This window comes from Rhodoferax sp. GW822-FHT02D07 (assembly GCF_058802405.1).
The window spans coordinates 952811-995168 of sequence record NZ_JBXAOD010000001.1; the positions used below are offsets into that span (position 1 = coordinate 952811).

At 62.9% G+C, this 42358-nt stretch carries 45 protein-coding genes and 1 pseudogene (1 of these 46 only partly in view); 21 read left to right on the forward strand and 25 right to left on the reverse strand.

Annotated features, from left to right (window positions below; all coding sequences use genetic code 11):
* Positions 1-7: the end of an SDR family oxidoreductase gene (locus AC1RNN_RS04470; RefSeq protein ID WP_493085642.1), read on the forward strand. 743 nt of this gene lie to the left of the window's left edge; only the last 7 of its 750 coding nucleotides appear in the window; its start codon lies beyond the left edge, outside the window; it ends in the stop codon at positions 5-7.
* Here AC1RNN_RS04470 and AC1RNN_RS04475 read toward each other — a convergent pair.
* The 6 genes from AC1RNN_RS04475 to AC1RNN_RS04500 form a co-directional block, all read right to left on the reverse strand.
* The gene (locus AC1RNN_RS04475; RefSeq protein WP_493085640.1) at positions 4-597 is read right to left on the reverse strand and encodes a chromate transporter; all 594 of its coding nucleotides are present in this window, start codon (positions 595-597) and stop codon (positions 4-6) included. The two genes, AC1RNN_RS04470 and AC1RNN_RS04475, sit on opposite strands and share 4 nt — an antisense overlap.
* Complete coding sequence (locus tag AC1RNN_RS04480) at positions 594-1208, reverse strand: chromate transporter (protein ID WP_493085639.1); 615 nt, start codon at positions 1206-1208, stop codon at positions 594-596. Before AC1RNN_RS04480 ends, AC1RNN_RS04475 begins: the two co-directional genes overlap by 4 nt.
* A gap of 15 nt (positions 1209-1223) precedes the next feature.
* Complete coding sequence (locus AC1RNN_RS04485) at positions 1224-2048, reverse strand: metal-dependent hydrolase (RefSeq protein WP_493085638.1); 825 nt, start codon at positions 2046-2048, stop codon at positions 1224-1226.
* The gene (locus AC1RNN_RS04490) at positions 2045-2956 is read right to left on the reverse strand and encodes an esterase/lipase family protein (RefSeq protein ID WP_493085636.1); all 912 of its coding nucleotides are present in this window, start codon (positions 2954-2956) and stop codon (positions 2045-2047) included. Before AC1RNN_RS04490 ends, AC1RNN_RS04485 begins: the two co-directional genes overlap by 4 nt.
* Positions 2957-2975: 19 nt before the next feature.
* Positions 2976-5135 carry a 3-hydroxyacyl-CoA dehydrogenase NAD-binding domain-containing protein gene (locus AC1RNN_RS04495; RefSeq protein WP_493085634.1) on the reverse strand — a complete coding sequence of 720 codons (2160 nt, stop codon included), beginning with the start codon at positions 5133-5135 and terminating at the stop codon, positions 2976-2978.
* A 69-nt stretch (positions 5136-5204) separates the two neighbouring features.
* Entirely contained in the window at positions 5205-6410 is a 1206-nt protein-coding gene (locus AC1RNN_RS04500) for an acetyl-CoA C-acetyltransferase (RefSeq protein ID WP_493085632.1), read from the reverse strand.
* 123 nt (positions 6411-6533) lie between these two features.
* On the opposite strand from AC1RNN_RS04500, the gene AC1RNN_RS04505 reads away from it, so the two are divergent.
* Positions 6534-7697 (forward strand): acyl-CoA dehydrogenase family protein, encoded by a 1164-nt coding sequence (locus AC1RNN_RS04505; protein WP_493085630.1) that lies wholly within the window; start codon positions 6534-6536, stop codon positions 7695-7697.
* 24 nt (positions 7698-7721) lie between these two features.
* Here AC1RNN_RS04505 and AC1RNN_RS04510 read toward each other — a convergent pair whose 3' ends face one another.
* On the reverse strand, positions 7722-8270 hold the full coding sequence (locus AC1RNN_RS04510; RefSeq protein WP_493085628.1) for a hypothetical protein: 549 nt from the start codon (positions 8268-8270) through the stop codon (positions 7722-7724).
* A gap of 134 nt (positions 8271-8404) precedes the next feature.
* On the opposite strand from AC1RNN_RS04510, the gene AC1RNN_RS04515 reads away from it, so the two are divergent.
* The 9 genes from AC1RNN_RS04515 (at position 8405) to AC1RNN_RS04555 (ending at position 14926) form a co-directional block, all read left to right on the forward strand.
* Positions 8405-8869, forward strand: coding sequence for an SRPBCC family protein (locus AC1RNN_RS04515; RefSeq protein ID WP_493085627.1), 465 nt, complete (start codon positions 8405-8407; stop codon positions 8867-8869).
* 9 nt (positions 8870-8878) lie between these two features.
* Positions 8879-9484, forward strand: a complete 606-nt coding sequence (locus AC1RNN_RS04520) for a hypothetical protein (RefSeq protein WP_493085625.1) — start codon at positions 8879-8881, stop codon at positions 9482-9484.
* A 7-nt stretch (positions 9485-9491) separates the two neighbouring features.
* On the forward strand, positions 9492-9878 hold the full coding sequence (locus AC1RNN_RS04525; RefSeq protein WP_493085623.1) for a RidA family protein: 387 nt from the start codon (positions 9492-9494) through the stop codon (positions 9876-9878).
* The gene (gene ybgC / locus AC1RNN_RS04530; RefSeq protein ID WP_493085621.1) at positions 9875-10294 is read left to right on the forward strand and encodes a tol-pal system-associated acyl-CoA thioesterase; all 420 of its coding nucleotides are present in this window, start codon (positions 9875-9877) and stop codon (positions 10292-10294) included. Before AC1RNN_RS04525 ends, ybgC begins: the two co-directional genes overlap by 4 nt.
* 171 nt (positions 10295-10465) lie before the next feature.
* The gene (locus AC1RNN_RS04535; protein WP_493085619.1) at positions 10466-10921 is read left to right on the forward strand and encodes a fasciclin domain-containing protein; all 456 of its coding nucleotides are present in this window, start codon (positions 10466-10468) and stop codon (positions 10919-10921) included.
* Positions 10922-11024: 103 nt separating this feature from the next.
* Complete coding sequence (locus AC1RNN_RS04540) at positions 11025-11597, forward strand: chalcone isomerase family protein (RefSeq protein ID WP_493085617.1); 573 nt, start codon at positions 11025-11027, stop codon at positions 11595-11597.
* 25 nt (positions 11598-11622) lie between these two features.
* Entirely contained in the window at positions 11623-13182 is a 1560-nt protein-coding gene (locus AC1RNN_RS04545) for an FAD-binding domain-containing protein (RefSeq protein WP_493085615.1), read from the forward strand.
* Positions 13183-13196: 14 nt separating this feature from the next.
* Positions 13197-13352 carry a DUF2256 domain-containing protein gene (locus AC1RNN_RS04550; RefSeq protein ID WP_493085613.1) on the forward strand — a complete coding sequence of 52 codons (156 nt, stop codon included), beginning with the start codon at positions 13197-13199 and terminating at the stop codon, positions 13350-13352.
* Complete coding sequence (locus AC1RNN_RS04555; RefSeq protein ID WP_493085612.1) at positions 13349-14926, forward strand: cryptochrome/photolyase family protein; 1578 nt, start codon at positions 13349-13351, stop codon at positions 14924-14926. Before AC1RNN_RS04550 ends, AC1RNN_RS04555 begins: the two co-directional genes overlap by 4 nt.
* A 58-nt stretch (positions 14927-14984) precedes the next feature.
* Here AC1RNN_RS04555 and AC1RNN_RS04560 read toward each other — a convergent pair whose 3' ends face one another.
* From AC1RNN_RS04560 to AC1RNN_RS04570, 3 genes are read right to left on the reverse strand one after another with little or no spacing between them, the layout of a single operon-like run.
* Entirely contained in the window at positions 14985-15965 is a 981-nt protein-coding gene (locus AC1RNN_RS04560) for a tripartite tricarboxylate transporter substrate binding protein (protein ID WP_493085610.1), read from the reverse strand.
* Entirely contained in the window at positions 15962-17347 is a 1386-nt protein-coding gene (locus AC1RNN_RS04565; RefSeq protein WP_493085608.1) for a sensor histidine kinase, read from the reverse strand. Before AC1RNN_RS04565 ends, AC1RNN_RS04560 begins: the two co-directional genes overlap by 4 nt.
* The gene (locus tag AC1RNN_RS04570; protein WP_493085607.1) at positions 17313-17993 is read right to left on the reverse strand and encodes a response regulator; all 681 of its coding nucleotides are present in this window, start codon (positions 17991-17993) and stop codon (positions 17313-17315) included. Before AC1RNN_RS04570 ends, AC1RNN_RS04565 begins: the two co-directional genes overlap by 35 nt.
* Before the next feature lie 100 nt (positions 17994-18093).
* On the opposite strand from AC1RNN_RS04570, the gene AC1RNN_RS04575 reads away from it, so the two are divergent.
* Entirely contained in the window at positions 18094-19092 is a 999-nt protein-coding gene (locus AC1RNN_RS04575) for a Bug family tripartite tricarboxylate transporter substrate binding protein (RefSeq protein ID WP_493085606.1), read from the forward strand.
* Between the two features lie 12 nt (positions 19093-19104).
* Here the strand turns inward: AC1RNN_RS04575 and AC1RNN_RS04580 are convergent, their stop codons facing one another.
* Entirely contained in the window at positions 19105-19503 is a 399-nt protein-coding gene (locus AC1RNN_RS04580; RefSeq protein WP_493085605.1) for a rhodanese-like domain-containing protein, read from the reverse strand.
* 100 nt (positions 19504-19603) lie between these two features.
* Here AC1RNN_RS04580 and ftrA point away from each other — a divergent pair, with 100 nt between their 5' ends.
* Both ftrA and AC1RNN_RS04590 read left to right on the forward strand, forming a co-directional pair.
* Positions 19604-20587 (forward strand): transcriptional regulator FtrA, encoded by a 984-nt coding sequence (gene ftrA, locus AC1RNN_RS04585; protein WP_493085604.1) that lies wholly within the window; start codon positions 19604-19606, stop codon positions 20585-20587.
* Between the two features lie 117 nt (positions 20588-20704).
* Complete coding sequence (locus tag AC1RNN_RS04590; protein ID WP_493085603.1) at positions 20705-23542, forward strand: sensor domain-containing protein; 2838 nt, start codon at positions 20705-20707, stop codon at positions 23540-23542.
* A gap of 499 nt (positions 23543-24041) precedes the next feature.
* On the opposite strand, the gene AC1RNN_RS04595 is transcribed toward AC1RNN_RS04590, so the two are convergent.
* From AC1RNN_RS04595 to AC1RNN_RS04635, 9 genes are all read right to left on the reverse strand, one after another.
* A complete protein-coding gene (locus tag AC1RNN_RS04595; protein WP_493085602.1) occupies positions 24042-25331 on the reverse strand; it encodes an NADH:flavin oxidoreductase/NADH oxidase family protein in 1290 nt (429 codons plus the stop codon).
* A gap of 173 nt (positions 25332-25504) precedes the next feature.
* Positions 25505-26317: an oxidoreductase gene (locus AC1RNN_RS04600; protein ID WP_493085600.1), complete on the reverse strand. Its 813-nt coding sequence runs from the start codon at positions 26315-26317 to the stop codon at positions 25505-25507.
* An 81-nt stretch (positions 26318-26398) separates the two neighbouring features.
* Positions 26399-27472, reverse strand: coding sequence for an alkene reductase (locus tag AC1RNN_RS04605; RefSeq protein ID WP_493085599.1), 1074 nt, complete (start codon positions 27470-27472; stop codon positions 26399-26401).
* A gap of 59 nt (positions 27473-27531) precedes the next feature.
* Entirely contained in the window at positions 27532-28332 is an 801-nt protein-coding gene (locus tag AC1RNN_RS04610) for an SDR family NAD(P)-dependent oxidoreductase (protein WP_493085597.1), read from the reverse strand.
* Between the two features lie 49 nt (positions 28333-28381).
* Positions 28382-29365, reverse strand: coding sequence for an alpha/beta fold hydrolase (locus AC1RNN_RS04615; RefSeq protein ID WP_493085596.1), 984 nt, complete (start codon positions 29363-29365; stop codon positions 28382-28384).
* A gap of 20 nt (positions 29366-29385) precedes the next feature.
* Entirely contained in the window at positions 29386-30090 is a 705-nt protein-coding gene (locus AC1RNN_RS04620; RefSeq protein WP_493085594.1) for an SDR family oxidoreductase, read from the reverse strand.
* A gap of 107 nt (positions 30091-30197) precedes the next feature.
* Entirely contained in the window at positions 30198-31199 is a 1002-nt protein-coding gene (locus tag AC1RNN_RS04625; RefSeq protein WP_493085592.1) for an NADP-dependent oxidoreductase, read from the reverse strand.
* A 92-nt stretch (positions 31200-31291) separates the two neighbouring features.
* The gene (locus AC1RNN_RS04630; RefSeq protein WP_493085590.1) at positions 31292-31906 is read right to left on the reverse strand and encodes a TetR/AcrR family transcriptional regulator; all 615 of its coding nucleotides are present in this window, start codon (positions 31904-31906) and stop codon (positions 31292-31294) included.
* A gap of 27 nt (positions 31907-31933) precedes the next feature.
* Positions 31934-32686 (reverse strand): LysR substrate-binding domain-containing protein, encoded by a 753-nt coding sequence (locus AC1RNN_RS04635; protein ID WP_493085589.1) that lies wholly within the window; start codon positions 32684-32686, stop codon positions 31934-31936.
* Positions 32687-33095: 409 nt separating this feature from the next.
* Between AC1RNN_RS04635 and AC1RNN_RS04640 the strand changes: the two genes are divergently transcribed.
* From AC1RNN_RS04640 to AC1RNN_RS04655, 4 genes are all read left to right on the forward strand, one after another.
* The gene (locus tag AC1RNN_RS04640) at positions 33096-33254 is read left to right on the forward strand and encodes a DUF3309 family protein (protein WP_493085587.1); all 159 of its coding nucleotides are present in this window, start codon (positions 33096-33098) and stop codon (positions 33252-33254) included.
* Positions 33255-33264: 10 nt separating this feature from the next.
* Positions 33265-33963, forward strand: coding sequence for a Crp/Fnr family transcriptional regulator (locus AC1RNN_RS04645; protein WP_493085586.1), 699 nt, complete (start codon positions 33265-33267; stop codon positions 33961-33963).
* 157 nt (positions 33964-34120) lie between these two features.
* A complete protein-coding gene (locus AC1RNN_RS04650) occupies positions 34121-34819 on the forward strand; it encodes a Crp/Fnr family transcriptional regulator (protein WP_493085584.1) in 699 nt (232 codons plus the stop codon).
* Between the two features lie 126 nt (positions 34820-34945).
* A complete protein-coding gene (locus AC1RNN_RS04655; protein WP_493085583.1) occupies positions 34946-35722 on the forward strand; it encodes a Crp/Fnr family transcriptional regulator in 777 nt (258 codons plus the stop codon).
* 80 nt (positions 35723-35802) lie between these two features.
* Here AC1RNN_RS04655 and AC1RNN_RS04660 read toward each other — a convergent pair whose 3' ends face one another.
* Positions 35803-36249, reverse strand: coding sequence for an OsmC family peroxiredoxin (locus tag AC1RNN_RS04660; RefSeq protein ID WP_493085581.1), 447 nt, complete (start codon positions 36247-36249; stop codon positions 35803-35805).
* Between the two features lie 263 nt (positions 36250-36512).
* On the reverse strand, positions 36513-37478 hold the full coding sequence (locus AC1RNN_RS04665) for a hypothetical protein (protein WP_493085580.1): 966 nt from the start codon (positions 37476-37478) through the stop codon (positions 36513-36515).
* Between the two features lie 195 nt (positions 37479-37673).
* Here AC1RNN_RS04665 and AC1RNN_RS04670 point away from each other — a divergent pair, with 195 nt between their 5' ends.
* Together AC1RNN_RS04670 and AC1RNN_RS04675 are read left to right on the forward strand one after the other, a co-directional pair.
* Entirely contained in the window at positions 37674-38678 is a 1005-nt protein-coding gene (locus AC1RNN_RS04670) for an extracellular catalytic domain type 1 short-chain-length polyhydroxyalkanoate depolymerase (RefSeq protein WP_493085578.1), read from the forward strand.
* A gap of 215 nt (positions 38679-38893) precedes the next feature.
* Positions 38894-39100: a CsbD family protein gene (locus AC1RNN_RS04675; protein ID WP_493085576.1), complete on the forward strand. Its 207-nt coding sequence runs from the start codon at positions 38894-38896 to the stop codon at positions 39098-39100.
* A gap of 232 nt (positions 39101-39332) precedes the next feature.
* Here the strand turns inward: AC1RNN_RS04675 and AC1RNN_RS04680 are convergent, their stop codons facing one another.
* The 3 genes from AC1RNN_RS04680 to AC1RNN_RS04690 are packed head-to-tail and all read right to left on the reverse strand — an operon-like array spanning position 39333 to position 41786.
* Positions 39333-39890: a hypothetical protein gene (locus AC1RNN_RS04680; RefSeq protein ID WP_493085574.1), complete on the reverse strand. Its 558-nt coding sequence runs from the start codon at positions 39888-39890 to the stop codon at positions 39333-39335.
* Positions 39883-40428: a universal stress protein gene (locus AC1RNN_RS04685; protein WP_493085573.1), complete on the reverse strand. Its 546-nt coding sequence runs from the start codon at positions 40426-40428 to the stop codon at positions 39883-39885. Before AC1RNN_RS04685 ends, AC1RNN_RS04680 begins: the two co-directional genes overlap by 8 nt.
* 8 nt (positions 40429-40436) lie before the next feature.
* Positions 40437-41786 carry a chloride channel protein gene (locus tag AC1RNN_RS04690; protein WP_493137317.1) on the reverse strand — a complete coding sequence of 450 codons (1350 nt, stop codon included), beginning with the start codon at positions 41784-41786 and terminating at the stop codon, positions 40437-40439.
* A 75-nt stretch (positions 41787-41861) separates the two neighbouring features.
* Here AC1RNN_RS04690 and AC1RNN_RS04695 point away from each other — a divergent pair.
* Positions 41862-42212 (forward strand): annotated as a pseudogene (locus AC1RNN_RS04695) (dihydrodipicolinate reductase); the annotation flags it as partial.
* Positions 42213-42358 lie beyond the last annotated feature (146 nt).

A 42358-nucleotide genomic window follows, 5' to 3' on the forward strand; every position in this document is an offset into this window, starting at 1 on the left:
CGCCTAAATCCAGCCCATCCACCCCGCAATCGCCCCGGCGCCCAGCAACCACAGCAGGTGGATGCGGGTCTTCCAGACCAACAGGGTGCTGACGGCGGTGACGGCCCAGAGGGCGAGGTGGTGGTCTTCGGCCTTGTTGTTGGCGGCCAGGATCCAGCCGGTAGCCACCAGCAGGGCGATGACGATGGGGGCCATGCCTTGCTTGAAGGCGCGCACGGCGCGCAGTTCGCGGTTGCGGTGGCCCCAGCGCGCGGCGGTGAAGGTGAGGATGGAGCTGGGCAGCATGATGCCCAGCATGGCGACCAGCACACCCAGCAGCGCCATGCCCAGTCCATACCAGCCGGTGGCCAGTCCGCCTGCGGCATTGAGCCCGATGTTCCAGCCCAGCAGGGGCACGAAGAGGATGTTGGGGCCCGGCGCAGCCTGGGCCAGTGCGATGCTGGAGGTGAACTGGTCATCGGTGAGCCAGCTGCGCTCCACGACCAGGTAGCGCTGCATGTCGGGTGCCGTGGTAATGGCGCCGCCCACGGCCAGTAGCGACAGCGAGCCAAAGTGCAGGAGCAAGTCCAGCCAGTCGGACAGGTGCATGGTGATCATGGCTTCTCCTTGCGCGCCGCCAGCGCAGCGGCCTTGCCCAGGCACACATAGGCCCACACGCAGCCTGCACCGCCTATGACCAGCAGCACCCAGGCCAGCGGTATGCGCAGAATGGCCACGGCCACAAAGGTGGCGGCCACCACGCCCCAGCAAACCATGGTGCCCATGACATTGCTCTTGAGCGCGCCCACCAGGCGCAGGCCGGCGGCAGCAATCAGCCCGGCAGCCACGGCGCCCATGCCGCGCAGCGCGCCCTGGGCCTGCGGCGTATCGGCCACACCGGCAAAGGCGGCCGCCATGAGCAGTACGATGACCAGGGGAAAGCACAGCATGCCCGCCAGCCCGGCCAGCGCCCCGCGCAGGCCAAAGTAGCGATCACCCAGCATGAGGGAGAGGTTCACCACATTGGGGCCGGGCAAGATCTGGGCGACGGCCCAGTCCTCCACAAACTCTTCGGGCGTGAGCCACTTTTTCTTGTCCACCAGTTCGCGCTGGACCACGGCCAGCACGCCGCCAAAGCCCTGCAGGGCCAGCAGCGAGAAGGCTACAAACAATTCGGTCTTGGTACGGGGGCCGGGGCGGGGAGATTCGGTGGCGGTATCGGGCGGCATGCGGGGCGGGGCAATTTAGGCGGGCTGGCCCACCTCGGTGAATTGGTCCCTATTGTCGCGCAGCCACTGTTCCGATCGCGCGCTGCTCTGTTCACGCGGATGAAAGTCTTCGCGCAGGTAGGCGCGCCACAGCGCCCGGTTGCTGGAAATGATGCCTTGCTGGCCGAACAGAAAGCGCCCCGCACTTCGCCAGGTGCTCCAGCGGAACAGGGCGCCGTCGTGCCAGAGGTTGCGCACTGTCTGGCGCGTCACGTCGGCAAAGAATGTCCAGGTGATGTAGCGGAACAGGCGCAGCCGCCACTCGTGGTTGCCGCCTATGGCGTGGTACACGTCGAACGCGGTGCTGCGGTGTTCGCTTTCCTCCGCGCTGTGCCACAGCCACAGCGTCTTGAGCCGGTCTTCGCTGCCCTCCAGCGCCTCGGGGTGGGCCAGCATCCAGTCGGCAAAGATGGCGGTGAGGTGTTCGGTAGCTGCCGTGGCGGCCACATGGATGCGCACATCGCGGTGGGCGTTGGCCGCCAGACGTTTGGCGGCGCGGCGTTCCAGCGCGTTGTCAAAACCTTGTTGCGTGAGCTGCTGGTTGAACAGGGTGTGGATGCGTCGGTGCGTGGCTTCCTGGCCCACAAAGCCCTGCACCTCGGGCGCGAAGCGCTGTTGCTGCTCCGGGGGCAGGGTCTTGATGCCGGCGCGCACTGAATCGATGAAGTACTGCTCGCCCAGCGGGAAGCTCATGGACAGCGCGTTGAAAAAGGCGGAGCGAAACGCGTCGCCACCGTTCCAGCGCCGCGCAAAAGGGGCGTTCAGGTCGATCAGGAGTTTGCGGACAACAAGCGCAGTCATGCGGGTGCTCCGTTCTGGGCGGGTGGTAGGGCAGCCAGTTCCTGCAGCACCCAGGCGTTCACCGCCGGGTCCAGGCACATCTGCAGGTGGCCTATGCCGGGAAACACGGTGGGCGTGATGCCCGGCAGGGTCTGGGCGCGCTGGGGGAAAACGATATTGTCTTGGGGGGTGATGGCCACGCGCAGCAGGCTGCGCAGGGCATCGTCTTCGCTGGCGGCCAGCGTGGCCAGCCAGGAGCTGTTCCACAGCATTTGCCGGCCGTTGGGCGTACGGGCGCCGCGGGCGAGCTGGGTGCCCTGGTGGGGCGTGCCCAGCGTCAGCACGCGGGCCACGCGCGCAGTGCCATGCTGGCGCATCCAGGCGCGGATGGCCAGGCCGCCCATGCTGTGGCCCACCAGCGCCACCTGACCGTTCGGACTTTGGCCGGTATGCAGCAGCACGGAGGTCACGGCGGTTTCAATGAGGGGGGCATAGTCGTCGATGGAGGCAAACACCGGCTCTAGGTCCACTGCCAGCACGGCATGGCCCTGGGCGCGCAGCTGGGCTGCGGTGCGGTCCCAGATGCGGTGGTTGCACACGTAACCATGCACCAGCACCACGGGCAGGCGCGCCGGCGTGCCTTCGTTGGCTGGCAGAAAGCGTGGGGCGCGGCGCTCCCAGGGCTGGCGCAGCACAAAGAACTCCAGCCCGGCCCGCATCTCGCCCGCCAGCGCCGCCCACCACGGGCGCCAGGGCTCGGGCCCGCGGGAGAGCAGGGCGCTGACCACATCTGCCAGCGGCGGGGTGAGCAGGGGCACGGCCAGCGCCAGCAGCACCATGCCCACACCGCCACCCCACAGCCAGTAGCCCAAGGCGGCGCCCGCCAGGGCTTGGGTCAGCAGGATGCGGCGCAGCAGGCGGGCGAGCATGGGTGGGCTGGGTTTTCGCTTAGTAATGCGGCTGGTGGCGACGCAGTGCCGCCTTCACATCATCACTCACAGCAAAACCCGGGCCAAACTGCGCGGCCAGCTCGGCGGCGCGCTTCTCGAACGCATCAATGCCCATGCCGTAGATGAACTGCAGCGCACCACCCGTCCAGGCCGGGAAGCCGATGCCGAAGATGGAGCCTATGTTGGCGTCGTGCACGCTGGTGAGCACCCCTTCGGCCAAGCAGCGCGCGGTCTCCACCGCCTGGCGGTAGAGCAGGCGGTCTTTCAGGTCGGTGATGTTCCAGGCCGCATCCGCCTTCTCGAACAGGGGCTGGAGCTGGGGCCAGAGGAATTTCTTGGCACCTTTCTCCGTGGGGTACTCGTAAAAGCCCGCACCACCGGCGCGGCCGGGGCGCTCATGTTTGCGCACCATCTGCTCCACCACCAGCTCGCCCGGTGTCGCGGTGTAGGTCTTGCCCTCGGCCTCAAAGTCTTTCCGGGTCTGTTCCATCACATGCAGGCTCAGCGTTAGCGCGGTTTCGTCCAGCACCGCCAGTGGGCCCACGGGCATGCCGCACTGGATGCCGGCATTCTCGATGGCCGCCGCGGGAATGCCTTCACCCAGCATGGCTGCGCCTTCCATCACAAAGGTGCCAAACACGCGGCTAGTAAAGAAGCCGCGCGAATCGTTCACCACGATGGGGAACTTGCCCAGGGCCTGCACATAGTCGTAGGCGCGCGCCACAGTTTCATCGTCCGTCTGCTTGCCCTTGATGATTTCCACCAGCTTCATCTTGTCCACCGGGCTGAAGAAGTGGATGCCGATGAACTTGCTGGCATCGCGGCTGGCCGTGGCCAGGCCGGTGATGGGCAGGGTGGAGGTGTTGGAGGCGAAGAAGCCGCCGGGCGCGAGCAGCGGCTCGGCCTCTTGCGTCACGCGGGCCTTGAGTTCTCGGTTCTCAAACACGGCTTCGATGATGAGGTCGCAGCCCTGCAGGTCGGCCGCGCTGCCGGTGGGGTGGATCAGGTCGAGGATGGCCTGCTGCGCTTCGGGCTTCATGCGGCCCTTGTCCACGCGGGCTTGCGTGATCTTGGCGCTGTAGCTCTTGCCCAGGTCGGCCTTCTCCTGGCTCACGTCCTTCAGCACCGTGGCAATGCCTTTGGCAGCTTGCGAATACGCAATGCCCGCACCCATCATGCCCGCGCCCAGCAGGCCTACCTTGGCGGGTTTGTACTTGGGCACACCGGCCGGGCGACTCTGGCCGCTCTTGATGGCGTTGAGGTTGAAGAAGAAGGTGTTGATCATGGCCTTGGCCTGTGGGCCGGACATGAGCTTGGCGAGGTAGCGGCTCTCGATGCGCAGCGCGGTCTCGATGTCCACCTGCAGACCTTCGACCATGCAGGCGATGATGGCTTCGGGCGCAGGGTAGAGGCCGCGGGTATTCTTTTTGATGACGGCCGGCGCAATGGGCAGCATGCCCGCCACGGCGGGCGAGGAGGGCAGGCCGCCAGGCACCTTGTAGCCCTTGGCTTCCCAAGGGTGCTGGGCGTTGGGGTTGGCGGCGATCCACGCCAGGGCCTTGGCTTTCATCTCTGCGGCTGCATCGGGCCCGGGCGCCACCAGCTCGTGCACGAGGCCCAAGCCCTTGGCCTGGCTGGGGCTGAAGGTCTTGCCTTCCACCAGGTAGGGCTGCGCACCCATCAGGCCCAGGTGGCGGGTCATCTTGGTCACGCCGCTGGCGCCTGGCAGCAGGCCCAGCGTCACCTCGGGCAGGCCGAACTGGGTTTTCTTGTCGTCCACGGCAATGCGGTAGTGGCCCACCAGCGCCACCTCCCAGCCGCCGCCCAGCGCCGTGCCGTTGAGCAGGCTGACGACCGGTTTGCCCAGGGTCTCGATGGTGCGGAAGTTCTTCTTCACGCGCTCGATCTCTTCAAAGATGCGCGGCGCGTCGACCGGTGTGAGGCGCATGGCGGCCTTGAGGTCGGCGCCGGCAAAGAAGGTGCTCTTGGCGGACGCCAGCAGGACGCCGGTGATGCTGTCCTTGTCCTGCAGCACGCGGGCGGCCACGGCGTCCATGTCTTCCTGCCACTGCAGGCACATGGTGTTGACGGGAGAGTCCGGCTCGTCGAAGGTGATGGTGGCGATACCGGCGTCCAGGGAATAGCGGATGGTTTTCATGGAAGGTGCCTGCTATGAAATGAGGAGCTGCTTGCGCAATAAGTACGGGGGCTAGAGGCCTGAAACGCCTTAAACCCGCTCGACGATGGTGGCAATGCCCATGCCGCCGCCCACGCACAGCGTGGCCAGGCCGTAGCGCAGCTTGCGGCGGTGCAGCTCGTCGATCAGCGTGCCCAGAATCATGGCGCCCGTGGCGCCCAGCGGGTGGCCCATGGCGATGGCGCCGCCGTTCACGTTCACCTTGTCGTGCGGCACCTTCATCTCCTTCATGAAGCGCATCACCACCGCGGCAAAGGCTTCGTTTACCTCAAACAGGTCAATGTCATCCACCGTCAGCCCCGCTTTGGCCAGGGCCTTGCGCGTGGCGGGCATGGGGCCGGTGAGCATGATGGTGGGGTCGGCACCGCTGAGCGCCGTGGCCACGATGCGGGCCCGTGGTGTCAGGCCATGCGCCTTGGCGGCGGCCTCGTTGCCGATCAGCACGGCGGCGGCGCCATCCACAATGCCCGAGGAGTTGCCGGCGTGATGCACATGGTGGATGCGTTCTACCTGCGGGTAACGCGTGAGCGCCACGGCGTCAAAGCCCATGCCGCCCATGTCGGAGAACGCGGGCTTGAGCCCGGCGAGGCCTTCCAGCGTGGTACCGGGCTTGATGAACTCGTCGCGCGCCAGAATGGTCTGGCCCAGCGCGTCCTTCACGGGGCGCACCGATGCGTCGAAGTAACCCGCCGCCTGCGCCTTGGTGGCGCGGCGTTGCGATTCCATCGCGTAGGCATCCACATCAGCGCGCGTAAAGCCCTCCAGCGTGGCAATCAAATCCGCGCCAATGCCCTGCGGCACAAAGGCGGTTTGCGAATTAGTCTCGGGGTCCATGGCCCAGGCGCCGCCGTCGGAGCCAATCGGCACGCGGCTCATGCTCTCCACGCCGCCGGCCACCACCAGGTCTTCCCAGCCCGAGCGCACTTTTTGCGCGCCCATGTTCACGGCCTCCAGGCCCGAGGCGCAGAAGCGGTTGATCTGCACGCCCGCAGCCTGGAAGTCCCAGCCCGCCTTGAGTGCAGCCACTTTGGGGATGACCGAACCCTGATCGCCCACGGGCGAAACCACGCCCATCACCACGTCGTCCACACGCGCCGTGTCAAAGCCGTTGCGCTGCTGCAGCTCGGTCAGCAGGCCGGCCAGCAGGGTGACGGGTTTGACCTCGTGCAGGCTGCCGTCTTTCTTGCCCTTGCCGCGCGGGGTGCGGATGGCGTCAAACACAAATGCTTCGCTCATGGGTGTCTCCTCGGGTTGTTCGGGCGCAGGTCAGGGCCTGCCCTGATGAGTCGATTTGCAGTATATTCTTTTTACCAAGCAAGTGCTTTGTAAAAATAATGTCACACGACCCGAGGAAACCCCATGATTGAACGCAGCCTGTTTTCCAGCGACCACGAAGCCTTCCGCGACAGCTTCCGCAAGTTTGTGGAGAAGGAGATCACTCCCTTCCATGCCGATTGGGAGGAGCAGGGCTATGTGGCGCGCGAGGTGTGGAACAAGGCCGGCGAGAACGGCTTTCTGTGCATGTCCATGCCCGAGGCCTATGGCGGCTCGGAGGCAGACAAGCTGTATTCGGTGGTGCAGATGGAAGAGCTGGCGCGCGCCGGCACCACAGGCATAGGCTTTGGCCTGCACAGCGAAATCGTGGCGCCCTACATCCTGCACTACGGCACCGAAGAGCAGAAGGCCCGCTACCTGCCCCGGCTTGCCAGCGGCGAGATGGTGGGCGCCATCGCCATGAGCGAGCCCGCCGCAGGCTCGGACCTGCAGGGCATCAAGGCCACGGCGCTGGAGCAGGCCGACGGCAGCTATGTGCTCAATGGCAGCAAGACTTTCATCACCAACGGCTGGCATGCGGACCTCGTCATCGTGGTAGCCAAGACCAACCCGGCGGCCGGCGGCAAGGGCACCAGCCTGATGCTGGTGGAGCGCGGCATGCCGGGCTTCAGCGTGGGCAAGCGCCTCAAGAAGGTGGGCATGAAGGCGCAGGACACGTCGGAGCTGTTCTTCGACAACGTGAAACTGGGCCCGGAGCAGTTGCTGGGCGGCGAGGCCTGGAAGAACAAGGGCTTCATCTGCCTGATGCAGGAGCTGCCCTGGGAGCGGCTGCAGATCGCCATTGGCGCCGTGGCCGCAGCCCAGGCCGCCATTGACTGGACGGTGGACTATGTGAAAGAGCGCAAGGTGTTTGGCGCGCCGGTGGCTGCCTTCCAGAACACGCGCTTCACCCTGGCGGAGCTGCAGACCGAGGTGCAGGTGGCGCGCGTGTTTGTGGACAAATGCTGCGAGTTGATCTGCCAGGAGAAGCTGGACACCGCCACGGCCAGCATGGCCAAGTACTGGACGACCGACCTGCAATGCAAGGTGATGGACGAATGCGTGCAGCTGTTTGGCGGCTACGGCTACATGTGGGAATACCCCATCGCCCGCGCCTACGCCGATGCACGCGTGCAGCGCATCTACGGCGGCACCAACGAAATCATGAAAGAAGTGATCACGCGCGCCATGGGCCTGGGCGCGAAGTAGCTAGGCCCACGGAGGCGCGGGGATTCAGGCCTGCGTCGTTTGCGCCTGTTTGCGGGCCTTGCGCGCCTCGGCGTCGGAGTTGGCTTCGGGTTTGAGCGTCTTGATGGCGCTACCCAGGCTGGCGCCGTCCACCATGCGGGTCTTGAGGTCTGCGAAGGGAATGCCCAGGTTCTTGCTGACATGGACCGCGGCGACAAATTGGCCCAGATTCTTGAAGCCGTCAGCGGCCTTGGTCATGTCGGTGCCCGGTGGCAGCAGCTTGGCCAGCTTGTCCGAGAGTTGGGGTTTGGCCGCCAGCTGTTGGGACGGCGTCTTGGTGGTGCTGCCGTCCTTGGCGTGTTCTGCCTTGTCGTGACCTGTGTTGCTGTGGTCCGGCTTGGCATGTTCGGTCTTGCTGCTGCCGCCCTGGCTGGTCGAGGAGTGTTCGCTGCGGCTGCTGTTACTGCTGTTGCCCCCTCCGCCACCACCTCCACCGCCGCCGCCCCCACCACCGTGCGAGCCGCCGGCCAGGGCGGGGAGTGTCAGCGCCAGCGCGGCGCCGGCGATGCAGAGGGTTTTGCTCAGGGTATGCATGGTGTGTCTTCAACGGGTCATGTGATGGGTTCATTATGGAAATATCCCGTGCGCCCACAAGTGTGAAGATGTAAACAATGCAACAGCCGCCAGACCCTGCGGCTACACTGCGGCGACATTTTCTGGAGCCCCGCATGACCGCTGCTGCTGCCCACGCCCTGACCCTGGAACGTACCCTGCCGGTGCCGCGCGCGGCCGTCTGGCGCTGCTGGACAGAGCCCGCGCTGCTGGTGCAGTGGTTTTGCCCCAAACCCTGGGGCGTGAGCCAAGCGGTGGTGGATTTGCGCAGCGGCGGCCGCTTCTTCACCCACATGGTGGGCCCCAATGGCGAGCAGGCGCCCAATGAAGGCGTGTTTCTGGAGGTGGTGCCGGGCAGCAAGCTGGTGTTTACCGATGCCTTCCACAGTGGCTGGGTGCCAGCCAAGCCTTTCATGGTGGGCGAGATCACGCTGACCGACACGCCCGAGGGCCACACCCGCTACGTCGCCCGCGCCCTGCACTGGAGCGCCGAAGACCTGGCCCAGCACGAGGCCATGGGCTTTCACCAGGGCTGGGGCATTGCCGCCGACCAGTTGCTCGCGCTGGCGCAAACCCTGTAGGTTGTGGCCATGTCCACCTTCCTGTCCCGCAGCCTCACTGCCCTGGCGCTCTGCATTGCTGCCAGCATGGCCTTGGCCCAGTCCGGGCCGTTGCGCTTGCGTGGCGTGTTGCAGCAGGTCAGCGCCAGTTCCATCACGCTGAAGGACCGCAGTGGCGAGGTGGTGGAGCTGGCTTTGCCGGCTGATTTGGTGGTCTCAGAGGTCTACCCGATTGCACTGGCCGACATCCAGCCCGGTAGCTTCATCGGCACCGCTGCCGTGCCGCAGGCCGATGGCACGCAGCGCGCCATTGCGGTGACCGTGTTCCCCGAATCGGCGCGCGGCGCGGGCGAAGGGCACCGGCCCTTTGACCTGCTGCCCCAGAGCACGATGACCAATGCCACGGTGGATCAGGTCATGGCCAGCGCGTCCGGCCGCACCTTGCGGCTCAAGTACAAGGACGGCGAGAAAACCATCGTGGTGCCGCTTGAGGCGCCGATTGTCACTTTCCGCCCTGGCGACCGCAGCCTGCTGGTGCCCGGCGCCAGCGTCTCGCTCTCGGCCCAGGCCGTGAACGGCGTGCCTACCGCGCTGCGCATCAGCGCGGGGCGCAACGGGTTTGCCCTGCCTTACTGATTCATCCATGCCCAAGTCCGTCGTCCCATCCCAACTCTTTGAACCCATAGGCCCCTACAGCCACGCCGTCGTCGCAGGCGGACAAATCTTCATCTCGGGCACGCCCGGCGTCGATCCCAAGACCGGGCAACTGGCCGGCGCAGATGCCTACCTGCAGACCCGGCAGATACTGGAGAACTTCCAGTCCATGCTCGCATCCGCACAAGCAACGCTGGAAGACATCGCCCACATCCAGGTCAACCTGGTGAACGTGGCCGACTTTGCGGAGATGAATCGCGCCTACGCCGAGTTCTTTGCGCAGCCCTATCCTGCGCGGACCGTCATCGGCATTGCGGCGTTGCCCAAGCCCGGTGCGCTGCTCACGATGAATGCTGTTGCGGTGCCCAAGGCATGACTGGAGCCAAGCCCCAGAAGCCGCCATTCCTCTGGCCCGTCCGTGTGTACTGGGAAGACACCGATGCGGGCGGCGTCGTGTTCTACGCCAACTATCTGAAGTTCTTCGAGCGGGCCCGTACCGAATGGCTGCGTGCCGCCGGCCTGGGCCAGCAAGCGCTGCGGGACGTGACTGGGGCCATGTTCGTAGTGGCCGAAGTCCAGATGCGCTACCTGGCACCGGCCAAGCTGGACGATCTCTTGCGCGTGAGCGTGGTGGTCGTGGAACAGGGCGCCGCCAGCATGGTGCTGGACCAGCAAGCCTGGCGGGACGACACACTGCTTGCCGAGGGCCGTATCCGTATTGGCTGTGTCCACAGCCAGACCCTCAAGCCGCGGCGCATCCCCGCCATGGCCTTGCAGGCCATTCAGGCCTGATCTCCGCTTCCCCGTCTCTTTAAAGGCCTGGTTCACCCACCCGGTTATCCGTGGTGAACTTATTTGGTCAGAAAAATACCGTTTAGTTCAAATGGTTACTATTGGGTATGTATATTTCTCTTGCGCCACATTTTTGGTGCGTCAGTTGATCTAACCGTCATGGAGATTTCGATGAAAAAGTTTTTGATTGCCTCTGTCATGTCCCTGGGTCTGGCCCTTTCTGCGCAGGCCAAGGACATTGTGGATACCGCTGTCGGCGCCGGCAGCTTCAACACCCTGGCTGCCGCCCTGGGAGCCGCGGGCCTCGTGGACACGCTCAAGGGACCCGGCCCGTTCACGGTGTTCGCACCCACGGATGAGGCCTTTGCCAAGATCCCCAAGGCTGACTTGGAAGCCCTGCTCAAAGACAAGGCCAAGCTCACCGCCATCCTCACTTACCACGTGGTACCCGGCAAGGTCATGGCCGCCGATGTGCGCGCCGGCAAGGTGAAGACCGTGCAGGGCGGCGAACTGACTGTGGCCACCAGCGGTGGTGTCATGGTGGACAACGCCAAGGTCGTCAAGACCGATATCGTGGCCGACAACGGCGTGATCCACGTGATCGACACCGTCGTGATTCCGCGATAAACCGCGCTACCCGAGCAGGTGCCCAGGATTGCAACGCAGTCCTGGGCTTTTGTGTTTTATCTACCGGGCCTGGCCCCTGACGACCATGACTCCATTGCACCGTATGCTGTTCCTTGTTGGGGCTCCCCGTTTGCTGGCGGGGGCCTTGCTTCTGGGGCTGGCGCCCTTTGCCAGTGCCCAGTCACCCGCGCCGCGTCCGGCAGTTGCGTCGCCGGCAGAGCTGGCCCCCTATGGCAGCGGCTGGCAAGCCAAGGGCAATGGCGTACTCCGGTTCTTTGGCATCAAGGCCTACGACGCCACACTTTGGCTGCCCGGAGCGGAAGCCGCTTTCAGCTTCGCCAAACCCTTTGCACTCGACATTCGTTATGCAGTGAGCGTGAAGGGGCGGGATATCTCGAACACCTCCCTCATCGAACTGCAACGCATCAGTACATCGTCGCCCGAGCAAATCCTGGCGTGGTCCAAGTGGATGGAAGCCACCTTTGTGGATGTGAAGGCGGGGGACCAACTCATTGGCGTGCACCTGCCGGGCGAGGGCGCGCGGTTCTTCCTGAATGGCAAGCTCTTGGGCGAGTCGGCAGACCCGGCCTTCAGCGAGGCTTTTTTCAAGATCTGGCTGGACCCCAAGACCAAGCGCCCTGAGCTGCGCACCGCACTTTTGGGAGCGGGCCAGTAACTCTGGCACCAAGAGCGCCCTTGCCATGACCCAGACACCACCGGCCCTGGTCTGGTTCAAGCGCGACTTGCGCGTGCACGACCATGCGCCGCTGGTGGCGGCGCAGCGCAGCGGCCCGGTGCTGGGCCTCTTCATCATCGAGCCCGAATGGCTGCACAGCCCTGAGTGCGATGCGCAGCACGTGGACTTTGCGTTGCGCAGCCTGCATGAGTTGCGCGAAGCGCTGGCAGCGCGCGGAATGCCGCTGCTGGTGCGCGTAGGCTCGGCAGTGCCAGTGTTGGCGCAGTTGCACGCTGAGCTGGGCTTTGGCCAGCTGCTGAGCCACGAAGAAACCGGCCCGGGCTGGAGTTATGTGCGCGACGTGCAGGTGGGCCAGTGGTGCCAGGCGCAGCAGGTGCGGTGGCAGGAGTTCACCCAGACCGGCGTGGTGCGCCGTCTGCGCAGCCGCAGCGGCTGGGCAGGGCGCTGGCAGGCGCGTATGGACGCGCCCCTGCACCTGCTGCAAGGCGGCTTTATTGCAGCCGCGCCGCTGGACCAGCCGGCGCTGCCCACCCTGGCAGAGCTGGGCTTGGCCCCCCACGGCCGGCAGCTGCAGCGGGCCGGTGAGAAGGCCGCGCGGCGCACCCTGCAAACCTTTTTGGCCGAGCGCGGCTACGACTACCGCAAGGCGCTCTCCAGCCCGCTCAGCGCGCAAGACGGTTGCAGCCGCCTTAGCCCGCATCTGGCCTTTGGCACCGTGTCTTTGCGCACCGTGCACCAAGCCACCGAAGTCACCATTGCCAATACCCCGGATCGCACACTCGCGCACGCTTTGCGTGGCTTTGCCGGCCGGCTGCGCTGGCACTGCCACTTCATGCAGAAGCTGGAAGACCAGCCGGACATTGAGTTCCAGAACTTTGCCCGCGTGTGCGACGGCCTGCGCGAGGACGATTTCAACCACGAGCACTTTGCCGCCTGGTGCGAAGGCCGCACGGGCTACCCCATGGTGGACGCATGCATGCGCTCCCTGCGCGCCACCGGCTGGCTGAACTTTCGCATGCGCGCCATGCTGGTGAGCTTTGCCAGCTACCACCTGTGGCTGCACTGGCGTGGGCCCGGCCTGTTTTTGGCGCGGCAGTTTCTCGACTTTGAGCCCGGCATCCACTGGAGCCAGATGCAGATGCAAAGCGGCACCACCGGCATCAACACCCTGCGCATGTATTCGCCCACCAAACAGGCGCACGATCAGGACCCCGAAGGCCTGTTCATCCGCCACTGGGTGCCAGAGCTGGCCCGCGTGCCCTTGCCCTACCTGACCCAGCCTTGGACCATGCACGCCAGCATTCAGCGCATGGCTGGCTGCACCATCGGGCACGATTACCCGGCCCCCATCGTCGAGGAAAAACAAGCCCTGAAAGCCGCCAAAGACCGCATGTACGGCCTGCGCCAAACACCGGCTGCGCGCGAAGAAGCCGGCGAGGTGCAGGCGCGCCACGGCTCGCGCAAAAGTGGTCTGCCCCAGACCGGCAATCGCCGCCCCGCCAAGCCCAAGCGCAGCGCCCGGGCGGCACAGGAGCCATCGGCCCAGGGCGACCTGTTTACCTGAAGGCACCCGCGTTCATGAAAAACGACAACAAAGGCTTCAAGGGCAACAAGCAGTCCCTGCCCAGCAAGCTGTGCGCCGTGTGCGGCCGCACTATGACCTGGCGCAAGGCCTGGGCCAAGAACTGGGAGTCGGTGCGCTACTGCTCCGACGCCTGCCGGAGCAAGAAATGAGCGCGTTCGCCCCTGAGCATGAGGCCCCCATGCCTAAGGCCGTGCGCCACCTCGTCATCGTGCTGGGTGACCAGTTGGATGCGGAGTCTTCTGCATTCGATGGCTTTGATGCCACGCAGGATGTGGTGTGGATGGCCGAGGTGGCCGAAGAGTCCACACACGTCTGGTCGGCCAAGCAGCGCACCGCCGTTTTTTTGAGCGCCATGCGCCACTTTGCGGCAGAGCTGCGTGAGCGCGGCCTGCCCGTGCACTACACCGCGCTAGGCGATGCCAACAACCCCGGGACACTGGCGGCCGCGCTGCAGCAGGCCATTGCCGTGCTGCAGCCAGCGGGCTTGGTGCTCACCGCGCCGGGCGATTGGCGCGTGCTGCAGAGCCTGCGCGCGGTGGCCGCCCAGCATTCGTTGCCGCTAGACCTGCGCGACGACACGCACTTCTTCAGCACCGTGCGCGAGTTCGCCGCCCACGCCCAAAGCCGCAAGCAACTGCGGCTGGAATACTGGTACCGCGAACTGCGGCAGAAGCACGGCATCCTGATGGAGGGCAGGGCGCCCATAGGCGGGCAGTGGAACTTTGATGCCGACAACCGCGAATCCTTTGGCAAGGCCGGACCGCAGCAGGTGCCGCCGCCCACACGCTTTGCGCCAGACGCTATCACGCAAGAGGTCATCGATCTCGTCAATACCCGCTTTGCCAGCCACCCCGGCACGCTGCACAGCTTTGGCTGGCCCGTAACACGCGCGCAGGCGCTGCAGGCCTTGCAGGCTTTCATCACCGAGCGGCTGCCGCTGTTTGGCCAGTATGAAGATGCCATGTGGGCGGGCGAGGCTTGGCTCTACCACTCGCACCTGAGTAGCGCGCTCAACCTCAAGCTGCTGAACCCGCGCGAAGTGGTGCAGGCGGCAGAGGCGGCCTACCACGCGGGGCGTGCGCCCATCGCAGCGGTGGAGGGCTTTGTCCGGCAGATATTGGGCTGGCGCGAATACGTGCGCGGCGTGTACTGGACGCAGATGCCTCGCTATCTGGAGCACAACGCGCTGGACGCGCAGGCCGACTTGCCCGCCTGGTACTGGACGGGCGATACCGACATGGCCTGCCTCAAAGACGCCATCACCCAAACCTTGAAACATGGCTACGCCCACCACATCCAGCGCCTGATGGTGACCGGGCTCTACGCGCTGCTGCTGGGCGTGCGGCCGCAGGCGGTGCACCAGTGGTACTTGGCCGTATATGTGGATGCGGTGGAATGGGTGGAGCTGCCCAACACGCTGGGCATGAGCCAGTTTGTCGACGGCGGGCTGATGACCAGCAAGCCCTATGTCGCCAGCGGCAAGTACATCCAGCGCATGGGCAACCACTGCCAGGGCTGCCGCTTTGACCCGGCCCAATCCACCGGCCCCAAGGCCTGCCCCTTCACCACCTTGTACTGGGACTTTTTGATTCGCCACGAAGCCCTGCTCAAGCCCAACGCCCGCATGGCCATGCAGCTCAAAAACCTGGCCCGGCTGGATGCGCCCGCGCGCGACGCCATCCAGCAGCAGGCGATCCAACACCGGTCAGCGCAGGGTGTATAAGTATTAAATCGGGTTCTAGCCCTCGTAGAATATGCGCGAGCAGCTATTAATTTGATAGCTATTTGCCTGGAGCTAGAGGCTCTTTGGGGCCCAGACCAAACTCGCTGGCCAGCTCCCGATAGTGGGCCAGCTGTTGTTGGATCGTGTGCTCCAGCGCGGGGCCGGCGATCCAGCCGTGCTCCAGGCCAGTACGCGCCAGCGCTGGTTGGCCGGCCGCCCGAGCCAATGCATCGGCCCATTCCTTGTAGTCCTTTTCGGGCACGCCGGGCCCCATGTACAGCCCGCGCAGAATAGGCCATTGGATGTCAAAACCCTGTTCGCGTGCCGTGGGTGTGCCGGACCAGCGCCCGCCCAGACGTTTGTCGGAAAGTACGGCCAGTACACGCACAGCCGCCCCCTGTTCGATCTGTCGACCCACCTCGGCCGCGTCGCCCGCCAGCACCTGCACGTGGTTGTCGCTCAGGGCGGAGACGGCTTCGCCGCCACCCTCGAACGCCACAAAGCGCATGACCTTGTGGCTGACCCCCGCCGCGCGTGCCAGCAGTGCGGCTTTCATCCAGTCCTGGCTGCCAATCGAACCTCCCGCCCCGAACACCATGCCGGCCGGGTTGCTGCGCAAGGCCTCCGTGAGTTGGCCCAATGTCTTGTAGGGCGAGTCTCTCTGCACGGCGATAACGCCATAGTCCATGCCGAGCGCGGCGAGCCAACGCACGTCACTGGCGGAGTAGGGGCCGAAGCGGTTTTGCGCCAGGTTCAGCAGTGAGCCCGAAGAGAAAGCCACCACGGTTTTTCCATCGGGCGGGCGCTGGTTGACAGTGGACTTGAACGCCAGTGCACCTATGCCGCCGGGCTGATAGACGATCTGCAGCGGCACCCGCCCGCCGCCGGCGGATTGCAGCATGTCGCGAGTGAGCTGGCAGGTCAGATCAAAACCTCCACCCGGCTTGGCCGGGGCCACGCAACGTCCGCCATCCGGCGCACCGGCTTGGGCCAGCCCGCCCACCAGCAGCAGCGCCAGAATCCGCAAGGTGCGCGTCATCGCGGCCACCACAGTGCGGCACACAGCCCAGGCCCAGGCGCCACCGGCTCCACGCGCAACTGCCCGCCATGCGCCTCGATGACGGAGCGCGCGATCGCCATGCCCAGGCCCGAACCACGGCTGTGGCGCCCTTTGACAAAGCGTTGTCCAAGCTGTTTCAACACATCGTCTTCCATACCGTCTCCATCGTCGGTGACCTGCACACGGTAGCCCAGCATGTCGGCCGCAGCCCCCAGCGTTGCCATGCCTTGTGGTCGCCCATGTTGGATGGCGTTGTGTGCCAGGTTGAGCAGCGCCTGGCGCAGCAGCGCGCGGTCGCCCACGCAGGGCAGGGCCTCATTGGGCAGGTCTACGCCAAAGTCCACGCCACGCTCGCGCGCCAGCGGCATAAGCTCCAACGCCACTTCGCGTACCAAGGCCGCCAAATCGAAGGTCTCGCGCTGTGCAACGCCGGTGTCGCTGCGGGCTAGCGCCAGCAGTTGGTTGGTGGCGCGGATGGCATGTCCCAGCGCGTCTGACAGGGCCCGCAGCGCCTGTTCTTTTCGGGTGGGGTCTGGTTCGCGCAGGATGAAGTCGAGCTGGGCACGCAGCACGCTCAAGGGCGTGCGGAGCTGGTGGGATGCGTCGTCCACAAAGCCGCGCTGTTCGGCCATCAGGGTTTCGGTGCGCTGCAACTGCTGGTTGATCGCGTCCACCAGGGGGCGCACATCGCTGGGCAAATCCTGGGCTGGCAGGGGGCGCATGTCGTCTGCCGCGCGGGCCCGGGTTTGCCGGGCCAGGCGGGTCAACGGGCGCAGCGCCAGCGTGAGCCCCACCAGGATGGCCAGCACCATGGTCGCCAGAAAGGCTGCGTCGCGCAGCAGGCCGCGGCGCAGAAAGCTGGCCGTGAACTGCTCGCGTGAGGCCGTGCTTTCGGCCACCTGGATTACCACAAAGCCGCTGTCCGAGCTGTCCAGCGCCCGCGCCAGCGGTCGCATGAAGGCGCCCACACGCACTGTCTCGCCAAAATACACCGCGTCGTAAAACTGTGGCTGCCCTGGCTTCAGGGCCTGGGGCGGGGCAGGCAGGTCGGGGTTGCCAATTTCCACCAGGCCATCGGCGGTGGCCACGCGGAAGTACACGCTGCCGGTCGCTGTGAGCTGGAAGAACTCGAACAGCCGGTAGGGCAGTTCCACGGCCAGTCCGCCGGAGACGGTGGATACATTCAGGTCCAGCGCCTTGATGGCGCCCAGCAGGGAGCGGTCGTAGGCTGCATTGGCCGCGGCTACCGAGTCGCTGCGCGTGAGCCACAGGCTGCCCATCGTCACCAGTGCCATGACGGGCAGCAGCAGGACCAGCAGGCGGACCTTAAGGCTGGCTTGGCGTATAGGATTCCAGCGCATAACCCAGGCCCCGGTAGGTGTGGATGCGCACGCCGCTGTGTTCCAGGCGTTTGCGCAGGCGGTGCAGCAGCATGTCCAGCGCGCTGGCCTGCACATCGGCCTCGTCGCTGAAGATTCGGTCCATGACCTGTTGGCGTGTCAGGGGCTCGCCGCTGCGCAGGATCAGTGCCTTCAGCAGCGCATGCTCGCGCGGTGAGAGCTGCACCAGATCGCCCGCCAGCGTGAACTGTTTGGTGACGGTGTCGAAGGCCAGCGGGCCGCAAGCCAGGCGCGGGTGTTCGCTGCCGCGCGCGCGGCGCACCAGGGCTGTGAGCCGGGCTTCGAGCTCGGCCAGCGCAAAGGGCTTGGCCAGGAAGTCGTCTGCGCCTTGGTTCAGTGTATTGACGCGCTCGGTCAGCGAATCGCGTGCCGTCAGCACCAACACGGGTAAGCGCTTGTCCTGTTCGCGCAGGCGCTGCAGGATGTCCGTGCCACTGCGCCCCGGCAGGCCCAGGTCCAGCACCAGCGCGTCATAGTCCGTTTCCGCCAGCGCCCGCTCCACCAGCCGACCGTCGTCACGCCAGTCTACGCGGTGGCCGCTTTGCTCCAGGGCCTTGCTAAGCCACTCGCCCAGGGCATGTTCGTCTTCGGCCAGGAGGATGTGCATGCGGCGGATTATGGGTCAGCCCCTGTGGTGCGATTGATAGGGAACTGTTAGCTTAGGGGCTGCATCATTTGGCCCGCTGACCATAACAAGGAGACATGACATGCCTGAATTCAATATCAACCGCCGCCAGTTGTTGGGCGCCGGCGCTGCCGCCACCAGCAGCCTCTGGCTGCCTCCCTCATTGGCCCAGGGCAACTGGCCCAGCAAGCCGCTGCGCCTGGTGGTGCCCTTCGCGCCTGGTGGTAGTTCCGAGATCGTGGCCCGCGCGATTGCGGGTGAGATGGCCAAGACGATTGGTCAAAACGTATTCGTGGAAAACAAACCCGGCGCGGCGGGCAACATTGCCATGCAGGAAGTGGCCAACAACACGGACGAGCACTCCTTCATCCTGGGCCACATCGGCACGCTGGCGGTGAACCCCTTCATCTTCCCCAAGCTGTCGTACGACGCCGAGCGCGATTTTGTGCCCATCACCCTGATCTCCAAGGTGCCCAGCCTGTATGTGGTGCACCCTGATCTGCCGGTCAAGAGCCTCAAGGAATTCGTGGCCTACGCGGCGGCGCGCCCCGGCCAGCTCAATTACGGTTCCGCAGGCAACGGTAGCGCCGGCCATCTGGCGTTTGAGTACCTGAAGATGGCCAGCGGAACATTCATGCTGCATGTGCCGTATCGCGGCACCGGCCCCATGTTGACGGACCTGATGGCCGGCCGCCTGCAGGCGGCTTCGGTGGGGGCGCCGGCACTGCTGCCGTTCATCAAATCGGGCAAGCTGCGCTGCCTTGCGACCGGAACCACGGAGCGCCTCCCCCAGTTGCCCGATGTGCCGACTGTGGCGGAACAGGGTTTCAAGGGCTTCGAGATGACGCAGTGGTACGGGCTGCTGGCGCCGCGCAAATGGTCCAAGCCCAATATCGACAAGCTCGAAGCCGAAGCCATCAAGGCCGCGCGCGGCAGCATCGTCAAGGACAAGCTGTCGCAGGAAACCGCGCTGGCAGTGGGCAACACCGGCAAAGAGTTCGAAGCCTTCATCAAGGCCGAGCGTGGCCGCTGGAAGCCCGTGATCGACCGCGCCCAGATCAAGCCCGAAGGCCTGGGCTGAGCGTCGGGCCTCTCAGGCCTCGCCCGTCGCCAATTCAAAGCCTTCGTCCAGCCAGCCGGTGATGCCGCCGGCCATGATCTTCACGGGCCGGCCCAGCCGCGCCAGGCGCAGCGCACCCTTGGCAGCGCCATTGCAGTGCGGGCCGGCGCAGTAGGTCACAAACAGAGTGTCGGCCGGCCACTGGGCCATCTTGCTCTCCACGATCTTGCCGTGCGGCAGGTTGATCGCGCCAGGCACATGGCCGCGCGCAAACAGGGCGGGGGAGCGCACATCCAGCAGTACAAAGTCCGCGCCCTGGGCCAGGGCGTCGTGGGTGTCCCAGCAGTCGGCTTCAAAGGTGAATTCGGCAGCAAAGTGCGCCTCGGCCAGGGCGGAAGGAGCGGCGGGGGTGGCAGTGACTGCGGTGGGCATCTGGGTTTCTCCGGTGGGTGGTTGATGCCTCTATGGTCTTGCCTCAGGCGTGTTTCTACAATTGGCGTAAAAGCCATTTATGACAAAAAATACGCCAAACTTGCCGAACCCGCCATGGACCACCACCGGCCCCCTGGTGGTGGCGCCCGTGTACGACGGGCTGTGCACCTTCGAGTTTTCCATCGTGGCCGAGATCTTTGGCCTCTCCCGGCCCGAAATGGGCGCCGGCTGGTACCGCTTTGCCAGCGCCGCCATCGAGCCCGGCCCGCTGCGCGCCCACGGCGGCCTGCAGGTCACCACGGATGGCGACGCCAGCCTGCTGGAGCAGGCCGACCTTATCGTCATGGCGGGGTGGAAGGGCGCACAGGTGCCCGTGCCGGACGAACTCAGCCACCGGCTGCGCGCCGCTTGGCAGTGTGGCGCGCGGCTCGCGTCCATTTGCTCCGGCGCCTTTGTGCTGGCGGCCACCGGCCTGCTGGATGGCAAGCGGGCCGCCACCCACTGGCGCTACGCCAAGGCGCTGCAGGCGCGCCACCCCAGCGTGGAGGTAGACGCCAGTGTGCTCTATGCGGAGGGCGACCGCGTCTACACCTCCGCCGGCAGCGCCGCGGGCATGGACCTGATGCTGCACATCGTGCGCAGCGATTTTGGCGTGGACGCCGCCAATAGCGTGGCGCGCCGCCTCGTCATGCCGCCGCACCGCAGCGGCGGCCAGGCCCAGTTCATCGAACGCCCTGTGCCGCAAGACGGCGACCTGCGCCTGGTGCAACTGCTGGAGGCCGTGCGCAGCGACCTGAAAGTGCCGTGGACGGTGAACCAGATGGCCAGCCGTGTCGCCATGAGCCCGCGGACCTTTCTGCGCCGCTTCGCCGATCTCACCGGCCAATCCCCCGGCCAATGGGTGGTCGCCGAACGCGTGGAACACGCCAAGCGCTTGCTGGAGGGCAGCGCACTGTCGGTGGAGCGCATTGCCACTGAAGTGGGGCTGGGCAGCCTGCAGGCGCTGCGGCACCACTTTCAGCAACAGCTGGGGCTGTCGCCGCGGGAGTATCGGGGGATGTTTGGGAGGCCGGTGCTAGGGTGAGTACGGAATAGGCGACCAGCACTCCGGTGCGATACTTGCATCGCTTCAGCCCGAATTCCCGAGGCAGACGTATGGCAACAAGAACAGATCGTTGGATATGAAGGCGAGGTGCCTTTGATGCAAAACATTGCCGGTGTGCAGGTCAATGGCGTGAGCTTGGCCTGGGTTCTGCTGGGTAAGGGGTTGGACCTTTATCAGGATGGTGTGTTCATTCTTGGCGAGGATGGGCGTTTCGTCTATGTGAACGATGCCGCAGTCCGTGCCCTGGAATACAGCCGCGAAGCGCTGCTGACCATGGGGCCGCCGGATATTGACCCGAATATCTCCCCTGAACGGACCCTGGAAATACTGCAGAGCCCCGAGGGGCAGGCCTTTGTCATAGACACGGTGCACAAAACGCGGAGCGGCAATCTGCTTGCCGTGCAGGTGCATGGTGTGAATCTGCGGCTGGAGGGGCGATTGTTTGCGGTCTCCATCGTTCGCGATTTGACCGAGTCCAAGCGGTTGCAAGAGGCATTGCAGCAGCGCCAGCAGTATTGGCGCACCTTGCTCGACGAGTTTCCATTTTTTGTTTGGTTGAAAGACGAACAAAGTCGTTTGCTGGCAGCCAACACTGCTTACGCCAAAGTGGCAAGGGTGGCGTCCACGGCGGAACTTGAGGGGCGTACTGAATTTGATTTTTTCCCGTACGATCTGGCCGAGACCTATATGGCCGACGACAAGGCTGTCATGGCGTCGGGTGTGGCCCACTATGTGGAGGAGCTCTATGTCGATGAGTATGACCAACGGCGCTGGATGGAGGTCTGGAAGTCTCCGTTGTATGAACATGGCAAGGTGGTCGGCACGGTGGGTTACTCCCGCGATATCACGGATCGCAGACATACGGAGCGTGAACTTCAGAGGGCCTTGGCCTTTGCGCAGGGGGTGATTGATGCTTTCCCGGATCTGTTGTTTGAAACCGACCGGGCTGGCCGCTACCTGAACATTTGGACGCGCAACCCTGAGTTGTTGGCCGTCAGCCGAGAAGCCTTGCTGGGGCGCACAGTGCAAGACGTGCTGTCACCCGAAAGTGTGACCATTGCCGAAAACGCCATCGCAGAGGCAGAGCAGGCTGGCGTTTCACTGGGGAATGTCATCTCGGTCATGACCTCGGTGGGCCTGCGCTGGTTTGAGTTGTCGGTATCTCAAATGCGCACCCCCGATAGCGCTGGACCACATTTCATTACGGTTTCACGCGATGTGACGCAACGCGTGGTGCTGCAGCAGGAACTGACCCACCGGGAGCGGGAGTACCGCACGTTGGTCGAAAACTCTCCAGATGTGATTGCCCGGTTTGGCGTGCAATTCGACTGTCGTTATGCCAACCCGGTACTACTGCGGGCCGTGGGCATGTCGAGTGTCGAGGCCATGGGGTGTTCGCCATTGACGTTGTGGGGTACGGAGGCGGGAGCGGTCCTGATGCGGCATTTAGCGGATGTCGTGGACCGCAAGGAGTCTGCCGAGTTGGAGTTGACTTGGTCCGATGCCACAGGCCGTAGTGTTTGCAGTTTGGTGAGTTTGACCCCTGAAGTTGGTGATGCTGCAAGCGTCAGCAGCGTCTTGATGGTGGGGCGCGATATCAGTGAACTCAAAGCCTACCAGGACAAGATCCACCAGATGGCGTTTTACGACCCGCTGACAGGGATGCCCAACCGCGTGTTGTTCAATGACCGCTTGACGCAGTTGCTGAAAGACGCGGCTTACCACCGCTACATGGCAGGTGTGATGGTGGTGGATCTGGACCGCTTCAAGCAGATCAATGACACCATGGGCCATGCGGCGGGTGATGCATTGCTCAAGCAAGTGGCCGTACGCATGCAGGCCAGCGTGCGTAGTTACGACACGATCGCCCGGCTAGGCGGCGACGAGTTTGGCATTCTGTTGCCGCAAATCCGTGAAGGAGCCCATTTGACGCGTGTGGCTGGCAAGGTGCTGGCAGCCTTCAGTCAAGCCTTTTGGCTGGAGGGGCGGGAGATATTCATATCCTGCAGCATTGGCATCGCGGTGTACCCATCGGACAGCGAGGGGGAGGAGGAATTGCTCAAATACGCGGATTCCGCGATGTACTCCGCCAAGCATCTCGGGCGCAACAATTTTCGGTTTTACTCCAAAGACCTGACCGTGCGAGCCCAGGAACGGCTGACGCTGGAGTCCGACCTGCGCCATGCTTTGGAGCGCGGCGAACTGGCGCTGCATTACCAACCCAAGGTGGTGCTGGAGACGGGTGCTTTGCTGGGGTGCGAGGCGCTATTGCGCTGGAAGCATCCTCGACTGGGCATGGTACCTCCAGATCAATTCATTCCGATGGCAGAAGACTCTGGTTTGATCCACGCGTTGGGGGCCTGGGTGTTGCGTGAGTCCTGCGTCACCGCTGTCATATGGAATGCTGCGGCAGCGCTGCCGCGCAAGGTGGCGGTCAACCTGTCCGTCCGCCAGATACAGGCGCCTGGCTTGGTGGCACAGGTGCAGGGCATCCTGTCTGAGACCCTTTGCCAGCCCCAGTGGCTGGAATTCGAGATTACCGAAAGCCTGCTGCTGGACGAAGATGGCTTGGTCGTCAATACCTTGCAGGCGCTGCGCGCCATGGGTATCACCATCGCCATTGACGATTTTGGCACCGGTTATTCGGCCTTGTCCTATCTGGCCCGCTTTCCCATCGACACGCTCAAAATCGATAAGTCTTTCATCCGGTCGGCAACTACCGACCATTTTCAGGTGGAATTGGTGCGGGCCATATTGTCAATTGCACGTTGCCTGAACCAGATGGTGGTGGCCGAAGGCGTGGAAACGCGCGAGCAGGCCCAATTTTTGGCCACTGAAGGATGCCAGTTGGCGCAGGGCTTCCTGTTCAGTCGAGCCGTGTCCCGGGAACAGTTGCTGGCTTTTTCTGACGTACTCCTCGTACCTGAAGCTTAACGGTGGTGTCATTGCCAGGGCGCTAGGCGGTTGCAGATGTCCAGGGCACCGCGATGGGTTGGTACTTGGGGGCTTGCAGGCGCAGCGGCACCACTTTCAGCAACAGCTGGGGTTGTCGCCGAGGGAGTATCGGGGGATTTTTGGCAGATGAATGGGGCTTAGCCCTCATGGATGTTGCGCGAGCAGCTATGGATTGGATAGCAATTTATGACTGCGTGCCAATAGTGCTACGCACAAGATGGCAGCAATGGTGCTATCAATCAAGGGGAATAAATGAATTCGCTTTTGTCCGGTTCGTTGAACGTTGACATGCGAAACAATGGGAGCCAACTGCAAGTGCCAAATAGGTACGGGATAGTGGCCAAATAGGCCTCTGGCCCTTATGGAATATGTGCGAACAGCTACTTATTCCATAGCGTTCAGGCCTGCAGCGCCGCGCTGTAGGCCTGGGGTCACGGGGAGTCGGTCAGGCCCTGGAAGCACATCGTGGACGAGTTTTTCATGCACGCAGGCGCTTGGTGCGGTAAGTGCCCCATACGTTGCCTTTCAGGGATTTGAGAAATGCCCAGAGACCACTTTCATTGGGCCGAGGATTGCCGCCGCGCGCTATGCGTTTGAGCTGCAGCGTGTACCAAATCACTTCCATCAGACCCATGCGATCAATCGGTTTGATGCCTGTCGTGATGGCGCGTACGCGCTGGGGGCTGTTTTTCCCATGCAGCAAGGCCAGCGGAGCCTCTGGGTCGATGGCCATGAGCCGCGCGATGCCCACCAGATCGAGCGCGCCAGAGCGCAGTGCGGCATTCATGCCTCCTGCGGTGCGAAAGCCACCTGTCACCATCAAAGGGACTTTCACCAAGGCGCGCACCTTTTCTGCAAACTCAAGAAAGTAGGCTTCGCGCGCCACGGTCGATGACTTCTTAGTCTGCTCCAAAATGCCGCTCATGGCCGGGGCTTCGTAGGTGCCACCAGAGATTTCTATGAGGTCGATGCCCGCCTCTGCGAGTGCCTGGATGGTCGCCATCGATTCTTCCTCGGTGAAGCCACCGCGCTGAAAGTCGGCGGAGTTGAGCTTGATTCCTACCGGAAATTTCGGGCCCACCTGACGGCGAATTTCTGCGTAAACGGCCAGCACGAAGCGGCGCCGGTTCTCGGGGCTGCCGCCCCACTCATCCGTGCGCAAGTTGTGGTGTGGCGACAAGAACTGGCTGATCAGGTAGCCGTGTGCACCGTGAATCTGCACGCCGCTGAACCCTGCCTTTTTGCAAACGGCCGCGCTGCGCCCAAAGCGCTGAATGATGTCGAGAATTTCAGTCCGCGTGGCTTCTCTCGGCGTGTCAAAGAAAGCTGCCATGTCCTCGCGAAACGGAACCGCTGATGGTGAGAGGGTGCTGACGTTCAATCCTTTAGGGGCTTGCTTGCCGGGGTGGTTGAGTTGCACCCACAGCGCGGCACCTTGGGTCGTAGCCGCGTTTGCCCAGTGTTTCAGGAGGGGGAGGTCACTTTCATCTTCGATCACCACATTGCCTGGCTCACCCAGCGCCGCGCGGTCGATCATCACGTTGCCTGTCAGCAGCAGCCCGATACCCGAGGAAGCCCAGCGCTGGTACAGCGCGACAAGCTCAGGTGTGACATGGTTGTCATAAGTGGCCAATGCTTCGCTCATGGCGGACTTGGCGAGACGGTTGCGCAGCATATTGCCGCTTGGGAGGCGCAAGGGCTGCAGCAGCAAGTTGGTGTGCGGTGCGTTGGCCAAGGACGTGACTGGCTTCTCATGGGTGGTGTTCATAGATGCTCCTCCTACTCAATCTATTTGTTGATCGCTCTCCTTGACGAATAGTCGACCAAATGGGTAGTTTGTGCGAGCCACTAGCGCTTTGAAGTTCATGGTTGCTTTTCCTTGCTGCATGGATTGGTACTGGGTTGGCTTATGCCTGCCCTCAGTAGTCACTTTGCTGTGCCTTAGCTCAGTCCGAATTGCTTGTGCAGTACCCTGTCGAAGAAGCCCCGCGGCAGAAAGCGCCGGGCGAACGCGCCCTGGCGCGCAACCTTGCCGGAGGGGTAGCGCAGAAGCGGTGTTTGGTCGTCGGCGGCCAGCACGATGGTGTCGGCTACGCTTTCGGCGCTATCCGCTGCGCGCATCGCGCTCTCAAATGCGACGAGGTACTGCTTGCGGCTGGCGTCATAGGCGGCCAGCGGCTGATCGGAGGGGGTCACGCTCGCGTCGAATGCGGTGCGGGTCACGCCCGGTTGAATGACCGCGACGCGCACGCCGAAGCCACGCACTTCGTGGTCCAGCGATTCGGAATAGCCCTCGATAGCATGCTTGGTGGCCGAGTAATGCGCGTTGAAGGGAGCCGGGATGATGCCCAGTCCGGAGCCCACGTTCAGGATGCGGCCGCTGCCCTGCTTGCGCATGGTGGGCAAGACCGCATTGCTAACTCGGACCACGCCGAACACATTCGTCTCAAACATCGCCCGCACCTGCGCGATCGAACTCTCTTCCGCAGCGGCCGGGCCAAAACCAAAGCCCGCGTTGTTCACCAGCAGATCGATGCGTCCTTCTTGTTGCAGCAGCGTGTCAACAGCCGTCCTGACCGAAGCGTCGTCCGTCACATCCATCGCTAGCATGGTAAAGGTGCCCTGGCCCGCTTGGGCGCCGCGCCGGCTGGTGCCATAGACCTTGTAGCCCGCAGCGACGAGTTTGTTGGCGGTGGCTTCACCGATGCCTGAGGAAGCGCCAGTGACGAGGGCAACGCGTTTGTTTGTCTTCATGAAAAAATTCTGATGGTTTGGGGTTAAGTGCGCGGCTGTCGATGCTTTGGACAAGCGCGAGTGCTATGCGTATCTTGATGTTCAGGCGGCCAGCGTCGGGTAGTCCGTGTAGCCCTCAGAACCGGGCGTGTAGAAGGTGGCTGGGTTTGGCGCATTCAACGCGGCGTCTTGGCGCAGGCGCTCCACCAGATCAGGGTTGGCAATGAAGGGTCTGCCCATGGCCGTCAGGTCCGCACGGCCTTCGCTCAGGGCCTGCTCTGCGCTGGCTTTGTCGAGCCCGCCGGCCAGGATGAAGGGACCGTTGAACGCAGCCCGCAGATCAGCCTTTAGCGTGGCCGGAACCGGCGGGGCACCCAAGGCCGAATGGTCCAGCACATGCACGTACATCAGGCGGAGTGCGGAGAGCTGTTGCACCAGCGCCAGGTACTGTTCGTCCACGCCATCGAATGCACCCGCGGCATTGACCACGCCATGGGGGGAGAGGCGAACGCCCACACGTTCTGCGCCGATTTCTTTTGCGGCAGCGTGGGCAACTTCCAGCACCAAGCGGTTGCGGCCTTCCGCCGTGCCACCGTAGCCATCGGTGCGGCGGTTGATGTTGGCATTCAGGAATTGCTCCAGCAGGTAGCCATTGGCTGCATGCAATTCGATACCGTCAAAGCCCGCCTGCATAGCGAGGCGCGCAGCGGTGGCGTACTCGCCCACCACGGCCTGGATGTCCGCTTCTGTCATGGCGCGCGGTGGCGTGTGCGCTTGGCTGCCTTGCGTGTCGGTCCACATCTCGCCGGGGCATGTTTCGGGCGAAGGGCCCAACACCTCGGCACCTGCAGGCAGGTTGGCCTGGTGGGACACGCGGCCGGTGTGCATCAGCTGCACCACGATCTTGCCACCCTTGGCGTGCACCGCGTCGGTTACCAGCTTCCAGCCCTGAGCCTGAGCGTCATTGAACAGGCCCGGAATCCGGGCATAGCCCAAACCGTTGGGGGAGGGTGAGGTGCCTTCCGTGATGAGGAGGCCGGCGCTTGCGCGTTGGGCGTAGTAAGTGGCCATCAGGCCATTGGGCGTGTTGTTGCTTGCGCGGCTGCGTGTGAGGGGCGACATCACGATGCGGTTGCTGAGTGGGGTGGAACGCAGTTGGAAGGCATCGAAGAGCATGGGGAGTCCTTGGGAAAAATGGAAAAAGTGAAGGCAAGAAGAGCAGTGGTGCTCAGCTATCAAGCGATCTGGTAGCGGGGAGCCGGCCTGCCAGCCTGGGAGTTGGCGAACAGTTCCGAACGGGCGGCGTCGTACTTGTCCCACAGGCTCGCATCGGCAACCGAGGGCCAGGTAATGGTTTCGCCTTGATCCAGACCAGCCAGCGCCGCATCGACCATGTGTTCGGTCGTCATCAGGGTGTCCTTGTTGAGGGCTGCCAACGGAACGCCCGACAAATCCCAGAGTTCGGTGGCGGTGGAGGCTGGCAGCACCAGTTGAACCTTGACACCGGTGTCGGCCAGTTCTTGCTGCAGGCCTCGGCTGTATTGCAAGACATAGGCTTTGGTGCCGCTGTAGATGGCGCTGATGGCCATGGAGTGGACAGCAAGCACGGAGGCGATATTGATGATCAGGCCCTGCTTTCTTGCCACGAAGGCTGGCACGGCCGCTTGTGTGAGGCGCGTCAGGGCGGTGACGTTGAGGGCGATCTGGGTCTGCGCATCGCTGGCAGTTGTCTGGGCGGCAGGGGCCAAGCGGGCAATCCCGGCGTTGTTCACCAGCACTTGCACATCCGCGTGGTTGGCTAGCAGCGCCTCGATGCGCGCCACATCCTGATCGTTGGTCAGGTCCGCCACAACAGGCTCGGCCTGGATGCCGTGCGCCTTGGTGAGCCCTGCGCACAGGGCTTCCAGGCGGTCCGCACGTCGGGCAACCAAGATGAGGTTGTATCCGCGTTGTGCCAGACGGTCTGCGTAGAGCGCACCGATGCCAGAGGAGGCTCCGGTGATGAGGGCGGTTTTGGAGGATTGGGTATTGGTCATGGAACGTTGGCGTAAAGGGTGATGGGTTGGACGGGCGCGCCTGCCTGCGTTATTGGGCGAGGAACGTCAGTGCGCTTGGCACAAAGTCGGCGTGGAACTGGAAGATGCCGCCGTGGCCCGCATCGGGATAGATGATCAAACGGCTGTTCGGAAGCCGCCGCGCCAAGTCGTGGGTGTTGCTTGTAGGCACCATGCGGTCCTGGTCGCCGTTGACCACCAGCACAGGCTGCTTGACCACCGACAGATCCGCGGGTTGCTTCTGGCCCCACGCACGCAGAGCTTGCAACTGCGCAATGAAGGCGGCAACGCTGACTTCTTTGTCGCGGTTGTCCGTGCGTTCATTCAATCGCGCCAAAAAGGCTTTGCCAGCGTCGATGCCATGGGGTGTGCGAGTGAAGAACAGGTATTGCTTGGGGTCTTGGCCTGTCAGCAGGCCCCGAAGAATGTCGTAGTTGGCGACGTCTGCCACGGTGCTGATGCCTTCACCCCCGGCAGGGCCGGTGCCCGCAAGAATCATTTTGCGGATCAGTTGTGGCTCCTTCAGCGCCATTTCCTGGGCGATCATGCCGCCCATCGAGAAGCCCAAGAGGTCTACCTGCTTCAGCCCTTTGGCTTGGATGAAGTGGATGGCATCGTCGGCCATTTGTTCCATGGTGTTCGACGGAGAGCCGGTAGTGGCGCCAACGCCCCGGTTGTCGAAGGCGATCACGTGGTGTTTTGCCGCAATTCCATCCATGATCCGGGGGTCCCAGTTGTCCAGCACGGCGGCAAGGTGCACCAGAAACACCACGGGCGTTCCGCCATTGTGTTGGCCCATCTCACGGTAGGCGAAACTGATGCCATCGGCGGTGATGGTTTGTGTGGGCACCGTCTTCCAGGTAATCCCCGGCGCTGGTGCAGATGTTTGAAGGGGCAAAGGCTCCTGCTTGGCTACCACCTCCGCTGCGCCAACGGCGGTTGGCAGCAGGGCAGACACCAAGGCGAGTCCGGCCAGCATGGCCCTCCACATGGGATGGATGACATTCGTTTTCATAGTCTGACTTTGATGGTTGCTCAGGCAGTCTGAGGCAGGTAGAACGGACGCGGTGCCGTCAGGGCTTGGTGCACCTGCTCAGTCAGTGCATCGGCCAGCACTTCGTCCGCACCGGCTTCAAGGCCGTCCAGTGCGCGCCGCACGATGTCTTCGGGGCTGGTTTTGGGCACGTCAAAGCCGCGCGTCAGGTCGGTATCGACGTAGGCCATGTGCAGGCCCAGCACCTGGGTCTGCTGGCTGGCCAGTTCGTACCGCAGTGCGTTGGTGAGTGACCAGGCTGCCGACTTGCTGGCCGAGTAGGCGGCCAATGCGCCATCGTTGACCCACGACGCCACGGACAACACGTTCAGCAGTGCGCCGCCACCATGGGCCTTGAGCACCGGCGCAAAGGCCTTGCTCATGTTCAGCACGCCATAGACATTGGTCTCAAAAATGCGGCGTGTCAGGTCGTCGCTATCGGGTGCCAAAAATCCGCCGGGCTGGGCGATGCCTGCGTTGTTGACCAGCAGCGTTACATCGGATGCCAGTTGCACCGCCGCCCGGATGTCCGCCGGCTTGGTGACGTCGAGTTGGATGACTTCCACACCGCGCAAAGTCACGGACGAGGGATCGCGCGCTGTTGCGTACACCTTGCGTGCACCACGGGCGAGCAAGGCCTGTGCAAAAGCCAGGCCGATTCCACGGTTGGCACCCGTCACGAGGGCTACAGAGTTTTCGATTTTCATAAGAGGTTTGATGGGTGAATTTGGTTTGGAATGATGATCGTCATATGTGTGGGCGAGCGATATTGCCGATTGGCAAGCCGCCCGCACGCATGGCGGGCGATGGAAAATTAGCGCAGCGAGACGACCACTTTGCCTTTGGCGCGGCCCTGGCCCAGGTAGGCCAGGGCATCCATGGCTTGCTCGAACGGAAACACCTTGTCTACGACGGGCTGGATGCCGCCGTCGTTGAGAATTTCAGCGATCTGGCCCAGCTGATGGCCATCGGGGCGCACGAACAGGAATGAGTAGCCCACGTCCCGCTTTTGGGCCAGGCGGGTGATCTTGCGGCCCATCAGGCCGAAGACGAAGGTCAGCACAAAGTTGAGCTTTTTGGTGCGGGCGAATGCCGCGTCCAGCGGGCCCACCAGAGAAACGATCTTGCCGCCGGGCTTGAGAATGCTGATGGACTTTTCGATGGTGTCGCCGGGGATGGTGCCCAGCACGGCGTCGTAGCCGCGCAGCACGTTTTCAAAATTTTGCTTCTTATAGTCCACCACTTCGTCCGCGCCCAGCTGGCTCACAAATGGAACATTGCCGGTGCTGGTATTAGTGCCGACCTTGGCGCCCAGGTGCTTGGCCAGCTGGATGGCAAAGGTGCCAATGCCTCCCGAACCTGCAGGGATGAACACTTTCTGATCAGGCCTCAGATTGACACGCTCCTTCAGCGCTTGCCACACGGTGAGGCCGACCATGGGGATGGAGGCCGCTTGGACGAAATTGAGATTGCTGGGCTTGAGCGCTGCGGCACTCTCCGGCACCGCTGCAAATTCAGCCAGAGATCCCTTGCCCAGGTCAAACAGGCTGGCAAAGACTTCATCGCCCGGCTTGAAGCGGGTCACGCGGCTGCCTACCTCGGTCACCACACCGGCCAGATCGCTGCCCATGGTGGCCGGTAGTTTGAAGGCCAGCACCGGTTTGAACTTACCGCTGGGAATTGCGTTGTCAATCGGGTTCAGGCCAACCGCATGGATGCGCACCAGCAACTCGTCAGGTTGGAGCGTGGGGGTGGGCATGTTGGTGAATCCGATGTCGGGCGATTTGCCGTAGCGTTGGAAGGTGAGGGCTTTCATGGTGTCTTTCGGTGAAGTTGGTGGGGCGACAGGCTGTTTCGATGGCTTGCAAAATCAGATGATGATCATCATATTAAATGTCAAAAAAAACGTCAGTTGACGGAGCCCGCTTTTGGCAAGACGAGGCCTTGGAGCGTGGCTTTGCAGAACGCATCGGACAGCACGGGGTCGTTAACTGCACGGGCCAGCGTCAGCGTGCCCACCATGGTGGCAACGGTAACCAGCGCACGCTCGTGGGCGCTGGGTTGCCCCCAATCGGGAAACTGGCGGGCCACCAAGTCAATCATCTCCTTGATGCGGCGTGTGGCGGCCAAGCGCACCTCGGGCGATTGGCGGGGCATCTCCGAGCCTAGGGCGGAGATGGGGCAACCCGTTTCGATGCCGGTCAAATGCTCTTTAGAGAGATAGACCTGCATCAGCGCCTGCAATGCTTCTTCAGGCTTTGCCGAGGCGACGATTTGGGCCGCGAGGGCATTGGATTCGGCACCCGCGCGGTCTGCCGCCTCCGCTAGCATGGCCTCACGGGATTCAAAGTGGGCATAGAAGGCACCATGCGTCAGGCCGGCCTCTTTCATGATGTCGGCCACACCTGTGCCGCCATAGCCGCTGCGGCGGATGGCTTTGGCAGCCGCATCCACAATGCGCTCGTGTGAGGCTTCTTTGGCAGCAGAGCGGACGTTACCTGTTTTTCGCATGATGCGTATCATATGCAAAAGCAATCATGAATGCAAGTCTTAGGTTTGCATCCGCTTGGTCTCGGCCCCATCCTCGTCCGGATTGCGAAACCAGTCTTCCAGAAACTCGACACACACCCGCACCTTGGCGGAGTGGTTCAGGCGCGTGGGGTAGACGGCCCACACCGGGGCCTCTTGCGCGTAGTCTGGCAGCAGGCGCTCCAGCGTGCCTTGGGCGATGCTGGGGCCCACGTCCCACTCGGAGCGCAACAAAATGCCCAACCCTTCAATGGCCCACTGGTGCACCACCTCGCCGTTATTGGATGACAGCGCGCCCGATACCTTTATGGTTTCCGGCCCCTGGGGGCCGTTCAGCGTCCAGCGGCCCACGTCCTGGTCGCGTTCGCGGATGAGCAGGCATTGGTGCTTTGTCAGATCCTCCAGGCTCTGGGGGGCGCCATGTCGCGCCACATAGCTGGGGGATGCGCACAGCACGCGCTGGTTGTGGGCAATGCGCCGGGTGATGAGGTGGGGCTCTTGCACTTGCCCGAGCCGGATGTCGAGGTGGAAGCCTTCGCTCACCAGATCTACCTGGCGGTCCAGCAGTTCCAGCTGAAGCTCCAGTTGGGGGTAGCGCTTGGCCAGTGCGGCCAGGGCCGGGGCGAGCTTCCGTCGGCCGAAGCCCGAGCTGCTACACAGGCGCAGCAGGCCGCTGGGGGCTTCGCGGTGGGTGGTGATGGCCTGGGCCATGGCGTCCACATCTTCCAGGATGCGGGTGGCGCGCTGGTAGACGGTGTCTCCTTGCTCGGTCACCGACAGGCGTCGGGTGGTGCGGTGCAGCAGCTCGGGTTGTCGCTGCGGGAGTTTCGGGGGGGCTGGGAGAGTTGCAGCAGGAGGGAGTGCGCGGGTCTAGCCAGAACTTATACATGTCCCAAACCTCTTTGGCGCCCTAGGCGTACTGGTTCAGCGCGGGATGCAACACTGTCGGATTTACATGCGTGCGGTGCGCGTCCCAGAAATTTCGGGCCAGCAGCGGATTCCCAGCGGCCATTGAAAGACTGCTGTTGTTGCGGTCCGGCGTATCGGCACGTGGGTACGTACGTTGACGTACCGACTGGTGGAGCTCCCGCGCTTTAAGGTTGCACCTCGATATCCGCAGGTGAGCCACCCGACGGACTATGTGTTTGGCGCATGGCTAGCGCCTCCTCTCAGGAGAATCCCCATGACCCTTGGAACCATCTTGCTTGTAATCCTAATCGTGATGCTGATTGGTGTGGTACCTGCATGGCCCCACAGCCGTGGTTGGGGGTATGGCCCCAGCGGGGGGCTGGGGTTGATCCTCGTCATCCTCATCGTCCTGATACTTACGGGCCGTATCTGACGGCGCCCTTGTGCGCTCTGTTGCCACGCCCATAGCAAATCGCCTGTTGGCTGCGCTGCCCCGGACGGACTACCAGCGTCTGCATCCGTGCCTGGAGTCCGTGCCCCTGCTTTTTGGGCAAGTGCTGTACGAAGCTGCATCCCCCATGGCCTACGTGTATTTTCCCAACAACTCGCTGGTGTCTTTGCTCACCATGGTGGACGCCCATTCGGTACTGGAGGTAGGTATGGTGGGGCCGGAAGGCATGTTGGGCATTGCATTGGCTTTGGGTGCGGGCGTGTCGCCGGTGCGTGCTCTGGTGCAAGGCAGCGGTTCAGCCATGCGCATGGAGGCCGCCGCTTTCATTCACTGGTTTCGCCGGTGCTTGTTCTTGCAGCGGGAGGTGCTGGCCTACACCCATGCGCTGATGCTGCAGATCGCACAAACTGCGGCCTGCAACCGCTTCCACATCATCGACGCACGCCTGGCGCGCTGGTTGCTGATGACACGCGATCGCGTGGGCGCAGACCATTTTTTTCTGACACAGGCTTTTCTGAGCAACATGCTGGGTGTGCGCCGTGTGGGCGTGACCCATGCCGCGCATGCACTCAAGCGACTGCACCTCATTGACTACAGTCGCGGCCACATCGAGATCATTCATGGCCGCGGGCTGGAGGCTATGGCCTGCTCCTGCTATGAAATGCTCAAGGGGCGACACGGCAAGGGATGACGGGCTGGGCTATGTACGCTTTGGGACATACACGCTTGTCCAGGTCCTTCTGCGATAGCCTCTTGCATGTGACGTAGCACTGACCTTGTGTCGGTCTCTCCGGATACCTTGCGGCCACGTTTTGGCGGCATGAGAAAAAACTACCAGAGAGTCTTTGATGCTGCCGAGCCGCTTCCCCGTTTCCAACCGCCTGCTTGCGGCCATGGCACGTTCGGACTACCAGCGTCTGGCACTGGACTTGGAGCTGGTGGAGCTGACGGTTGGGCAGGAACTTCACCAAACCGACCAAACTATTCATCATGTGTACTTTGCCAACGAGGCGTCGGTGTCATTGCTGATGCAGGCTGGGAAGCATAGTTCCTTGGCGGTGGGCCTGGTAGGCAATGAGGGGGTGGTGGGGGTGGCAACCGCCCTGGGCGTGAAGACATCTCCCATGCGGACTTTGGTTCAGGTGCCCGGCAGCGCATTGCGTATGCAGACCGCCGTTTTCGTTTGGGAATTTCAGCAAAACGCGCTGTTGCGCCAGGCTGTGCTGGGCTATGTGCATGCACTGACTGTGCAAATTGCCCAGGCCGCCGCATGCAACCGCTTTCATGTGCTTGAAGAACGCTTGGCCCGTTGGTTGTTGATGACGCGTGACCGGCTGTCGTCTGACCACCTGCAACTGACGCATGAATTTCTGAGCAGTTTGTTGGGGGTGCGTCGTGCTGGGGTCAGCACTGCGGCACAGGCGCTCAAGGAGCGCGGGCTGCTGGATTACAGCCGTGGGCATATCGAAATTGTGGACGGTCCCGGCCTGGAGCGAGCATCCTGTCTGTGCTACGCCATGGACCGTCGCCACCGCCATCTGTCATGAAACAAGGCCTTATTCGGGCGTTGTGTACGATATCGTACGGAGTGCTCCTGAAGAAAGCGTAAGCTGCACGCTGCCTTTGACCATGGATTGCACCCCGCAATCGGAACCAGGGGCTCACCGCGGCCCATGCCTACGAACCCCATACCGTTTCAGAACCAACTTCTGGCAGCTTTGCCCGCCGCGGAGTTCATGCGTCTGCAACCTCACCTTGAATTGGTGTCCTTGCCACTGGGGGCTGTGCTCTACGAATCCGGATGTACGCTGGAGCACGCCTATTTTCCTACTGACGCCATCGTGTCGCTGCTGTATGTGCTGGAGGACGGCGCGTCTGCCGAAATCGCCGTGGTAGGCAACGAGGGCATTCTGGGTGTGTCACTCTTCATGGGAGGCGAAACCACGCCCAGCCGCGCTGTGGTGCAGAGTGCGGGCCATGGTTTTCGTCTCCCGGCGCATGTTATCAAGACAGAGTTCAACCTCGCTGGACCGGTGCTGCGCCTGTTGCTGCGTTACACCCAGGCACTGATCACGCAGATGAGTCAGACTGCAGTATGCAACCGACACCACTCTATCGAGCAGCAGCTGTGCCGCTGGCTGTTGCTGAGTCTGGACCGTCTGCCTACCCATTCGCTGACCATGACGCAGGACCTGATTGCAAACATGCTGGGGGTGCGCCGCGAAGGGGTCACCGATGCAGCCGGCAAATTGGCGCGTGCGGGTTTGATCCGCTATGCACGCGGCCACATTGATGTGCTGAATCGCCCAGGACTTGAGGAGCGGGTGTGCGAGTGTTACGCCGTTGTCAAACTGGAATTTGACCGATTGCTGGCAGATATTCCACGTGGCGCCCTTTTTCAGGTGCCGGGTGCGTCGGGTGCAGATGTGGTGAACCCTGCTCGTTCTTGATTGCCTCCGGCTGGCCCCGCGTGGATTGGCCAGCTTGCAGAAGTGGATGAGAGCTGCCAGCGCTTGGGTCCGGCGCCGGCTCATGCCGGGCTTGTTTCCATCGTGGCTTGCAGCGTGATGTCCGGAACGCCCGCCAGCGCCTTGGACACAGGGCAGTCTTGTTTGGCCGAAGCGGCGATCTGCTGGAACTGGGCTTCATCGATGCCCGGTACTGTGGCTGTCATATGCAGCACGATCCGGTCAATTGCAAACACTTCTCCTAGCTTTGACAGTCGTACGTGGGCCTGTGTGTCGATCGTGCGGGTTGCAAAGCCTGCCTTCTCGCAGGCAAACGAAAAAGCCATCGTGAAACAGGAGGCCAGGGCTGCGCCAAGAATCTCTTCAGGATTGGTGCTGCGGCGATCTTCGCCCCATCGGCTCTCGAAGCCATACGGGTAGTCCATCAGTGCGCCCGACCCGGTGCTGACCTGGCCGTAGCCCTTTCTGCCTGAACCATCCCATAGAACGCTGGCAGATTTTTCAGTCATGGTGAATCCTTTTGGGGAAGTTTTGGCGGTGTCTTGCCCATGGTCTCGCGTGAATGCAGAGGGCTCCACGGCTGCAAGTCCTTGGGGTAAGTGAAAAGAATGGGGTCAAAGCCAAGACCCCTCGAAACTGAGATGTGTCTCGCAGGACCACATGTTCAATGCACAAACAAGGCGATCAGAATAATGATGGGAATCGGTATCCCAAGCAAAAACAACAGAAGTGAGCGCATGGGGTTCCCCGGTTTGAGTATGAAACCCGCTGATTAGCTGTCAGATTGCCTGCCGCCGAAAGTGGCAGTCCAACTGGCGATAAAAGCACCGATCAGCAGTGACACGAATAGCCACAGTGCACCGTAGGCTGACGCCTTTCGTGCTTTTTCTGCGGTCTCCCGGGCCGCGAGTTCGGACTCGTTCCACTGGGATTGCGCTCTCACATAGGCGTCACTGACGCGTTTTTCTGCTGCGGATTGCGACAGCCCGGTGCGCTGTGCAACCAGCTGAGCAACGTAGCGCAAGTCTTCTGGGGGCAAGGGATCTGTGTGGTTTGCGTGCATGAAAATGCGGCGGGTTTCGCCGAGTTCGTAGGCACTGGCACGCGCTGTACCTCCGCTGGACGGGGCCTCTGTCGTACCTGCAGCAGACAAACCGGGCTCGCGTCGGAACAGCGTGTCGACGAAGTAGGTCATGGTGCTAGCAGCGGATCCGGCCTGGATTCGGGAGCTGAGACTGGCGTCAATGCCCATGGGGCTGATGCCTCTCGTTACGGCCGCATCCATTGGTGCACTGCGACCCAGAATGGAACCAATGGTGGATGTGAGTAGCGCAGCGGTTGCCAGCGATGCCACCGCCCAGGACAGAAAGCCGTGCGCGGTATCTCGGAAATACACTTCATCAAGATGCACACCGGTCCGTCGGATTCGCAAGCGGCCAGCCAAGTAGCCTCCGAATGCGGATGCGAGTAACTGTGTCAAGGTCACCCAGACAATCGTTGTTACGCCCAGGGTCTCAGCCTGTACGCCTTGACCTACCCAGGGAGAGACCGAAGACAAGCCCAGTCCAACGCCCAGAATTAGAAGAATGAGTGACAGCGCTGCAGCCGCAGCGCCACCTGCAGCAATCGCACTCCAGGAAACTGCGCTGTGAGGCGGTGTCCAGTCGCCTGGATCGTCCGCTGCCTCGGGCAGGGCGTGTTGAAAGTTGTCTCCGGGAAGCGTGGTCGAAGCAGTCATTCAAACTCCCATTCCTAGGTTGTAGAGAAATCTTGGCGATCATGGTCCGCGTCATGTCGAGGTTGAACCTTAGTCCTGCCGATCGCTGTTGTATGTTGGAAAGCGCACATTCAGCCACCGTAGCCTGCAATAACGTGTACTGCATCGAGGCAGGCATGACGTATCTGACTCGTCAAGACACTATGTGGGAGAAAGATGGGCAAGAGTTTTTGGACAAAAGCCATTCGGCGCCAGATGGTCGCTTTAACCCGCAGTGCCTTGCGCGCGGGAAGGACCGCGCAGCAACAAGTGGCAAAGACAGTGCCCAAAATGCGCAAAGGCACGGCTCCCAGAGGAAAAGACTGGAGCTCGGGTGTGGCTGCAGGCGCAACCGGACTTCGCCGCTATCACCTCTTCAAGCCATCGGGGGCAATGCCTGAGCGTGGCATGCCATTGATGGTGATGCTGCATGGCTGTAGCCAGGATGCACACAGTTTCGCCGCCAGTACCCGCATGAACCGCTTGGCCGCCTCGGCGGGATTCATGGTGCTGTATCCAGAGCAAGAGCTGTTGGCCAATGTACAGGCTTGCTGGAACTGGTTTGATATCCGTTCGGGTCGTGCGCACAAAGAGGCTTCCAGCATTCTTGCAACGGTGGATCAGGTGTGCGCAAGCTACCCGGTGGATATGCGGCGCATTGTGGTGGCAGGCATGTCTGCTGGAGCCAGCATGGCGGCACTGTTGGCACTCCAGTCTCCTGAGCGATTTCTGGCTGTTGCAATGCACTCGGGTGTTGGGCCTGGAATGGCTGAGTCGAGTGCCACTGCACTGAAAGCGATGCGCGGCCAAGTTACCCAAGGGGGAGATGGGTTGGTGGGGGCCAAAACTGCATTGCCGGCATTGCTGGTCATACACGGAGATCGGGATGCCGTGGTTGCGCCGTCCAACGGGGCATTGACAGCCCAGCGCTGGGCCACAGCGCTGAATGCCAAGGCCACAGACCCCCGTGTGGTGCAGCGCGGTGCACGGTATGCCATGACCTTGAGGGACTGGACGGTGGGGCCGCGTATCGTGGCCTCCTTCGCGGAGGTTCGTGGCTTGGGACATGCCTGGAGCGGTGGCTCTGCAGCACAGTCCTTTTCAGATCCTGCGGGCCCGGATGCTTCAGGCATGATTTGGGCGTTTTCGCAGCGCGAGTTTCGGCGAAACGCTTTGGCTTGAGGCGTTGCCTTTTGCTGTAGCCGGACGTCATCGGTCGAAGCACCGGTTTCCCGGGCAGGGGAGTCGGCAAAATCTGGGTGGTACGGCGGAAAAAACACGGGCTTAGGTTTGCTAGCCCACGGAAGAAATGTCCTGGGTCGACTAATGTGTATTCGCAGGCCAGTTTGTGGTCTGTCGGTTTGGACGAATGAACTTTCAATCAAGGAATACACATCATGAACAAAGATCAGGTCAAAGGCAGCGCAAAAACTGCTGTGGGAAAAGTCCAGGAGACGGTGGGCAAGGTTGTTGGCAACAAGGGGCAGCAGATAAAGGGTTTCAACAAGCAGTTGGAGGGCTCCGCGCAAAAGACCATTGGCAATGCCAATCAGGCCATCGCAGATGCCAAGGCAACCATGAAAAGCTCACGCACTACGCGTTGAAGCCGATCTATCGTCTTTTGCTCGTGTTTGCTTGCCCGGAGTCCACCTTATGGAAGCCAGCCAGCAGCTCGGCGTGCATTGCTCCGTTGTCTTGTAGCCAGGCGCGGCAGAGACAGGGGGAGCTTGCATGGGCCGATACCCCGCGGTTGACGGGAAAATACGCCCCTGGCCCCCGTGAAATATGCGTGAGAAGCTACTGATTTTGTAGCGCCCGAATGAAGGCTTCCCCGCGCTACAACTCCGATGCGTCCTTGGCTTCCCGTTTCTTGAATGCGACTTTGGTGGAGCAACTGGTGGCGGTGACGGAGAGGTAGACCGATACGTCGAGGTCGCCGGCGGCCCAGTGCACGGACTGTTGGACGCTGTCGCCGGTGTCGAATTCGCCGGTCACTGCGCCTTGGCCTTGCCAGGCTTCCAGCGTGGCAATGGTGGCGGACCACGGGGCGTGGGCGCGGCATTGCCGGTCGGGCGCTGTGCTGGTCATTTCAATGCGCTGGACCAACCCGCTGCGCAGGTAGAAAGTGGTGTCAAAAGCTTCGGTGCCCAGGTAGGCGCTGCGCTGTATCCAGCGGCCGCGCGTGTTGCGTGGCCCCAGGGCGGGCCGCGCCACGTGTTCCAGGGTGCGGATGCTGCCAATCAGGTCGCGCTCCGGGGCCAGCAGCAGTTCACCATAGAGTTCGCAGGCCGGGCCGCAGCCAGACGTCTGCGCCGCGGCCCAGCCGCCGCCCAAGGCGAGCAGGGCGCAGGCCAGGCTGCGCAAGAAGCGTCCATGAAGGTAAGACTTAGTCATTGGGTTCGTCATCGTCGCGGGTGCCCAATTCTCGGATAGCCAGCTTGCCGGCGAGCGGCGGCCGCAAGTGGCTGTTGCGTTTGGCGCGGATGGGGCGATCCCGGCAGACCAGCACGGGGACTGTGGATTTGGAGATCAGGCCCGGAACAATGCTGCCGCCGAGCAGGCGGACCACCGCGTTCTGCTCTTCAGTGCCTACGACGATCAGGTCGCAGTGCCGTTTGACGGCGGCGTCTGCCACCGTGTGTGCCGCATCGGGCGATGTGGCAGTGGCGCGGGGGTTGTGGACGCCACAGCGCTCGGCCCATGCGCTGGCGGCGGCCAGCAGGCGCGACGCTTCTTCGGCGGCCTTGACCTGAAAGTCTTCGGCAACCCCCTCCGCAACACGGAGCATGTCTACCGCCGGGTAGTTGTATTGGGGCAAAACGCAGAAGAAAAAGATGTCGGCGCGGTGGGTTTGTGCGGCCTGGATGGCTTGGTCGATGGCGGATTGGGTGACGGGTCTGTCGTCAACCACGACAAGAATTTTCTGAAACATGGGGGCACTCAGGTTTTGGGGAGGCGGGTGAGTTGCAGCTCTGCCAACGAGGTGTACAGAGGTGCGCTGATCAGGCGTGACACGGCGCTGGCGAACAGGGCGCTGGCCATGAGGCTGAGCACCAGGGCGTGGCCGTCCACCATTTCCATCACGATGATGAAAGCGGTGAGCGGGGCCTGGGTCACGGCGGCCAGAAAGGCGGCCATGCCCAGGGCGATCAAGGTTGGCGGGTTGAGGTAGGTCGTCCACTGCGCGACCTCGCTGCCCACGGCGCCGCCGATGGCCAATGACGGGGCAAAGATGCCGCCGGGTACGCCCGCCCAAGCGGTGAGCCAGGTGGTGACGAACTTGAGCAGCACATAGAGCGAGTTGGTATCTACGGTGTTGTCCAGCGACGCTTTGGTGTGCGCATAGCCGCTGCCAAAAGTGTCGCCCGCCGTCACGACGCCAATGACGGCAATGCTGAGGCCGCACGCCGCAGCAAACAGGACGGGGCGCGCCTTGCGCTGCAGGCTGAACCAGTCGAGCGAAACACCCGACAGGGACACCACCAGCAGGCGTGCAAACAGCCCACCCAATAGGCCACAGGCCAGCGATACGAGGAGCCCGGGCAGCAGCGTTGGCCAGCCAAAGCCGGTCACCCGGATGATGCCGAAGTAGCTGCCGTTGCCGAAGACGGAAATGCCCATCAGGCCCGCGAGCACGATGGCGGCGATGGTGAGGCCGTGGTTGCGGTGCTCGGGTTTGCGGGTGAGTTCTTCAATGGCAAACATGACGCCGCCCAGTGGGGTATTGAAGGCCGCTGCAATCCCGGCGGCGCCACCGGCCACCAGCAGACTGTGCTCGCTGATCTGCGAGCGCTTGGGCAGCCAGCGGCGCACGCTGTGCATGACGCCCGCCGCAATTTGCACCGAGGGCCCTTCGCGCCCTAGCGACAAGCCGCCAAGCAGGCCCCAGGCGGTGAGCAGCATTTTGGCCAGGGTGAGGCGCAGGGACACGAAAAGGCCGCGCGTGTTCTCGGTCACGGCCGGCTCTTGCGCGGCCATGACCTGCGGAATGCCCGAGCCCGCAGCGCCAGGCGCATAGCGCCGCGTGACCCAGACGATGGCCGCTGCAGTCGCGGGCGTCCACAGCAAGGGCGCCCACCAGTGGCGGGCCTGGACATGGAAGAACAGGGCCAGGGCGTGTTCGCTCAACCAGGTGAAGCCGACCACCGTGAGCCCCGCCAGCGCGGCGAAGGTGATGAACAGGGCGCGCCCGCGCCAGAGGTGGGCGTCGTAGAGTTCATTCCGGAACGCCGAATAGATATGGGGGTGCTGCCGCATGGTGCTGTGGTCCAGCCGAATGGCCCTGGACATTCATATGTTGATACAAATGTAATTATTATATTTACTCAAATGCACATGGCATCGGATAACAACATAAGGAGCAGCATGAAAGTAGGACTGATCGGATATGGCAAGGCGGGTAGTGCGGTGGCCCAAGTGCTGTGCGAAGACTCGCGCTACACGCTGGAGTGGATTGCCACGCGCAGCGGTGCCCCCAGGGCCTTGGCGCTGGGCGGTAGGTATATTCCGGTGACCGCGCTGTCACAAGACACGCTGCCCGCTTGGTTGGACCAGCACTCGGTGGATGCCCTGGTGGACTTTTCCAGCGCGGCGTCAGCGGCTGTGTATGGGGCGGAAGTAAGGCGCAGGGGGCTGATGCTGGTGACGGCGATCTCTTCGTACGAAGAAGCAGAGCTGGCTTACATCCGCACGCTGGGGGCGCACGCCAGGGTGCTGTGTTCACCCAACATCACGGTGGGAATCAACTTTCTGATCATGGCGGCCCGCCTGCTGCGGGAGATTGCGCGGCGGATTCAACCGGTCGCTGCAACAAGTTGGCTGAATCGTTCAGCAGGCGTTTCGTAGTCTAGTGTCATCCGTGG

What these genes read in the sequence shown, in the direction of transcription:
- AC1RNN_RS04475 (WP_493085640.1), bottom strand. Translation starts at nt 597, where the DNA reads ATGATCACCATGCACCTGTCCGACTGGCTGGACTTGCTCCTGCACTTT.
- AC1RNN_RS04480 (WP_493085639.1), bottom strand. Translation starts at nt 1,208, where the DNA reads ATGCCGCCCGATACCGCCACCGAATCTCCCCGCCCCGGCCCCCGTACC.
- AC1RNN_RS04485 (WP_493085638.1), bottom strand. Translation starts at nt 2,048, where the DNA reads ATGACTGCGCTTGTTGTCCGCAAACTCCTGATCGACCTGAACGCCCCT.
- AC1RNN_RS04490 (WP_493085636.1), bottom strand. Translation starts at nt 2,956, where the DNA reads ATGCTCGCCCGCCTGCTGCGCCGCATCCTGCTGACCCAAGCCCTGGCG.
- AC1RNN_RS04495 (WP_493085634.1), bottom strand. Translation starts at nt 5,135, where the DNA reads ATGAAAACCATCCGCTATTCCCTGGACGCCGGTATCGCCACCATCACC.
- AC1RNN_RS04500 (WP_493085632.1), bottom strand. Translation starts at nt 6,410, where the DNA reads ATGAGCGAAGCATTTGTGTTTGACGCCATCCGCACCCCGCGCGGCAAG.
- AC1RNN_RS04505 (WP_493085630.1), top strand. Translation starts at nt 6,534, where the DNA reads ATGATTGAACGCAGCCTGTTTTCCAGCGACCACGAAGCCTTCCGCGAC.
- AC1RNN_RS04510 (WP_493085628.1), bottom strand. Translation starts at nt 8,270, where the DNA reads ATGCATACCCTGAGCAAAACCCTCTGCATCGCCGGCGCCGCGCTGGCG.
- AC1RNN_RS04515 (WP_493085627.1), top strand. Translation starts at nt 8,405, where the DNA reads ATGACCGCTGCTGCTGCCCACGCCCTGACCCTGGAACGTACCCTGCCG.
- AC1RNN_RS04520 (WP_493085625.1), top strand. Translation starts at nt 8,879, where the DNA reads ATGTCCACCTTCCTGTCCCGCAGCCTCACTGCCCTGGCGCTCTGCATT.
- AC1RNN_RS04525 (WP_493085623.1), top strand. Translation starts at nt 9,492, where the DNA reads ATGCCCAAGTCCGTCGTCCCATCCCAACTCTTTGAACCCATAGGCCCC.
- ybgC (WP_493085621.1), top strand. Translation starts at nt 9,875, where the DNA reads ATGACTGGAGCCAAGCCCCAGAAGCCGCCATTCCTCTGGCCCGTCCGT.
- AC1RNN_RS04535 (WP_493085619.1), top strand. Translation starts at nt 10,466, where the DNA reads ATGAAAAAGTTTTTGATTGCCTCTGTCATGTCCCTGGGTCTGGCCCTT.
- AC1RNN_RS04540 (WP_493085617.1), top strand. Translation starts at nt 11,025, where the DNA reads ATGCTGTTCCTTGTTGGGGCTCCCCGTTTGCTGGCGGGGGCCTTGCTT.
- AC1RNN_RS04545 (WP_493085615.1), top strand. Translation starts at nt 11,623, where the DNA reads ATGACCCAGACACCACCGGCCCTGGTCTGGTTCAAGCGCGACTTGCGC.
- AC1RNN_RS04550 (WP_493085613.1), top strand. Translation starts at nt 13,197, where the DNA reads ATGAAAAACGACAACAAAGGCTTCAAGGGCAACAAGCAGTCCCTGCCC.
- AC1RNN_RS04555 (WP_493085612.1), top strand. Translation starts at nt 13,349, where the DNA reads ATGAGCGCGTTCGCCCCTGAGCATGAGGCCCCCATGCCTAAGGCCGTG.
- AC1RNN_RS04560 (WP_493085610.1), bottom strand. Translation starts at nt 15,965, where the DNA reads ATGACGCGCACCTTGCGGATTCTGGCGCTGCTGCTGGTGGGCGGGCTG.
- AC1RNN_RS04565 (WP_493085608.1), bottom strand. Translation starts at nt 17,347, where the DNA reads ATGCGCTGGAATCCTATACGCCAAGCCAGCCTTAAGGTCCGCCTGCTG.
- AC1RNN_RS04570 (WP_493085607.1), bottom strand. Translation starts at nt 17,993, where the DNA reads ATGCACATCCTCCTGGCCGAAGACGAACATGCCCTGGGCGAGTGGCTT.
- AC1RNN_RS04575 (WP_493085606.1), top strand. Translation starts at nt 18,094, where the DNA reads ATGCCTGAATTCAATATCAACCGCCGCCAGTTGTTGGGCGCCGGCGCT.
- AC1RNN_RS04580 (WP_493085605.1), bottom strand. Translation starts at nt 19,503, where the DNA reads ATGCCCACCGCAGTCACTGCCACCCCCGCCGCTCCTTCCGCCCTGGCC.
- AC1RNN_RS04590 (WP_493085603.1), top strand. Translation starts at nt 20,705, where the DNA reads ATGCAAAACATTGCCGGTGTGCAGGTCAATGGCGTGAGCTTGGCCTGG.
- AC1RNN_RS04595 (WP_493085602.1), bottom strand. Translation starts at nt 25,331, where the DNA reads ATGAACACCACCCATGAGAAGCCAGTCACGTCCTTGGCCAACGCACCG.
- AC1RNN_RS04600 (WP_493085600.1), bottom strand. Translation starts at nt 26,317, where the DNA reads ATGAAGACAAACAAACGCGTTGCCCTCGTCACTGGCGCTTCCTCAGGC.
- AC1RNN_RS04605 (WP_493085599.1), bottom strand. Translation starts at nt 27,472, where the DNA reads ATGCTCTTCGATGCCTTCCAACTGCGTTCCACCCCACTCAGCAACCGC.
- AC1RNN_RS04610 (WP_493085597.1), bottom strand. Translation starts at nt 28,332, where the DNA reads ATGACCAATACCCAATCCTCCAAAACCGCCCTCATCACCGGAGCCTCC.
- AC1RNN_RS04615 (WP_493085596.1), bottom strand. Translation starts at nt 29,365, where the DNA reads ATGAAAACGAATGTCATCCATCCCATGTGGAGGGCCATGCTGGCCGGA.
- AC1RNN_RS04620 (WP_493085594.1), bottom strand. Translation starts at nt 30,090, where the DNA reads ATGAAAATCGAAAACTCTGTAGCCCTCGTGACGGGTGCCAACCGTGGA.
- AC1RNN_RS04625 (WP_493085592.1), bottom strand. Translation starts at nt 31,199, where the DNA reads ATGAAAGCCCTCACCTTCCAACGCTACGGCAAATCGCCCGACATCGGA.
- AC1RNN_RS04630 (WP_493085590.1), bottom strand. Translation starts at nt 31,906, where the DNA reads ATGATACGCATCATGCGAAAAACAGGTAACGTCCGCTCTGCTGCCAAA.
- AC1RNN_RS04640 (WP_493085587.1), top strand. Translation starts at nt 33,096, where the DNA reads ATGACCCTTGGAACCATCTTGCTTGTAATCCTAATCGTGATGCTGATT.
- AC1RNN_RS04650 (WP_493085584.1), top strand. Translation starts at nt 34,121, where the DNA reads ATGCTGCCGAGCCGCTTCCCCGTTTCCAACCGCCTGCTTGCGGCCATG.
- AC1RNN_RS04655 (WP_493085583.1), top strand. Translation starts at nt 34,946, where the DNA reads ATGCCTACGAACCCCATACCGTTTCAGAACCAACTTCTGGCAGCTTTG.
- AC1RNN_RS04660 (WP_493085581.1), bottom strand. Translation starts at nt 36,249, where the DNA reads ATGACTGAAAAATCTGCCAGCGTTCTATGGGATGGTTCAGGCAGAAAG.
- AC1RNN_RS04665 (WP_493085580.1), bottom strand. Translation starts at nt 37,478, where the DNA reads ATGACTGCTTCGACCACGCTTCCCGGAGACAACTTTCAACACGCCCTG.
- AC1RNN_RS04670 (WP_493085578.1), top strand. Translation starts at nt 37,674, where the DNA reads ATGGGCAAGAGTTTTTGGACAAAAGCCATTCGGCGCCAGATGGTCGCT.
- AC1RNN_RS04675 (WP_493085576.1), top strand. Translation starts at nt 38,894, where the DNA reads ATGAACAAAGATCAGGTCAAAGGCAGCGCAAAAACTGCTGTGGGAAAA.
- AC1RNN_RS04680 (WP_493085574.1), bottom strand. Translation starts at nt 39,890, where the DNA reads ATGACTAAGTCTTACCTTCATGGACGCTTCTTGCGCAGCCTGGCCTGC.
- AC1RNN_RS04685 (WP_493085573.1), bottom strand. Translation starts at nt 40,428, where the DNA reads ATGTTTCAGAAAATTCTTGTCGTGGTTGACGACAGACCCGTCACCCAA.
- AC1RNN_RS04690 (WP_493137317.1), bottom strand. Translation starts at nt 41,786, where the DNA reads ATGTCCAGGGCCATTCGGCTGGACCACAGCACCATGCGGCAGCACCCC.